The organism is Streptomyces sp. NPDC090798, from assembly GCF_044768965.1.
In the GTDB taxonomy this organism is placed as follows: Bacteria; Actinomycetota; Actinomycetes; order Streptomycetales; family Streptomycetaceae; genus Streptomyces.
This window is the reverse complement of sequence record NZ_JBIVXA010000007.1, coordinates 1-55,023: the sequence shown is the minus strand read 5'-3', so window position 1 is coordinate 55,023 and position 55,023 is coordinate 1. Positions and strand designations below refer to the sequence as shown.

The 55,023-nt window shown below is 70.3% G+C and carries 53 protein-coding genes; 26 read left to right on the top strand and 27 right to left on the bottom strand.

The genetic code is table 11. From position 1 onward, the window contains the following. Window positions 1–176 precede the first annotated feature (176 nt). The 4 genes from ACIQTP_RS17000 (at window position 177) to ACIQTP_RS16985 (ending at window position 4,182) form a co-directional block, all read left to right on the top strand. Window positions 177–1,016, top strand: a complete 840-nt coding sequence (locus ACIQTP_RS17000; RefSeq protein WP_403400589.1) for an SDR family oxidoreductase — start codon at window positions 177–179, stop codon at window positions 1,014–1,016. Window positions 1,017–1,136: 120 nt separating this feature from the next. Further along, on the top strand, window positions 1,137–2,525 hold the full coding sequence (locus ACIQTP_RS16995) for a cytochrome ubiquinol oxidase subunit I (protein WP_403401035.1): 1,389 nt from the start codon (window positions 1,137–1,139) through the stop codon (window positions 2,523–2,525). After that, window positions 2,522–3,571 (top strand): cytochrome d ubiquinol oxidase subunit II, encoded by a 1,050-nt coding sequence (locus tag ACIQTP_RS16990; RefSeq protein WP_403400587.1) that lies wholly within the window; start codon window positions 2,522–2,524, stop codon window positions 3,569–3,571. The genes ACIQTP_RS16995 and ACIQTP_RS16990 overlap by 4 nt, the downstream gene beginning before the upstream one ends. A 101-nt stretch (window positions 3,572–3,672) precedes the next feature. Next, a complete protein-coding gene (locus ACIQTP_RS16985; RefSeq protein ID WP_403400585.1) occupies window positions 3,673–4,182 on the top strand; it encodes a gluconokinase in 510 nt (169 codons plus the stop codon). 32 nt (window positions 4,183–4,214) lie between these two features. Here the strand turns inward: ACIQTP_RS16985 and ACIQTP_RS16980 are convergent, their stop codons facing one another. Further along, on the bottom strand, window positions 4,215–4,628 hold the full coding sequence (locus ACIQTP_RS16980) for a DUF6325 family protein (RefSeq protein WP_403400583.1): 414 nt from the start codon (window positions 4,626–4,628) through the stop codon (window positions 4,215–4,217). 208 nt (window positions 4,629–4,836) lie between these two features. Here ACIQTP_RS16980 and ACIQTP_RS16975 point away from each other — a divergent pair, with 208 nt between their 5' ends. After that, window positions 4,837–6,240 (top strand): hypothetical protein, encoded by a 1,404-nt coding sequence (locus ACIQTP_RS16975; RefSeq protein ID WP_403400581.1) that lies wholly within the window; start codon window positions 4,837–4,839, stop codon window positions 6,238–6,240. Here the strand turns inward: ACIQTP_RS16975 and ACIQTP_RS16970 are convergent. After that, complete coding sequence (locus ACIQTP_RS16970) at window positions 6,224–7,186, bottom strand: DUF389 domain-containing protein (protein ID WP_403400579.1); 963 nt, start codon at window positions 7,184–7,186, stop codon at window positions 6,224–6,226. The two genes, ACIQTP_RS16975 and ACIQTP_RS16970, sit on opposite strands and share 17 nt — an antisense overlap. Window positions 7,187–7,315: 129 nt before the next feature. Here ACIQTP_RS16970 and ACIQTP_RS16965 point away from each other — a divergent pair, with 129 nt between their 5' ends. Further along, window positions 7,316–8,248, top strand: coding sequence for a cyclase family protein (locus ACIQTP_RS16965; protein ID WP_403400578.1), 933 nt, complete (start codon window positions 7,316–7,318; stop codon window positions 8,246–8,248). Between the two features lie 58 nt (window positions 8,249–8,306). Here ACIQTP_RS16965 and ACIQTP_RS16960 read toward each other — a convergent pair whose 3' ends face one another. After that, a complete protein-coding gene (locus tag ACIQTP_RS16960; protein ID WP_403400576.1) occupies window positions 8,307–8,957 on the bottom strand; it encodes a GAP family protein in 651 nt (216 codons plus the stop codon). A gap of 238 nt (window positions 8,958–9,195) precedes the next feature. Here ACIQTP_RS16960 and ACIQTP_RS16955 point away from each other — a divergent pair, with 238 nt between their 5' ends. The 4 genes from ACIQTP_RS16955 (at window position 9,196) to ACIQTP_RS16940 (ending at window position 15,035) form a co-directional block, all read left to right on the top strand. Then, the gene (locus tag ACIQTP_RS16955) at window positions 9,196–10,089 is read left to right on the top strand and encodes a hypothetical protein (RefSeq protein WP_403400574.1); all 894 of its coding nucleotides are present in this window, start codon (window positions 9,196–9,198) and stop codon (window positions 10,087–10,089) included. Between the two features lie 83 nt (window positions 10,090–10,172). Further along, window positions 10,173–11,765, top strand: a complete 1,593-nt coding sequence (locus ACIQTP_RS16950; protein WP_403400572.1) for a GMC oxidoreductase — start codon at window positions 10,173–10,175, stop codon at window positions 11,763–11,765. After that, complete coding sequence (locus ACIQTP_RS16945) at window positions 11,762–13,180, top strand: DUF2252 domain-containing protein (RefSeq protein ID WP_403400570.1); 1,419 nt, start codon at window positions 11,762–11,764, stop codon at window positions 13,178–13,180. Before ACIQTP_RS16950 ends, ACIQTP_RS16945 begins: the two co-directional genes overlap by 4 nt. A 22-nt stretch (window positions 13,181–13,202) precedes the next feature. Continuing rightward, the gene (locus tag ACIQTP_RS16940) at window positions 13,203–15,035 is read left to right on the top strand and encodes a glycoside hydrolase family 15 protein (protein ID WP_403400568.1); all 1,833 of its coding nucleotides are present in this window, start codon (window positions 13,203–13,205) and stop codon (window positions 15,033–15,035) included. 132 nt (window positions 15,036–15,167) lie between these two features. Here the strand turns inward: ACIQTP_RS16940 and ACIQTP_RS16935 are convergent, their stop codons facing one another. Further along, window positions 15,168–16,283: a GNAT family N-acetyltransferase gene (locus tag ACIQTP_RS16935; RefSeq protein ID WP_403400566.1), complete on the bottom strand. Its 1,116-nt coding sequence runs from the start codon at window positions 16,281–16,283 to the stop codon at window positions 15,168–15,170. 403 nt (window positions 16,284–16,686) lie between these two features. Between ACIQTP_RS16935 and ACIQTP_RS16930 the strand changes: the two genes are divergently transcribed. Together ACIQTP_RS16930 and ACIQTP_RS16925 are read left to right on the top strand one after the other, a co-directional pair. Beyond that, window positions 16,687–17,892, top strand: a complete 1,206-nt coding sequence (locus ACIQTP_RS16930) for an MFS transporter (protein WP_403400564.1) — start codon at window positions 16,687–16,689, stop codon at window positions 17,890–17,892. Window positions 17,893–18,231: 339 nt separating this feature from the next. Then, window positions 18,232–18,969: a maleylpyruvate isomerase family mycothiol-dependent enzyme gene (locus tag ACIQTP_RS16925; protein ID WP_403400562.1), complete on the top strand. Its 738-nt coding sequence runs from the start codon at window positions 18,232–18,234 to the stop codon at window positions 18,967–18,969. 132 nt (window positions 18,970–19,101) lie between these two features. Here the strand turns inward: ACIQTP_RS16925 and ACIQTP_RS16920 are convergent, their stop codons facing one another. Continuing rightward, window positions 19,102–19,512: a MarR family winged helix-turn-helix transcriptional regulator gene (locus ACIQTP_RS16920; protein ID WP_403400560.1), complete on the bottom strand. Its 411-nt coding sequence runs from the start codon at window positions 19,510–19,512 to the stop codon at window positions 19,102–19,104. An 85-nt stretch (window positions 19,513–19,597) separates the two neighbouring features. Between ACIQTP_RS16920 and ACIQTP_RS16915 the strand changes: the two genes are divergently transcribed. Together ACIQTP_RS16915 and ACIQTP_RS16910 are read left to right on the top strand one after the other, a co-directional pair. After that, the gene (locus ACIQTP_RS16915; protein ID WP_403400558.1) at window positions 19,598–21,091 is read left to right on the top strand and encodes an MFS transporter; all 1,494 of its coding nucleotides are present in this window, start codon (window positions 19,598–19,600) and stop codon (window positions 21,089–21,091) included. A 122-nt stretch (window positions 21,092–21,213) separates the two neighbouring features. After that, the gene (locus tag ACIQTP_RS16910; protein ID WP_403400556.1) at window positions 21,214–21,492 is read left to right on the top strand and encodes a DUF6332 family protein; all 279 of its coding nucleotides are present in this window, start codon (window positions 21,214–21,216) and stop codon (window positions 21,490–21,492) included. On the opposite strand, the gene ACIQTP_RS16905 is transcribed toward ACIQTP_RS16910, so the two are convergent. From ACIQTP_RS16905 to ACIQTP_RS16895, 3 genes are all read right to left on the bottom strand, one after another. Then, window positions 21,453–22,118 carry a response regulator transcription factor gene (locus tag ACIQTP_RS16905; protein WP_054228788.1) on the bottom strand — a complete coding sequence of 222 codons (666 nt, stop codon included), beginning with the start codon at window positions 22,116–22,118 and terminating at the stop codon, window positions 21,453–21,455. The genes ACIQTP_RS16910 and ACIQTP_RS16905 overlap by 40 nt on opposite strands. Window positions 22,119–22,198: 80 nt before the next feature. After that, a complete protein-coding gene (locus tag ACIQTP_RS16900; RefSeq protein WP_403400555.1) occupies window positions 22,199–23,461 on the bottom strand; it encodes a sensor histidine kinase in 1,263 nt (420 codons plus the stop codon). Window positions 23,462–23,597: 136 nt separating this feature from the next. Next, entirely contained in the window at window positions 23,598–24,335 is a 738-nt protein-coding gene (locus ACIQTP_RS16895) for a TetR/AcrR family transcriptional regulator (RefSeq protein WP_403400553.1), read from the bottom strand. Window positions 24,336–24,520: 185 nt separating this feature from the next. On the opposite strand from ACIQTP_RS16895, the gene ACIQTP_RS16890 reads away from it, so the two are divergent. Continuing rightward, complete coding sequence (locus ACIQTP_RS16890) at window positions 24,521–24,970, top strand: nitroreductase family deazaflavin-dependent oxidoreductase (RefSeq protein WP_403400551.1); 450 nt, start codon at window positions 24,521–24,523, stop codon at window positions 24,968–24,970. Window positions 24,971–25,090: 120 nt separating this feature from the next. On the opposite strand, the gene ACIQTP_RS16885 is transcribed toward ACIQTP_RS16890, so the two are convergent. Then, a complete protein-coding gene (locus ACIQTP_RS16885; RefSeq protein ID WP_403400549.1) occupies window positions 25,091–26,347 on the bottom strand; it encodes a geranylgeranyl reductase family protein in 1,257 nt (418 codons plus the stop codon). Window positions 26,348–26,531: 184 nt separating this feature from the next. Here ACIQTP_RS16885 and ACIQTP_RS16880 point away from each other — a divergent pair, with 184 nt between their 5' ends. Then, window positions 26,532–27,887, top strand: coding sequence for a dipeptidase (locus ACIQTP_RS16880; protein ID WP_403400548.1), 1,356 nt, complete (start codon window positions 26,532–26,534; stop codon window positions 27,885–27,887). Window positions 27,888–28,015: 128 nt separating this feature from the next. Here the strand turns inward: ACIQTP_RS16880 and ACIQTP_RS16875 are convergent, their stop codons facing one another. Together ACIQTP_RS16875 and ACIQTP_RS16870 are read right to left on the bottom strand one after the other, a co-directional pair. Further along, window positions 28,016–29,056: an NUDIX domain-containing protein gene (locus tag ACIQTP_RS16875; protein WP_403400546.1), complete on the bottom strand. Its 1,041-nt coding sequence runs from the start codon at window positions 29,054–29,056 to the stop codon at window positions 28,016–28,018. Window positions 29,057–29,196: 140 nt separating this feature from the next. Then, a complete protein-coding gene (locus tag ACIQTP_RS16870; RefSeq protein ID WP_403400544.1) occupies window positions 29,197–29,391 on the bottom strand; it encodes a hypothetical protein in 195 nt (64 codons plus the stop codon). A 123-nt stretch (window positions 29,392–29,514) separates the two neighbouring features. On the opposite strand from ACIQTP_RS16870, the gene ACIQTP_RS16865 reads away from it, so the two are divergent. Continuing rightward, entirely contained in the window at window positions 29,515–29,946 is a 432-nt protein-coding gene (locus ACIQTP_RS16865) for an excalibur calcium-binding domain-containing protein (RefSeq protein WP_403400542.1), read from the top strand. A 128-nt stretch (window positions 29,947–30,074) separates the two neighbouring features. On the opposite strand, the gene ACIQTP_RS16860 is transcribed toward ACIQTP_RS16865, so the two are convergent. After that, on the bottom strand, window positions 30,075–31,049 hold the full coding sequence (locus ACIQTP_RS16860) for a Clp protease N-terminal domain-containing protein (protein WP_403400539.1): 975 nt from the start codon (window positions 31,047–31,049) through the stop codon (window positions 30,075–30,077). A gap of 68 nt (window positions 31,050–31,117) precedes the next feature. Between ACIQTP_RS16860 and ACIQTP_RS16855 the strand changes: the two genes are divergently transcribed. Next, the gene (locus tag ACIQTP_RS16855) at window positions 31,118–31,477 is read left to right on the top strand and encodes an excisionase (RefSeq protein WP_403400536.1); all 360 of its coding nucleotides are present in this window, start codon (window positions 31,118–31,120) and stop codon (window positions 31,475–31,477) included. A 233-nt stretch (window positions 31,478–31,710) separates the two neighbouring features. Beyond that, window positions 31,711–31,932, top strand: coding sequence for a hypothetical protein (locus ACIQTP_RS16850; RefSeq protein ID WP_402039637.1), 222 nt, complete (start codon window positions 31,711–31,713; stop codon window positions 31,930–31,932). Between the two features lie 330 nt (window positions 31,933–32,262). Here the strand turns inward: ACIQTP_RS16850 and ACIQTP_RS16845 are convergent, their stop codons facing one another. The 4 genes from ACIQTP_RS16845 to ACIQTP_RS16830 all read right to left on the bottom strand — a co-directional run bounded on the left by ACIQTP_RS16845 (window position 32,263) and on the right by ACIQTP_RS16830 (window position 36,163). Continuing rightward, a complete protein-coding gene (locus ACIQTP_RS16845; protein ID WP_403400533.1) occupies window positions 32,263–32,805 on the bottom strand; it encodes a hypothetical protein in 543 nt (180 codons plus the stop codon). Between the two features lie 228 nt (window positions 32,806–33,033). Beyond that, window positions 33,034–33,963, bottom strand: a complete 930-nt coding sequence (locus ACIQTP_RS16840; RefSeq protein ID WP_403400530.1) for a carbohydrate ABC transporter permease — start codon at window positions 33,961–33,963, stop codon at window positions 33,034–33,036. After that, window positions 33,960–34,874, bottom strand: coding sequence for a carbohydrate ABC transporter permease (locus tag ACIQTP_RS16835; protein ID WP_403400527.1), 915 nt, complete (start codon window positions 34,872–34,874; stop codon window positions 33,960–33,962). The genes ACIQTP_RS16840 and ACIQTP_RS16835 overlap by 4 nt, the downstream gene beginning before the upstream one ends. A 20-nt stretch (window positions 34,875–34,894) precedes the next feature. Then, on the bottom strand, window positions 34,895–36,163 hold the full coding sequence (locus ACIQTP_RS16830) for an ABC transporter substrate-binding protein (RefSeq protein ID WP_403400524.1): 1,269 nt from the start codon (window positions 36,161–36,163) through the stop codon (window positions 34,895–34,897). 267 nt (window positions 36,164–36,430) lie between these two features. Between ACIQTP_RS16830 and ACIQTP_RS16825 the strand changes: the two genes are divergently transcribed. After that, complete coding sequence (locus ACIQTP_RS16825; RefSeq protein ID WP_403400521.1) at window positions 36,431–38,461, top strand: NPCBM/NEW2 domain-containing protein; 2,031 nt, start codon at window positions 36,431–36,433, stop codon at window positions 38,459–38,461. A gap of 394 nt (window positions 38,462–38,855) precedes the next feature. Here the strand turns inward: ACIQTP_RS16825 and ACIQTP_RS16820 are convergent, their stop codons facing one another. Then, the gene (locus tag ACIQTP_RS16820; protein ID WP_402039627.1) at window positions 38,856–39,815 is read right to left on the bottom strand and encodes an ROK family protein; all 960 of its coding nucleotides are present in this window, start codon (window positions 39,813–39,815) and stop codon (window positions 38,856–38,858) included. Between the two features lie 220 nt (window positions 39,816–40,035). On the opposite strand from ACIQTP_RS16820, the gene ACIQTP_RS16815 reads away from it, so the two are divergent. Both ACIQTP_RS16815 and ACIQTP_RS16810 read left to right on the top strand, forming a co-directional pair. Next, the gene (locus ACIQTP_RS16815; protein WP_403400518.1) at window positions 40,036–41,100 is read left to right on the top strand and encodes a LacI family DNA-binding transcriptional regulator; all 1,065 of its coding nucleotides are present in this window, start codon (window positions 40,036–40,038) and stop codon (window positions 41,098–41,100) included. Between the two features lie 3 nt (window positions 41,101–41,103). Then, entirely contained in the window at window positions 41,104–41,868 is a 765-nt protein-coding gene (locus ACIQTP_RS16810; protein WP_403400515.1) for a hypothetical protein, read from the top strand. Between the two features lie 56 nt (window positions 41,869–41,924). On the opposite strand, the gene ACIQTP_RS16805 is transcribed toward ACIQTP_RS16810, so the two are convergent. After that, the gene (locus ACIQTP_RS16805; protein ID WP_403400513.1) at window positions 41,925–43,229 is read right to left on the bottom strand and encodes a DUF6986 family protein; all 1,305 of its coding nucleotides are present in this window, start codon (window positions 43,227–43,229) and stop codon (window positions 41,925–41,927) included. Window positions 43,230–43,411: 182 nt separating this feature from the next. On the opposite strand from ACIQTP_RS16805, the gene ACIQTP_RS16800 reads away from it, so the two are divergent. Further along, window positions 43,412–44,302, top strand: a complete 891-nt coding sequence (locus ACIQTP_RS16800) for an endonuclease/exonuclease/phosphatase family protein (RefSeq protein ID WP_403400510.1) — start codon at window positions 43,412–43,414, stop codon at window positions 44,300–44,302. A gap of 62 nt (window positions 44,303–44,364) precedes the next feature. On the opposite strand, the gene ACIQTP_RS16795 is transcribed toward ACIQTP_RS16800, so the two are convergent. The 4 genes from ACIQTP_RS16795 to ACIQTP_RS16780 all read right to left on the bottom strand — a co-directional run bounded on the left by ACIQTP_RS16795 (window position 44,365) and on the right by ACIQTP_RS16780 (window position 47,607). Next, window positions 44,365–45,339 carry an electron transfer flavoprotein subunit alpha/FixB family protein gene (locus tag ACIQTP_RS16795; protein WP_403400507.1) on the bottom strand — a complete coding sequence of 325 codons (975 nt, stop codon included), beginning with the start codon at window positions 45,337–45,339 and terminating at the stop codon, window positions 44,365–44,367. A 77-nt stretch (window positions 45,340–45,416) separates the two neighbouring features. Beyond that, entirely contained in the window at window positions 45,417–46,202 is a 786-nt protein-coding gene (locus tag ACIQTP_RS16790; RefSeq protein ID WP_054228809.1) for an electron transfer flavoprotein subunit beta/FixA family protein, read from the bottom strand. 219 nt (window positions 46,203–46,421) lie between these two features. Next, window positions 46,422–46,952, bottom strand: a complete 531-nt coding sequence (locus ACIQTP_RS16785; protein ID WP_402039616.1) for a flavin reductase family protein — start codon at window positions 46,950–46,952, stop codon at window positions 46,422–46,424. A gap of 241 nt (window positions 46,953–47,193) precedes the next feature. Further along, window positions 47,194–47,607, bottom strand: a complete 414-nt coding sequence (locus ACIQTP_RS16780; protein WP_099925862.1) for a thioredoxin family protein — start codon at window positions 47,605–47,607, stop codon at window positions 47,194–47,196. Window positions 47,608–47,682: 75 nt separating this feature from the next. On the opposite strand from ACIQTP_RS16780, the gene ACIQTP_RS16775 reads away from it, so the two are divergent. Together ACIQTP_RS16775 and ACIQTP_RS16770 are read left to right on the top strand one after the other, a co-directional pair. Next, entirely contained in the window at window positions 47,683–48,099 is a 417-nt protein-coding gene (locus ACIQTP_RS16775) for a DUF4395 domain-containing protein (protein WP_403400503.1), read from the top strand. Between the two features lie 185 nt (window positions 48,100–48,284). Continuing rightward, entirely contained in the window at window positions 48,285–49,013 is a 729-nt protein-coding gene (locus ACIQTP_RS16770; RefSeq protein ID WP_403400500.1) for a lysophospholipid acyltransferase family protein, read from the top strand. A gap of 192 nt (window positions 49,014–49,205) precedes the next feature. Here the strand turns inward: ACIQTP_RS16770 and ACIQTP_RS16765 are convergent, their stop codons facing one another. The 4 genes from ACIQTP_RS16765 to ACIQTP_RS16750 form a co-directional block, all read right to left on the bottom strand. Next, a complete protein-coding gene (locus tag ACIQTP_RS16765) occupies window positions 49,206–49,778 on the bottom strand; it encodes a transglutaminase domain-containing protein (RefSeq protein WP_403400497.1) in 573 nt (190 codons plus the stop codon). Between the two features lie 96 nt (window positions 49,779–49,874). Further along, window positions 49,875–50,948 carry a threonine aldolase family protein gene (locus ACIQTP_RS16760; RefSeq protein ID WP_388519020.1) on the bottom strand — a complete coding sequence of 358 codons (1,074 nt, stop codon included), beginning with the start codon at window positions 50,946–50,948 and terminating at the stop codon, window positions 49,875–49,877. Continuing rightward, window positions 50,945–51,703 (bottom strand): SDR family oxidoreductase, encoded by a 759-nt coding sequence (locus tag ACIQTP_RS16755; RefSeq protein ID WP_402039606.1) that lies wholly within the window; start codon window positions 51,701–51,703, stop codon window positions 50,945–50,947. The genes ACIQTP_RS16760 and ACIQTP_RS16755 overlap by 4 nt, the downstream gene beginning before the upstream one ends. A 35-nt stretch (window positions 51,704–51,738) precedes the next feature. Beyond that, complete coding sequence (locus tag ACIQTP_RS16750) at window positions 51,739–53,136, bottom strand: DUF6421 family protein (protein ID WP_403400492.1); 1,398 nt, start codon at window positions 53,134–53,136, stop codon at window positions 51,739–51,741. A gap of 426 nt (window positions 53,137–53,562) precedes the next feature. Here ACIQTP_RS16750 and ACIQTP_RS16745 point away from each other — a divergent pair, with 426 nt between their 5' ends. Next, entirely contained in the window at window positions 53,563–54,246 is a 684-nt protein-coding gene (locus ACIQTP_RS16745; RefSeq protein WP_403400490.1) for a glycerophosphodiester phosphodiesterase, read from the top strand. Between the two features lie 3 nt (window positions 54,247–54,249). On the opposite strand, the gene ACIQTP_RS16740 is transcribed toward ACIQTP_RS16745, so the two are convergent. Further along, complete coding sequence (locus tag ACIQTP_RS16740) at window positions 54,250–54,804, bottom strand: GNAT family N-acetyltransferase (RefSeq protein ID WP_402039600.1); 555 nt, start codon at window positions 54,802–54,804, stop codon at window positions 54,250–54,252. Window positions 54,805–55,023 lie beyond the last annotated feature (219 nt).

Below are 55,023 nucleotides of genomic sequence, written 5' to 3'. Positions count from 1 at the left end.
CCCGGGCGACCCCGCGGGTCGGCATTGGGCCGTTCAGCCCGGGTCGGCCCCCCAACGGCTGACAGCGGACGTGCCGACGAGCCGTCCCGACCCACCGGTGTTTTCGTTGTGGTGCGGATTCCTCCGAAAAGCGGATTCCTCCGATGATCCGCGTCGGCACCCACAGGGAGACACGAGTGGAAACCAGCGGCAGTGACGGTCGCCAGCCCCTTGCCTTCCCACTCCTCAAGGGCCAGAAGGCGCTGGTGACGGGCGCGAATTCCGGCATCGGCAAGGCCACGGCCATCGGCCTCGGCCGAGTGGGCGCCGATGTGGTGGTGAACTACGTGTCCGGGCGGGACGCCGCGGAAGAGGTCGTACGCGAGATCGAGGGCTTCGGGGTGCGCGCCTACGCGCACGAGGCGGACGTGTCGCAGGAGGACCAGGTCGTCGACATGGTGTCCCGCATGGTCGAGGAGTTCGGGACCATCGACGTCATGGTGGCGAACGCCGGGCTCCAGCGCGACGCCCCCGTCACCGAGATGACCATGGCCCAGTGGCAGAAGGTGCTGGACGTCAATCTGACCGGACAGTTCCTGTGCGCCCGCGAAGCGACCAAGGAGTTCCTGCGGCGGGGCGTCGTCCCCGAGGTCTCCCGTTCGGCCGGGAAGATCATCTGTATGAGTTCGGTCCACCAGATCATCCCCTGGGCGGGCCATGTGAACTACGCGGCGTCCAAGGGCGGGGTGCAGATGCTCATGGCGACCCTCGCACAGGAACTCGCGCCCCGGGGGATCCGGGTGAACGCCGTCGCTCCGGGCGCGATTCGCACGCCCATCAACCGCGACGCCTGGGACACCCCCGAGGCCGAGGCCGACCTCCTCCGGCTCATCCCCTACCGCCGCGTGGGCGACCCGGAGGACATCGCGAACGCGGTGGCCGCGCTCGCGTCCGACCTCTTCGACTACGTCGTGGGCACCACGATCTACGTCGACGGCGGCATGACGCTGTTCCCCGGTTTCGCCACCGGCGGCTGAAGCCCAGAACCCTGAGCGACCCCCTCAGCCATCCCGTACGAACAGCGAGGTCATGTGAACAGCGCGATCGGCCAGCTTCTCACGGACGGCCCACCACAACTCCTCCCGGCCCGAGAGCTGATGGCCTTCACCCTGGCCTCCCACATCCTGCTCGTACCGTTCGGCGTGGCCCTGCCCGCCATCACGCTCCTGATGCACTACCGCGGGCTGCGCAGGGGCGACGCCATCGCCCTGTTGCTCGCACGGCGCTGGTCGGCGGTCATGGCGGTCCAGTTCGCGATCGGCATCGTGACAGGCACCGTGCTGTCCTTGGAGTTCGGTCTGCTGTGGCCGGGCATGATGGGCCGGTGGGGCGATGTCTTCGGCTTCGGCTTCGGGATCGAGGCCTGGGCGTTCTTCCTCGAGGCGATCTTCATCGCCATCTATCTGTACGGCTGGCGCCGGCTCAAGCCGTGGACGCACTTCTGGCTCGGCCTGCCCCTGCCGCTGGCCGCCCTGCTGGGGGCCTTCGGCGTCGTGGCCGCGAACTCCTGGATGAACACCCCGCGCGGCTTCACGCTCGACGCGTCCGGCAGGCCGGTGAACGTCAATGTGCGGCAGGCGGTCTTCACACCGATGTTCGGCCCCGAGTACTGGCACTTCGTGGTCGGCGTGGTCCTGACCGCCGGATATGTCGTCGCCGGGGTGTACGCGGTCGGCCTGCTGCGGGGCCGGCGGGACCGCTACCACCGGCTCGGCTTCACCGTGCCGTTCACCGTCGCCGCGATCCTCACCCCCGTGCAGTTCGTGCTCGGGGACTCCATCGCCCGCTCCGTCTTCCACCAGCAGCCCGTGAAGTTCGCGGCCACCGAGCTCGTGTGGAAGACCGACACCCACGTACCGGAGTACATCTTCGGGCGTCTGCATGCCGACGGGTCGGTCTCCGGCGGGATCAAGATCCCCCAACTGGACTCGGTCCTCGCCGGATTCAGACCGTCCACGAAGGTGACCGGACTGACGTCGGTCCCCGCGAGCGACCGCCCGACGGTGGTTCAGGCCACGATCGTCCACTGGGCGTTCGACATCATGGTGACCATCGGAAGCCTGCTGGTGCTGCTCGCGCTCTGGTACGGCTGGTGCTGGCTGCGGCGTCGTGAACTGCCCCGGTCGCCCTGGTTCCTCCGGTCCGCCGCCCTTGCCGGCGCCGCCTGTCTGCTGACCGTGGAGTGCGGCTGGATCACGACCGAGGTGGGCCGGCAGCCCTGGATCGTCTACCAGAACATGCGGGTCTCGGAGGCGGTCACGGGCACCCGCGCCGCGTCCCTGTGGACGATGTTCGGCATCGTCGTGGTGGTCTACGTCCTCGTCCTCGGCTCCTTCCTGACCGTCCTTGTGAAGATGAGCCACCGCTGGCGGCTGGCCGACGAGGGCGCGCCCTCGGGTGTCGCCGCCGAGGATCTGGAGGGCGGCACTCCTTACGGGCCCCGCCCGTTGTCGACCACCGCGGGCGAGGACGGGGGAGACGGATGATCGAGAACATCGTCGCCTGGGTGCTGCTGGCCGCGGTGGCCGCCTACGCGTGTGCCGGTGGCACGGACTACGGTGCCGGATTCTGGGACCTCGTCGCGGGCGGCGCCGAACGCGGCAAGCGCCCCAGGTGGCTCATCGACCACGCCATGGAACCGGTGTGGGAGACCAACAACGTCTGGCTCGTCTTCGTCCTGGTCGTCATGTGGACCGGGTTCCCGGTGCTGTTCCAGACGGTCTTCTCCGCCATGTGGCTCCCGCTGGCACTCGCGGCTGTGGGACTCGTCCTGCGCGGCGCAGGCTTCGCCCTGCGCAAGCCCACGCGGCGCCTCGCCAAGCGCAGGGTCTACGGCGCCGCCTTCGCCATCTCCTCGCTGCTGACCCCCTTCTTCCTCGGCGCGGCGGTCGGGGGGATCGCCACGGGCCGGGTGGCTCCCGGCACGTCGGCGTCCGCCGACGCCTGGTCCAACGGGACCTCCGTGATCGCCGGGCTGCTCAGCGTCGCCGCGACCGCCTTCCTCGGGGCGGTGTTCCTGACCGCCGACGCCCGCCGCTTCGACACCCCCGACCTCGTCGGCTACTTCCGGCTGCGGGCCTGGTGCACTCTCGTCGTCCTCGCCGTACTGGCGATCGTCGGGCTCGCCGTGACCCACGACGACGCGCCCTACGTCCATGACGGGCTGACCGGCGGAATCGGTCTCGTCCTCGTGCTCATCGCCGTCGTCTGCGCGTTGGCCACCGCCTGGCTGCTGTACCGCGTCGCGACGGGATGGGCGAGGGTCACCGCGGTCGGCAGCGTGGCCCTCGTCGTCGTGGCCTGGGGACTGGCCCAGCGGCCCTATCTCATCCCCACCTCGCTGACCGTGTCCCAGGCGGCCGGCGCGTCGACGACGCTGCGCTGGCTGATGCTGGTCACGGTCGTCGCGGTGGTGCTCGTCGGGCCGCCGCTCGTCCTGCTCTACCGGCTGGACACCCACGGGGCCCTCCAGCCCCTCACCGAGGCGGACCTGCGGCAGACGGCACCAGGCCGGGAACCCGAGAACCCTTGACCGGGGCCGGGGGCGTTGCCGGAGGCGGCGCAAGGGACGGGGAGGGGGACCGGGAAGGGGAAGGGCACCGGGAAGGGGACGGGGAAAGGCCCCCGATCATTGTGGTCCTGGGCGTTTCGGGATCCGGGAAGACCACCTTCGGCCAGGCGGTAGCCGAGGAGCTCGGCCTGGCGTTCGTCGAGGGCGACGACTTCCATCCCGCTGCGAACATCGCGAAGATGACCGCGGGCCACGCCCTGGACGACGCCGACCGCGCGCCCTGGCTGCGTGCCCTCTCCGACCGCATCCGTCGCTCCACCGATGCCCGTGAGGGACTGGTCGTCGCCAGTTCGGCCCTCAAGCGCGCCTATCGCGACGAGTTCCGGGAGGCCGGGGGGCCGGCGCTGCGGTACCTGTACCTCGCCCTGGACCGGGCGACGGCCCGGGACCGTGTGTCCCGGCGCACCGGCCACTTCATGCCCGCCGGGCTGGTCGACTCGCAGTTCGAGACGCTGGAGCCGCTGGAGCGGGACGAGCCGGGTCTGACCCTGGATGCCACGGCCGCCCTTCCGGCGAACCTCGCCCGGGTGCGGGCCGCAGTCGAGCGCTGCGCCCAGCGCCCGGGCCGCTGACGGATCAGACACGAACTCGCGGGGGGCGTGTGCTACTCCGTCGCGTCCAGCGCGGCCAGCACAGCCGGCACCGGGATGCGCCCGGAGGCGACCACCTGCGCACCGCCGCGGCGCAGGGCGGTGGCGAAGGGAGCGGCCCACAGGTTCTCGTAGACCAGGATTCCGGCGGAGTTGCCGGGCTCCAGGGCACTGCCCGCCTCCTGGATGTCGTCCTCGCCCAGCAGCCCGGAGGAGGCGCCCTCGAAGACGGCGAGGTCGAGGGCTCCGTCACCGGTGAGGTCGGCGATTTCCAGGCCGACCACCGATCCGTCCTCGTCCTTTCTGACAAACATCAGATCGAGGATCCGGATGAGGCCGCGGTCCACCAGGTCGACCAGCAGAGGAAAGCCTTCACCGGTCATACGGTTGCCGGGAAACTCGACGACTATGTAATCGATTGGGCCCATTTCGGCGAATTCATCACTCACGACAGAATCGCTCACGGCTTCACCCCTGGGTGGTCATGGAATTCGCCCTGTCCCCGCATGCCCGCGCATCCAGGGGCCCCGAATTCCATTGCAGCATCGGACAGAAGGCGCCGCACCTCGGTGCGGTGTTCACCCTCCGGGCCGGTTCCGGGTCGCGGGATCGGATCCGTACGCCTCTGCTGTAACCATGACGAGCAGCCCGCCTCCACCGGACCCGGACGAGAAGCCCCCAGAACCGTCCGGCGAGCAGCGGCTCTCGGCGCGGGAGCGCAACGAACTGGACGAGCTGCGGCACCGGGTGAGCGCTCTGGAGAGCGGCGGGCCGCCAGGGGGCGCGCCGCACCACTGGCTCCGCTCGACGGGTTCGGTCCTGCTGATTCTCCTCGCCTCACTGCTGTCGCTGCTGGCCGTCGTCGCGGTCTGGGCGAACAGCATCATCCGGGACACGGACCGCTATGTCGCCACCGTGGGGCCGTTGGCGAGCGATCCGGATGTGCAGAAGGCGGTCACCAACCGGGTCACCACCGCGGTCCTGGCGCAGATCGACGTGGACGCGCTCGTCAAGGATCTGGAGCAGGCGGCGTCGGAGAAGGGCGCCCCGCCGCGGGTGGCCCAGCTGCTCGGCGATCTCGGCGGCCCGATCAACAGCGGTCTGAAGAGTCTGGTCGGGGACACCGTGCAGCGGGTGGTCTCCAGCAAGGCCTTCGACACCGTCTGGGTGGACGCGAACCGCCGGGCCCACAGCGCGCTGGACAAGGCCCTCACGGGTAACGCCACCGGTGCGGTGTCCGCCAAGAACGGTCAGGTCACCATCGACGTGGCGCCGATCGTGGCCCAGGTCAAGGACCGGCTGGTCAGCGCCGGTTTCAAACCGGCCGCCCGGATCCCGGCCGTCCACACGGACTTCGTGGTGTTCGCGTCGAAGGACGTCGGCAGGATCAAGACGTATCTGCGGGTGCTGGACATCATCGGCGGCTGGCTCCCCGTCATCGCCGTGCTGATCGCCGCCGTGGGCGTGTATCTGGCCGCCAACCGCCGCCGGGCCCTGATCGGGGCCGCACTCGGGGTGTTCGCCGCCATGCTCGTGCTCGGCATCCTCCTCGCCCTCGCACGGGCGGTGTACCTCGACCATCTGCCCGTCGGGACGTCCGAGGACGCCGCCGCCACGGTGTTCGACTCCCTGGTCAGGTTCCTGCGCGCCGGTGTCCGCGCGGTCGGCGCGCTCGCGCTCGTGACGGCCGCCGGCGCCTTCCTCGTCGGGCCGTCCCGGATCGCCGTCCTCGTCCGTACGGGCTGTCGCAGGGGCATCGGCGCCCTGCGCGACGTCGCCCTGTCGGCGGGGCTCCCGCTGGGTCCGGTCGGCCGGTTCGTGCACCGCTTCAAGCGGTGGATCGGCGCCGCGATCCTGGCGGTCGCCGCGATCGTGCTGTTCACCTGGAGCTACCCGACCACGTGGGTCGTGGTGTGGACCGTGGTGATCGTGCTGGTCGCCTTCGCGATTCGCGAGTTCCTGGACACCGGCGCCCCCTCGACCTCGGCCGCTTCGACGCCGCCTCCTGCGGCGCCGTCCGCCCCTACGCCGTCCGTCTGACCTCGCGCCGGTGCCGGCGTTCGCCCACCCGCCGCCAGATCGCCCGCTGGCACTTGAGCGTGCCGGTCCCGACCACGATCAGTACGACGACGTTGAGCAGGAGCTGGAGCAGCGACCCCCAGGCCTCGTGCCAGCTGGCGAACGCGCACGAGACCCCGATGTCGGCCCCGGCCGGAATGGTGGTCACCGAGATGAAGACGCCGAGGAGTGCGCTGGTCCGGGCCTCGGCCAGCGAGACGATGCCGACGACACCGGCCAGCACCGCCACCACGGCCGAGAAGAAGTTGGGGGTGTTGATCAGATTCGAGACGGGCCTGACACCCAGTTCGAAGGCCCTCGGCTGGAGTCCGAAGCCCCGGACGAGCAGCGAGAAGAGGAAGGTCGCGGCAACGGCCGCCACGAAGCCCACGAGCAGGGCCATCAGGCCCTGCCGGATTCTCGGCCGGGAGCCGTGGTCGATCGCGAGGGCGACGCTGGTGATGGCCCCGTACTCGGGTCCGACCACCATGGCCGCGACGATGAGGATCTGGGAGTTGGTGATGATGCCCACCGCGCCGATGAGCCCGGCGATGACCAGGAAGAGGTAGAAGCTCGGGGGGTATCTGCCCTCGGCCCGGATCCGCGCCTCCACCTGCGCCCACACCGGTGCGCGCGGCACGGCCCCGAGCTGCTCGGCCCCGGTCCTCGCGGCGTGTTCCGAGAACACCGTGTCCACTGGATCGAGGACGATGGAGCCCTGGCGCTCCAGACCGAGGTCCCGCAGGCCGCGCAACACCTCGTTCGCTGCCCCGGTCAGGACGTCGCACTCGATGGCGTCACCGTCGGGGTTTTGTACGCTGCCCGTCTGGAGGACCAGGTTCAAGGCGCACGGCTCGTCGCCCAGCAGGGCCATGGTGCGTCGCGTGAGATCCGGCGGGCACACCGCGCGGACATGAATCATGTCCATCCGGACCTCCGCGTTTCGGTGCGGTGCGCAGGCTCGTGAGGTGGACAGGTCGCCCCTTCATTAACGCGGTGGTGCCTGCCCCCGGCAACTCGGCGTGCCGGAATCCGGCTTCTGTCGGAGGCTGGTGACATGCCGATGCCCGACGAGCTGAGCGAGGCCGAGTTCCGGTCGCTCTACCGCCAACTGCGCGGCACGGCCCCCGGCGGCGGCACGCGCCGGGGCGCCCTGGACACGATCACCGCGGAACAGGTGCTGGCGGCCGTCCGCGAGGTGCGGTCGGGACGTACGGTGTCGCTCGCCGCCCCCGTGGAGACCCGTGTCGAACTCGACGACGCCGATCCGGCCGAGCACCGGCTCACCGCTCCGGCCGGCGGCGAACCGGTCCCGGAGGGCCTGGACTTCGCGCGGGACCGCTTCGCCATGAACGTTCACGGCGATGTGGACAGTCACCTCGACGCACTGTGCCATGTCATCTACGACGGCACGCTGCACTGCGGCATACCGGCGGCGGACGCGCTGTCGCCGGAGGGCGCGAGCGTCCTGTCCGTCGAGCTGGCCCGTGACGGCATCGTCGGACGCGGGGTCCTCCTCGACATACCCCGGGTGCACGGCCTCTCCTGGCTCGAACCCGGATCGAATGTGACCGCCGAGGACCTGACCGCCGCCGAGACCCGGCAGGGGCTGCGGGTCGGCCGCGGCGACATCCTGCTCGTACGGGTCGGACATCGCCGGCGCCGCGAGGAGCTGGGCCCCTGGGACGTGGCCGCCGCCCGTGCCGGACTCCATCCGACCGCGATGGAGTTCGTGGCCGACCGGGAGGTGGCGGTACTCGGCAGTGACGGCAACAACGACACGGCCCCGAGCGCGGTGCGAGGGGTCGCGTTCCCGGTGCATGTGCTCGCCGTCCACGCCATGGGACTGCATCTGCTCGACTATCTGCGGTTCGAGGACCTCGCGCCGATCTGCGCGCGGGAAGGCCGCTGGTCGTTCCTGTGCGTGATCGCCCCGCTCCGGCTGCCCGCGGCCACCGGCTCGCCCGTCAATCCGCTGGCGATCCTGTGACGGCGGTCGCCTCCGGGCCCGTGACGGCGGTCGACCCCGGCGGCCCCGTGATGGCCGGTCAGGCCGAGGCGGTCAGCTGGTAGATGCTCTTGCCCACCAGCCACAGCCCCAACAGCAGGCACACCGTCACGATCGCCTGGTCCTGATGGCTCTCCAGCCACGTGCGCAGCCGCCCGAGCCGTACGCGGGCCGAGTCGGGGGCGAAGGTCGCGTAGATCTCCATGGCCAGCAGGCTGGAGCTGGCCAGCAGGCAGTAGCCCATCAACGCCGCGTACGAGGTGGGGTGGGAGAGGTCCGCCTCCACGACGGTGGCGGCACCGGCGGCCACCAGCCCCCAGGGCTGGAGGAACAGCGCCAGCCCGGCCGCCGTCCACGGGGACATCCGGTCGAGCCGGGACATCATCCCGGGGGACTTGTGCCGCCTGCCCCTCCGGCGGCGGGTGCGCTCCCCGTACCAGACGAGGCCGACGCCGATGGCCAGTTTGGCGGCCAGGGCGGCCGTTGAGGGCGATGACTTGGGCGGCGGCGGTTTCCCGCCGGTCATGAGCAGCACCACGGCGATGATCGCGACGAAACTGGCCAGCCACGTGAGGACGAAGGCCAGCCCGTTCCAGATCCCGCCCCGCGCGGACAGCACCAGCACGAACGCGGTGACCGAGAACGGGTTCACGGCGATCGCGAGACCGATGAGGACCAGGTCAAGGACCATCGCTGCCCCCGCACGGCCGCGCGAGGCTCGGGAAGGCGCCGGATGCGCGCATGGCCCCATCGTCACCGCTCCCGCCCACACCCACAATTCAGCGCTGCCGTCCGGAACTCCTCGGGCGGCCGCTCCCCCGTACGGCGCAACGGCGCTCGCGCCGCAGGCGGGCGGGCGCCCGGGACGGCACCCTGGTGGCGTGCTCACGCCTCGGGGCGTGGAACCCAGTCCCGACCCGGGGAGCGGAATGCGCGCAGGCAGAGGATCCGGCTCGCCCGCCGACGGCAGGACGTGCCGCCTGCGCGGGCGGACGGCGGAGCTGGGGGCGCGGCTGCGGCGGCTGCGCGGCACCGCCGAGGAGCGCTTCCCGGTGATCATCCGCCTCACCTCGCACCTGATCGCGGTGAACCTGCTGGATTCCGCGACCCGACTGGCGGCCCAGGTCTTCCTGACCGCCGTCCCACTGCTCTTCGTGGTCGCCTCCTTCGCCCCGCAGGCGGTGCGCAACGAGTTCCTCTCCTCCTTTCACGACGTCTTCGGTATCAACGGCTCCTCCGAACAGGAGCTGAAGAAGGTCTTCGACGCCGATCCCTCGAACCTGCAGCAGAGCGCCGGGGTGGTCAGTTCGCTGATGGTGCTGCTCTCCGCCACCGCGTGCAGCCGGGCGATGCAGCGCCTGTGCCAACGCGCCTGGCGGCTGCCGAGCGCGAGCCCACGGATCGCCGCCTGGAGATGGCTTGTGTGGATCGCGGCCTGGCTCGTCATCCTCGCCCTGCAGGGACCGCTGCGCACCGGATTCGGCGCGGGGGCGTGGCTGGGTCTGCCGCTCCTGCTGGTCGCCGAGGTGGGCGTCTGGTGGTGGACCCAGCACCTGCTGCTGGCCGCGCGGATCCCCTGGCTGCCCCTGTTGCCCGGTGCGCTCCTGACCGGGGTGGCGATGACCGCGCTGACGGTGGTCGCCAAGCTGTACGTGCCCGGCGCGCTCAACCGCAGCCTGGACCGCTACGGGTCGCTGGGCGCGGTCTTCACGGTGTTGTCGTGGCTGATCGGGCTCTGTGTCGTCATCGCCGCCGGGATCACCGCCGGCGCGGTCATCGCGCGGGAACCCGCCGTGTCCCGGCGCCTCGGTTCACCCGAATAGTCCAACTCGCCGGAATTATTCCCCGGAGATACCTTGAGGGTCGGGGCAGATGCCGACGGCGGGCAGTGGGGACGGTGGCCTGCATGACCGACGCACAGCACTACGACGTCATCGTCGTCGGCACCGGTGCGGGCGGTGGCACGATCGCCCACCGGCTGGCGCCCACGGGGAAGCGCATCCTCCTTCTCGAACGCGGGGACTATCTTCCTCGTGAACGCGACAACTGGGATTCCACCGCCGTCTTCGTCAAAGGGAAATACCGCGCGCCGGAATTCTGGTTCGACAAACACGGAAACCAGTTCCCGCCCGAGGTCAATTACTACGTGGGCGGCAACACCAAGTTCTACGGCGCCGCGCTCTTTCGTCTGCGCCCCGAGGACTTCGGCGAGCTCCGCCACCACGACGGCATCTCCCCCGCCTGGCCACTGAGCTACGAGGAACTCGAGCCGTACTACACCCAGGCCGAGCATCTCTACCTCGTCCACGGCCGCCACGGCGAGGATCGGACCGAGGGTCCCACCAGCGCCCAGTACGCGTATCCGCCGGTCCAGCACGAGCCGCGCATCCAGCAGCTCAGCCACGACCTGGAGAAGCAGGGGCTGCACCCCTTCCACCTCCCGATCGGGGTGAACCTCACCCAGGACGACCGGGGCCGGGCCACCCACACCAGCGCCTGCATCCGCTGCGACCGTGTCGACGGCTTCCCCTGCCTGGTCGGCGCGAAGTCCGACGCACAGGTCATCTGTGTCGACCCCGCCCTGGAACACGACAACGTCGAGATGATCACCCACGCGGACGTACGGCGCCTGGAGACGGACGCGACCGGCCGCAGCGTCACCTCGGTCGTCACGACGGTCGGGGGCGGGGGCGGCGAAGGCTCGACCGTGGAGTTCAGCGCGGACATCGTGGTCGTCGCCTGCGGCGCCGTCAACTCCGCCGTCCTGCTGCTGCGTTCGGCGAACGACCGGCATCCGCTGGGGCTGGCCAACAGCTCGGACGTCGTGGGCCGGCACTACATGCGGCACAACAACCTCGCCCTGATGGCCGTGTCCAAGGAACCTAACGACACCAGGTTCCAGAAGACCCTGGCCCTGCACGACTGGTACCTGGGATCCGACGACTGGGAGTATCCCCTCGGCGGCATCCAACTGCTCGGCAAGTCCGACTCAGAACAGATCCGCGGCGAGGCGCCCCGCTGGGCCGGGGCCGTCTCTCCCGACACGCCCTTCGAGGTACTGGCCCACCACGCGGTGGACTTCTGGCTGTGCGGAGAGGACCTGCCCACCCCCGACAACCGCGTCACGCTGGACCGGGACGGCGGCATCCACCTGGCCCTCGACGAGAAGAACAACATCGCCGGACTGAACCACCTGCGGCACAGACTGCAGGGCATGCTCGGCCACTTGGACATGCACGAACACCATCTCCTGTCGCGGAGCATCTACCTGCACAAGGGCATGCCCATCGGCGCCACGGCGCATCAGGCGGGCACCGTCCGCTTCGGCCACGACCCCGCCGACTCCGCCCTCGACGTCGACTGCAAGGCCCACGACCTCGACAACCTGTACGTCGTCGACACGAGCTTCTTCCCGAGCATCGGAGCGGTCAATCCGTCGCTGACGGCCATCGCCAACGCCCTGCGTGTCGGTGATCGCATCGCGGACCGACTCCGATGACCGCGCACCACCCGGCCGACGGCGTCGTCCGGCACCGCACGCCCCGTGAGCGTGCCGAGGCAGGCAAGGCCGCCCGAGCCGCCGTACCCCGCTCCAGCCACGCCGAGTTCGCTCCCGCTCAGAAGCGGCCCGACCCCGTGGACGTCATCGAGGCGCAGTCCGCGACCCGGGTGCCCGAGCTCGTACCGATCCGCTACGGGAGGATGACCGAGTCACCGTTCCGCTTCTATCGGGGTGCCGCCGCCATCATGGCCGGGGACCTCGCCGACACTCCGCGCAGCGGGATCAGAACGCAGGTGTGCGGCGACGCGCACCTGCTGAACTTCCGGCTGCTCGCCTCGCCCGAGCGCCGCATGATGTTCGACATCAACGACTTCGACGAGACGCTGCCGGGCCCGTGGGAGTGGGACGTCAAGCGGCTGTCCACGAGTTTCGTCATCGCCGGCCGGGCGAACGGGTTCAGCGCCAAGGAGCGGGCCGGTGTCGTACGGTCGACGGTGCGGTCGTACCGCGAGTGGCAGCGGCGCTTCGCCAAGCTGGGCAATCTCCCCGTGTGGTACGCCCGGTTCGACGAGGACTGGGTGCGCAACCACGTCATCCAGGAGGTGAGCGCGCGGGCCCGCGAGCGCTGGTCGCGGTCGGTGGCGAAGGCACGCACTCGCGACAGCCTCCAGGCCTTCGACAAGCTCACCCACGTCGTCGACGGGAGGGTCCGCATCGCCCCGGATCCCCCGCTGGTCACCCCGCTCCAGGACCTGCTTCCGGACGTCGAACGCGACGCGATGGAGGAGCAGATCCGCCGGATGATCGAACGGTACGGTCAGAGCCTCCAGTCGGACCGGCGGTCCCTGCTGGAGCAGTACCGGCTGGTCGACATGGCCCGCAAGGTGGTCGGGGTCGGCAGCGTGGGCACGCGCTGCTGGATCATTCTGCTGCTCGGCCGCGACGGCCAGGATCCGCTGCTCCTGCAGGCCAAGGAGGCCGACGAGTCGGTGCTCGCGCCGTTCACCGGGGCGAGCGCCTGCCGGACGCAGGGGGAGCGCGTGGTCTGCGGTCAGCGGCTCATGCAGGCCACCAGCGACATCTTCCTCGGCTGGGCTCGGGCTGACGGCATCGACGGCGGCCGACGGGACTTCTACGTACGGCAGTTGCGGGACTGGAAGGGCATCGCCGAGCCCGAGTCGATGGTGCCGGACGGGATGCGGGCCTTCGGTGAACTGTGCGGTGCCGCGCTGGCCCGCGCCCACGCGAGGTCGGGGGACCGGATCGCCATCGCCGCCTACCTGGGCGGGGGTGACGTCTTCGACCGGGCGCTGGTGACGTTCGCCGAGCGCTATGCCGATCAGAACGAGCAGGACCACCGGGCACTCGTCGACGCCGTCCGTTCCGGGCGGGTCAAGGCTGAAACCGCCTGACACGTCTGACAAGGAGAGCAGCATGGATCGCTATCCGCCCATCGCCGACCACGGGCTCGTCGGAGACCTGCAGACCACGGCTCTGGTCTCGTCCCAGGGAGTCATCGACTGGTTCGCGGCACCGCGCTTCGACTCGCCGAGCATCTTCGCCGCGCTGCTCGACCACGACGGCGGCGGATATTTCCTCCTCGCGCCCGACCACCCCGAAGGCACCTGGAGGCAGCTCTACTACCCGGACACCGCGGTCGTGGTGACCCGTTTCATGTCACCCGACGGAGTCGGCGAGATCGTCGACCACATGCCGGTGCAGCCGGGCCCGACGGCGACCGACCGGCACAGCCTGGTGCGGGTCATCCGCTCGGTGCGCGGCACCGTACGCTTCACCCTCGAATGCCGGCCGCGGTTCGACTACGCGCGGGCCGCCCACACACTCGATCTGACGCACGACAAGCCGATGCAGGAGACGGCGACGTTCCGGGCCCCCGGGACGACCGCCTACCTCCAGGCCACCCTCCCGCTCGAACGGGACGGTCAGGACGTCCGGGGCGCCATCACCCTCAACGCAGGACAGACGGCGGCCGTGGTGTTCACCGTCTGCGCGCCGGACGGGGAGGCGCCACCGCCCCCCACCACCGAGGGGATCACCGAAGAGCTCTGGGAGAACGTGGACTTCTGGCAGAAGTGGGTGCGCACCTCGCGCTACCGCGGCCGCTGGACGGAGATGGTGCACCGCTCCGCGATCACCCTCAAACTCCTCACCTACGCCCCCACGGGCGCCCCGGTCGCCGCCGCCACCATGGGACTGCCCGAGCAGGTCGGCGGCGAGCGCAACTGGGACTACCGGTACACCTGGGTGCGGGACGGTTCCCTCTCGGTGCGGGCCCTGCTCGACCTCGGCTTCGTGGAGGAGGCGACCCGCTTCACCCGCTGGCTGGGCGACCGTCTGGGCGCCCGCGAGGGCCCCGCCGACGAACCCCTCCAGATCATGTACCGGGTCGACGGCGACCCCCATCTGACGGAGGAGATCCTGGAGCACTTCGAGGGATATCGCGGCTCCTACCCGGTCCGGGCCGGCAACGCCGCCTCCGACCAACTGCAGCTCGACATCTACGGCGAGGCCCTCTACGCCTTGGCCGAGGGCCGCGAGGTCGGCGCGCAGACGGGCTACCACGGCTGGAAGGGGCTCGCCGCCACCCTCGACTGGCTCGCCGACTCCTGGGACCGGCCCGACGAGGGCATCTGGGAGACCCGGGGCGGGCGCAAGGACTTCACCTACAGCCGGGTGATGTGCTGGGCCGCGTTCGACCGCGGGCTGAAGCTGGCACGCGAGTTCAGCAGGCCGGCGGACACCGTGCGCTGGACCCAGGCCCGGGACGCGATCCTCGAACAGGTCATGGAGCGCGGCTGGAACGAGAAGGAGCAGGCCCTCGTCCAGTACTACGGCGGCGACGTCCTGGACGCCTCCCTGCTCCTCGTCCCCCGGGTCGGGTTCCTGGCCCCGCGGAGCCCCGGCTGGCTCAACACCCTCGACGCCATGGACCGCGTCCTCGTCTCCGACAGCCTGGTCTACCGCTACGACCCCGGGGCGTCGCCCGACGGACTGCGCGGCTCCGAGGGGACGTTCAGTCTGTGCACCTTCCTGTACGTCGACGCCCTCGCCCGCGCGGGGCGCCTCTCCCAGGCCCGCTATGCCTTCGAGAAGATGCAGACGTACGCGAACCATGTCGGCCTGTTCGCCGAGGAGATCGGTCCCAGCGGGGAGCAGCTCGGCAACTTCCCGCAGGCCTTCACCCATCTCTCGCTGATCATGGCCGCGACGACGCTGGACGAGGCGCTCGACGCGCTCCGTCGCTGAACGCCGGGATTCCCGGCACCTGCCGGCGGCGAGCAGCACCACGCGGCACCACCCGGAAACCCTCCGGGTGGACGCGCTCACCGATGCCACCGATGCCGCGTGGCCACCCGGACCGTCGGTGGAGAAGCCGGCTCAGCGGGCGCGGGGGGCCGCCGCGCCGGAGTCCGGCCGGCCCGAAGTGCGCAGCGTGCCCACCGTCTTCAGCAGCCGGTCGGCCGGATCCCGCAGCCTGGGATGGGCCAGAACCGTGTTGCGCAGGCCCCTTACCGGCCTGCGCCAGAGCCGGTGCGCCGCGGCCATCGGGTGGGGGCGGGTCGCGAACCCTTCGCCCACGCGCAGCTCCCGGGTCTTGAGCCAGTCCTTCCACTCCTTGTCGCCACGGCCCAGGTCCATGAGCCGCACGCCCTCCCGCCCGGCGGCCTCGGCCATCCGGAGGTGCATGATCAACCCGGGCGAGTAGTAGCGGAGTTCGGGGTCGTACGCGGTGAACCAGGCCGCGAACAACGTGCGCGAGGTAGGTCCGAAGTGTGCGGCCACCGGCCGGTCACCGGCGTACACCACGGACAGCACACCGTTGAAGTGCTCCTCACGGACCCGGAAGAGATGGTCCACCAGGTCCACGATCCAGGGCCGCGCGAACCGGTCCATCCGTCCCGTCCTGCGGTACTGGGCGGACTTCCAGCGCATGAGGGTGCGCAGCACCCGCGGGTCGCGCTCGTCGTAGACGAACCGCAGTTCGCCCAGGTCGCGTCCCAGGCGGCGTTCCTTCTTCAGCGTCGTCTTGGCCAGTCCCGGGTAGGCGCCGCGCAGCCACTCGGCGTAGGTGCCCTCGCCGACCTTCAGGTCTATCGCCGGTGAGGCGAACGTCCCGGTGACATGTCTGCCGAAGGGTCTCTGCTCCTCGACGAGGTGGTCGAACTCGAAGACTGACAGCCCGCAGGCCCGCAGCAGTTCCTGCGTGTCCCAGGTGACCCCGGGGCGGTGCACCAGGGCCTGACAGTCGGAGAGACCGAGACCGATGGCCCGGCCGACGCCCAGGGAGTTTCGCTCGTACGGGAAGAAGCCGACGGGCTCCCCTCTCTCGTGGAGGACGGCCACGTGCGCCCCGCCTCGGTACCTGTCGATCCCCGCCGCGAACTCCGGGGCCAGGAACGGGTTGGCGTAGTCGGGCGACTCGTCCATCACCCGGTGCCAGGCCAGGAGGAGCGAACTGCTCAGCTCCTCCGGTCTGTGGATCGTGATCTCCACCTCAGATCAACCGCCCTTCCGCGGGCTCCGCGAGGGACATACCGTTCGCAGCGCGGACCCCTAAGGCGTGAGGATCGTTGTTCATCGATCGCACGGCCGACCGCCCCCCATTCCCCCATGACGCGTCTCGAACTGTTCCGCGAGGCTCAAACGTCGCGAATCAGTACGCAAGCTGTCAAGGGTGTCTGTCGTAACGGAAGATGGGAATTGGTCTGTCCGGTCCCCACCAGGCCGTCCGGCGCTCGGGTCCGCACAGCGGATCGGAGGCCGATTCACTCGTCGTTCACCCAGCGCATGAGGTGCCGCAGGGGGTGGAGGCCGTGGCGGGAGAGGCCCGGTGGCACACCGCCGGCCCGGGAGCGTATCCCTTGCCCCGCTCCCGCCCGCCACCTACGCTGACTTTGTGCCGCTAATAAACAAAGCCCGTTCGCACAGTGCCGTGCGGGGCCCCGACGACCTCGCCCATCTGCGCAGGGCCATCACCGCGTTCTTCGCCCTCGACGGCTTCGTCTTCGCGGGCTGGGTCGTCCGCATCCCGGCCATCAAGGAGCAGACCGGCGCCTCGGTGAGCGCCCTGGGACTCGCGCTGCTCGGCGTCTCCGCCGGAGCGGTGATCACGATGACGCTCACCGGCCGGCTGTGCCGCCGCTTCGGGAGCCATCCGGTGACCGTTGTCTGCGGCATCCTGCTGGCGCTGAGCGTGGCCCTGCCCCCGCTGACGCACTCGGCGGTCGCGCTGGGGCTGGTCCTGCTGGTGTTCGGAGCGGCGTACGGCGGTATCAACGTCGCCATGAACAGCGCCGCCGTCGACCTGGTGGCCGCGCTGCGGCGGCCGATCATGCCGAGCTTCCACGCGGCGTTCAGCCTGGGCGGCATGATCGGCGCGGGGCTCGGCGCACTGGTGGCGGGTTCCTTATCCCCCACCCGGCACCTGCTCGCGCTCACCGTGATCGGCCTGCTGGTGACCGCCCTCGCCGGACGCACCCTGCTGGGCCACGAGCCTCCGACACCCCCGGGGCGCGGACAGTCGCACGAGGAGCGCGCCCCGCGTCGCCTCGACGCGCGCACCCGCGGGCTGGTGTTCGTCTTCGGCCTGATCGCCCTGTGCACCGCGTACGGCGAGGGTGCCCTGGCCGACTGGGGAGCCCTCCACCTGGAACAGGACCTGCGGGCCCACCCGGGTGTCGCGGCCGCCGGCTACTCCTGCTTCGCGCTCGCCATGACCATCGGCCGGGCCGGCGGTACGACGCTGCTGGAACGGCTGGGCCGCACACGGACGCTGGTGGGGGGCGGCGCCACGGCCGCCACCGGCATGCTGCTCGGCGCGCTCGCCCCCTCCGTGTGGGCGGCCCTGCTCGGCTTCGCGATCACAGGGCTCGGACTCGCCAACATCTTCCCCGTCGCCGTCGAACGCGCGGGTTCCCTCGCCGGCCCCGGCGGTGTCGCCATCGCCTCGACACTTGGTTACGGCGGCATGCTTCTGGGACCGCCCGCGATCGGGTTCATGGCCGACTGGTTCTCGCTTCCCATCGCCCTCACCAGCGTGACGGTACTGGCGGCGCTGGCCGCGCTCATCGGGTTCGGGACGCGCCGGGTGGCCGTCAGCTGACGCCGCGTCGCCCCTGGGCCCTGTCGGACGTCCCCGCGGACCAGGCGGCCGTGCTCCACCTCACAGCGGGCGACGGGGCCGGGCGGGAACAACCCGGGGGGATCGGCCGTTGATCCATACGTGGCTGCGGAGGGGACAGTGTCCCCGGGTCTCACCTACAGCCCATGGGGACGATCGTCCGGCTGAAGCCCCATGGAGCATTCCGCCGCGAGGCGACCGCCCTCCGTCGGCCACGACATGCCGCCCCGGCTGGTCTCCCCCGTCCAGCCGGGGCTTCTCATTGCCCGCCGCCAAAGGACCCGCCGGCCGTGAGCCCACTGCGTCCGGCACACTCACCTCATGGAGATTCCGGAGTTCGTGGAGACCCTGGACCAGGAGGGCCGGTCGCTCGCCGCGGCGGCCGAGCAGGCGGGCCCCGACGCCAAGGTGGCGACCTGCCCGGGGTGGCAGGTGCGGGATCTGGTGCGGCACACGGGCATGGTGCACCGGTGGGCGACGGCGTTCGTCGCCGAGGGGTACACCGCGTACCACCCGGACGGCGGCGTGCCCGAGCTGGACGGCGCCGAACTGCTGGCCTGGTTCAGGGACGGCCACGGCCGCCTCGTCGACACGCTCGCGGCCGCTCCGCCCGACCTGGCCTGCTGGAGCTTTCTGCCCGCACCCTCGCCGCTCGCCTTCTGGGCACGGCGGCAGGCGCACGAGACGACCGTGCACCGGGTCGACGCGCAGTCGGCGCTCGGCGAGACCCCGGGCACGGTGACGCCGGGCTTCGCGGTGGACGGGATCGACGAGTTGCTGCGCGGCTTCCACGGACGTACGAGGAGCAAGGTGCGTTCCCGAACGCCCCGTGTACTGCGGGTGCGCGCCACCGACGTGGACGCGGTGTGGACCGTACGGCTGTCGCCCGAGCCGCCGGTCGGCGAGTGGGGCGCGGGGGCGGGCGGGGACGTCGACTGCGAGATGGCGGGACCCGCGGCACGGCTCTATCTGGCGCTGTGGAACCGGCTGCCGTTCCCGGACGTGACCGGTGACGCCTCGCTCGCCGCGCTGTGGCGGGAGAAATCCGGCATCACCTGAGACTGAGGCACCCGGGCCCGACCGGGGCGGTGCACGTTCGGTGGCGTTCCGCGGGCTGCGTTCCGCGGCTGCGGTCTGCCATCCACGGTCTGCGATCTGCCATCTGCGGGTTGCGGGTTGCGGGCCGCGGTGTCAGTCGCGGGCGACTGTCCCGCCCGCCAGCATCCGCGTCAGCACCGCCCGCTGCACCGGCAGCACCTCGGCATGGAGCGTTCGTCCCTTCGGGGTGAGGCACACGCGCACCCCCCGCCGGTCCTCCGGGCACATGCCGCGCGTCACGAGACCGTCCTTCTCCAGACGGGCGATCAGCCGGGACAGGGCGCTCTGGCTCAGATGGACGCGGTCGGAGATCTCCTGGACGCGGTAGGAACAGTCGCCGTCGGACGCGGCGCCCCCGGCCAGCACGTCCAGCACCTCGAAGTCGCTTGCGCCCAGGCCGTGTCGGTGCAGCTCGCGGTCGAGCTCGCACAGGGTGCGCGCATGCACCGCGAGGATGTCACGCCACTGGTCCACGAGCACCTGCTCGGCCTTCTTCGCCGCCATGGGCGCACCGTAGCAAAGAATCGAGTTTGTTGCATCGGAATTAAATGCACTTGCATTCAATGCATGTGCATGTACTGTCTCCCGCATGACCTCTCCGCTCACCAACCCCACCGCCGGGGGACGCTGGACCCCGCGGCTGTGGGGCACCCTGCTGGTGCTCTGCGCCGCGATGTTCCTGGACGCGCTCGACGTGTCGATGGTCGGCGTCGCCCTGCCGTCCATCGGTTCCGAACTGGACCTCTCCACCTCGACGCTGCAATGGATCGTCAGCGGCTACATCCTGGGATACGGCGGCCTGCTCCTCCTCGGCGGCCGCACCGCCGACCTGCTGGGCCGCCGCCAGGTCTTCCTGGTGGCCCTGGGTGTCTTCGCGCTCGCCTCGCTGCTCGGCGGGCTCGTCGACTCGGGCCCGCTGCTGATCGCCAGCCGCTTCATCAAGGGCCTGAGCGCGGCGTTCACCGCCCCTGCGGGCCTGTCGATCATCACCACGACCTTCGCCGAGGGCCCCCTGCGCAACCGCGCCCTGTCGATCTACACCACCTGCGCGGCCACCGGCTTCTCGATGGGCCTCGTGCTGTCGGGCCTGCTCACCGAGGCCAGTTGGCGCCTCACCATGCTGCTGCCCGCGCCCATCGCGCTGATCGCCCTGCTCGTCGGCCTGAAGCTGCTGCCGCGCAGCGAACGCGAGAAGGACCACAACGGCTACGACATCCCCGGCGCAATCCTCGGCACGGCGTCGATGCTGCTGCTGGTGTTCACCGTCGTCCAGGCCCCCGAGGCCGGCTGGGCCTCGACCCGCACCCTCCTGTCCTTCCTCGCCGTGGCCGTCCTGCTCACCGTCTTCGTCCGTGTCGAGCGGCGCTCGGCGGGGCCGCTGATCCGGCTCGGCGTGCTCCGCTCCGGCGGTCAGATCCGCGCCCAGCTCGGCGCGATGGCGTTCTTCGGCTCGTACGTCGGATTCCAGTTCCTGGTGACGCTGTACATGCAGTCGCTGCTCGGCTGGTCGGCCCTGCACACCGCGCTCGCCTTCCTGCCCGCCGGCGCGCTGGTCGCGCTCTCCTCCACGAAGGTCGGCGCCGTCGTCGACCGGTTCGGGACCCCGCGGCTCATCGCGGTGGGCTTCGTGCTGATGGTCGTCGGCTACGCGCTGTTCCTGCGCGTCAGCCTCGACCCGGCGTACGCGGCCGTGATCCTGCCGACCATGCTGCTGATCGGCGCGGCCTGCGCGCTGATCTTCCCCTCGCTCAACATCCAGGCGACCAACGGTGTCGACGACCACGAGCAGGGCATGGTCTCGGGTCTGCTCAACACCTCCGTCCAGGTGGGCGGCGCCCTCTTCCTGGCCGTGGTGACGGCCGTCGTGACCGCGAACTCCTCGGCGGGCTCCTCGCCGCAGGCCGTCCTCGACAGCTACCGGTCCGGACTGATCGTGGTGACGGGGATCGCCGTGGCGGGGCTGCTGATCACGCTGCCGGGGCTGCGGTCCCGGCGCCCGCGGCAGACCGTCGTGGTCGCAGGGTCCGCAGGGAAGGACTCCGTACGGGAGGACACGGAGGAGAGGGTGGCGGTCGTCGACTGAACCGGTTCGCCGGCGACCTCAACTCACCGCGCCGGACCGGCACTTCGACCCGACACTTCGACCGACGCGCCCGGCAGGCAGCCCCTTGCCCGCCGGGCACGCCGTCGTGACAGACTCGCGCCATGGGGAGACGCACGCAGGAGCAGCGGGACGCGATGACGGTCGAGATCGGGTACGCGCTCCTCAGCGCGACCTTCGCGGCAGCCCTGGCGCTGGGCGCCGTATCCGGCCCCGCGCTGCTCTTCGATCTCCCACTCCCCATCGAGAAGGGCCTGATCACCTCAGGGGTGCTGCTGGCCACCGCGCTTTTCGCGGTACGCGTGGTCACGGTGCTCGTCCGCTTCGGCCGCGCGGCCGGCACTCACCCGAGCCACCCCGGCCGCACCAACCCCGACTCATAGGCCAGCACGACCAGTTGGGCCCGGTCACGGGCGCCGAGCTTCACCATGGTCCGGCTGACATGGGTCTTGGCCGTGAGCGGGCTGACGACCAGACGCCGCGCGATCTCGTCGTTGGACAGTCCGATACCGACCAGGGCCATCACCTCCCGCTCCCGCTCGGTGAGCCGGACGAGCGACTCCGCGGCCGCGGGCTCCTTGGAGCGGGCCGCGAACTCCGCGATCAGACGGCGCGTCACGCCCGGTGACAGCAGCGCGTCGCCGCCGACCACCGCCCGTACGGCGCGCAGGAGTTCGTCCGGCTCGGTGTCCTTGACGAGAAAGCCGGAGGCACCGGAGCGGATCGCCTCGAAGACGTACTCGTCGAGCTCGAAGGTGGTGAGCATGACCACCTTCACGTCCTTCAGGTCCGGGTCGTCGGTGAGACGGCGGGTCGCGGCGAGGCCGTCGAGCAGCGGCATGCGGATGTCCATCAGGACGACGTCGGGGCGCAGTTCGCGCACCTTGCGCACCGCCTCCTCGCCGTCGGCCGCCTCACCGGCCACCTCCAGGTCCGCCTGTGCGTCGAGCAGCGCCTTGAAGCCCGCCCTGACCAGTGACTGGTCGTCGGCGAGCAGGACGCGGATCACCGGTCCCCCTTTCTCATCCACCGGTCCCCCTTCGCCGTCCACCGGCACCACTTCGCCGTCCACCGGCTCTCCTTCAGCGTTCACCGGTCCTCCTTGACCTTCAGCGGGAGCACGGCCAGCACGCGGAAGCCTCCGTCGTCGCGCGGGCCCGCCTCGATCGTGCCACCGAGGGCGACGGCCCGCTCCCGCATGCCGGCCAGCCCGTTGCCGCTGCCGCCCGCGTCGGTGCCGGTCGCGGGCCCGTCGTCGTCGATGCGCAGCCGCAGCGTGCCCAGCGCGGATTCGAGCCGCACGCGCGCGCGGCGCGACCCCGAGTGCCGTACGACGTTGGTGAGCGCCTCCTGGACGATACGGAACGCGGCGAGGTCGGTACCCGGCGGAAGCTTCGGAACGCCGCCGGGTTTCTCGATCTCGACCGTCAGGCCCGCGCTCGCCGCCTGTTCGACAAGCTCGGGAAGCCGGTCGAGCCCCGGCGCCGGCGCGCGCGGCGCCTCCCCCGGCGTACGGAGCGTGTCGAGCACCTGGCGGACCTCGCCGAGTGCCTCCTTGCTGGCCTCCTTGATGGTGGTGAGCGCCGTGCGCGCCTGTTCAGGATCGGAGTCGAGAAGCGCGAGGCCGACGCCCGCCTGGACGTTGATCACGGAGATGCTGTGGGCGAGGACGTCGTGCAGTTCACGGGCGATCCGCAGCCGCTCCTCGTCGGCGCGCCGAGCGGCGGCCCGCGCGCGTTCGGCGCGGTCGCGGGCCCACTGCTCACGGCGTATCCGTGCCAGCTCCGACACCACCACGATCACCACGCCCCAGGTGAGGAAGCCGAGTTCCTGGTTCCAGGAGGCGGCCCGGTCCCCGGCGGGCGGCAGCCGGCGGTAGAGCCAGTGGCCCACCAGCAGATGGCCGGCCCACAGCGTGCCGACGGCCGTCCAGGCCGCCCACCGGTGCCCCGCGACGACCGCGCCGAAGCAGCCGACGGCCACGGTGACGAAGACGGGCCCGTACGGATATCCGGCGCCCAGATAGACCAGCACCGCGGCGGCTGTACCGAAGGCGACGAACACCGGGTACCGCTGCCGCCACAGCAACAGGCCCGAACCGAGGATCAGCAGGGCCCTCGCGAAGAGGTCCAGGGGGGTGCGTTCGCCGTCCTGGGCGTGCGCCGCGAACTGGGAGCCGCCCAGCACGAAGACGGTCAGCAGCAGGGTGGAACGCCACGGCCACCGGTCGCCGCGCCCGCCACGCCCGCCGTGGTCCTCGCCGCTCCATCGGTGCCACCCCGGTGGCCCGTGCCGCCACCACGGCGGTACCCCGCCCCACACCGGGGACCTGGGGGTTCGCTGCTCTTCCATGACGGTCACGCTAGACGGCACGGGCCGCCGGGGGCGTCAGCCGGGCGAGGTGATCACGCGTACTCCCCACGGAGTACCACCCGGCCGCCCCACGGAGTACCACCCGGCCTCTCCACGGAGTACCACCCGATCGTCGTCAGGGACCGCCCGTGCCGTTCCCCTTGCCCGGGGTCCCGGTCGGCTCGGGGTACACCAGGCCCACGCCGTGGGCGAGTTGGCCCACCGCCTGCCGGAAGAACGGCTCACGGTCCTCCACGAGCCGGTTGAACTGGCCGAAGAGCTCAAACCCGATCAGCCCGTAGAGCTGGGCCCAGGCGGCGACGAGCGCCGCGACCGCCTCGGGCGGCAGGTCGGGCGCGAGGTCGGCGGCCATCCGCTTCGCCTCGGCCTTCAGCTCGGGCGACAGCGGGGTGCGGGCCACCCCCTTGCCCCGATACGCGTCACGCACGATGCCGACCAGCAGCAGCCCCACACGGGAGGCGGCCGGGACGGTCGTGTCCGGCGCGGTGTAACCGGGCACGGGCGAACCGTAGATGAGCGCGTACTCGTGCGGCTGCGCCAAGGCCCAGCGGCGCGCCGCCACGCACACCGCGATCCAGCGCTCGCGCGGCCCGGCGCCCGCGACCTGCGCGTGCGCCGCCTCCGCGCTCTCGCCGAGGGAGTCGTAGGCGTCGATGATGAGCGCGGTCAGCAGGTCGTCACGGCTGGGGAAGTAGCGGTAGAGCGCGGAGGAGACCATGCCGAGCTCCCGGGCGACGGCTCTGAGCGAGAGCTTGGCGGCGCCCTCCGCGGCGAGCTGTCTGCGCGCCTCTTCCTTGATGGCCGCGGTGACCTCGATCCTGGCTCGGGCGCGTGCTCCGCGTGCGGTACTCATGCGGGAAAGTGTGCCACGTTTTCAGAGCAGTGCACACAAACGAGAGCGGCGCACATGAACGAGAGCACCGCTCTTGCTTTGGATCACCGATCTCGTGCAGACTGCTCTCAAGCGAGAGCAGTGCTCACAAAAGCGAGCAGCGCTCAACTCAGAGAGCGGCGCTCTCGCAACCGATGGGGGTCATCATGTCCACGCACGTCCAGAAGCCCGGCTGGTTCACCGTCAACGTCTTCAACCGCTGCGTGGCGTTCATGACCCGCCGCGGTCTCAGCATCTGGGGCTCCCGGGTCCTGGCCGTCCGTGGCCGCAAGAGCGGCGAGTGGCGCACCACCCCGGTCAATCTGCTCACCGTGGACGGGCAGCAGTACTTGGTCGCCCCCCGCGGCCACGTCCAGTGGACGCACAACATGCGGGCCGCGGGCGGCGGCCAGCTGCGCCTCGGCAAGAAGGTGGACACGTTCACCGCGACCGAGGTCGGCGACGACGACAAGGTTCCGCTGCTGCGTGCCTACCTCAAGCGCTGGAAGGCGGAGGTCGGTGTCTTCTTCGGTGGCGTCGGCCCCGACTCGTCCCCCGAGGAGCTGCGGCGCATCGCCCCCGACCACCCGGTCTTCCGGATCACGGTCACGAGCTGACCGGCCGGGAGCCGACGGGCAGCCCCGTCAGCCACCGGCCACTCCACGGCCGCGGCTCCGCGAACACCGGCCACTCCACGGTCACGGCCGCGGTCACGGTCACCGCTCCGCGACCAACGGTCACTCCGTGGTCGGAGTGCTTTCGGCGGCCGTCGGCGCGGCGGCGGCCGATCGCCGGTCGAGCGCGGACAGGGCGCGCCCGGCCATCGGGTGGGAGCGCACCATCTCGCCCAGCGTGGTCGAACCGCGGGTGATCCCGGCGAAGGCCTTCCAGGCGGGCCGGAAGCTGGTGATCGCCGCGTGCAGCATGCCCGGCCGGCGCTCGAAGGCCGCGAGCATGCTCTTGCCGACGGCCATCTCGACGCCGAGCCCCGCCTTGATGGCGAAGGCGTAGTTGAGCGCCTGGCGCCTGGTGTCCACCGCGTCGTGCGCCTCGGCGATCCGTACCGCCCACTCCCCCGCGAGCCGCCCGGAGCGCAGTGCGAAGGAGATGCCCTCGCGGGTCCAGGGTTCGAGCAGCCCCGCCGCGTCGCCGCAGACCAGCACGCGCCCACGCGACAGCGGGGAGTCGTCGGCGCGGCAGCGCGTCAGGTGCCCGGAGGAGATGCTCGGATCGAAGCCGGCGAGCCCGAGCCGGGCGATGAAGTCCTCCAAGTACCGCTTGGTGGCGGCGCCTTCGCCGCGCGCGGAGATCACGCCGACGGTGAGTGTGTCGCCCTTGGGGAACACCCAGCCGTAACTGCCCGGCATGGGACCCCAGTCGATCAGGACCCGTCCCTGCCAGTCCTCGGCGACGGTCTCCGGCACCGGGATCTCCGCCTCCAGGCCGAGGTCGACCTGGTCGAGCTTCACCCCGACGTGCGCCCCTATGCGGCTGGCGCTGCCGTCCGCGCCGACGACCGCCCGCGCCAGCACGGTCTCGCCGCCCTGGAGGACGACGGCGACGGTGCGCCGGTCGGGCACGGCGGACCCGTGCTGTTCGACCCGCGAGACCGTGACGCCCGTGCGCAGCTCGGCGCCCGCCTTCTGGGCGTGCTCGACGAGCTGCTGGTCGAACTCGGGCCGGTTGATGAGCCCGAAGAGCATCTGCTTGGAGCGCCGGGTGCGGGTGAACTTGCCGTCGAGCGAGAACGTGACCGCGTGCACCCGGTCCTGGAGCGGTAGCTCGAAGCCGGGTGGCAGGGCGTCGCGCGAGGGGCCGATGATGCCGCCGCCACACGTCTTGTAGCGGGGCAGCTCCGCCTTCTCCAGGAGCAGGACGCTGCGTCCCGCGACCGCTGCCGCATAGGCGGCCGAGGCGCCCGCCGGCCCCGCGCCGACCACGACGACGTCCCACACCCGCTGTTCGTCGTCCGCCGAAGAGTTCTCGCTGCTCACGATGGTCTACTGCTCCCAGTCCAGCCGTCTGCCGCCACGGTCCCGAGCATCCTACGGCGGGCATCGCCGCAGGCCGCTGTGGGAGGATCGGGGGCGTATGCGCCCTGTACACCTGGACGCGCGTACGCATCACCCGATCACTTGTACACAGAAGTACAACGTCGCACCTACAAGGAGCGTGCCCATGTCGTCGAATCCGGTCGCCGAGACCGTCGCCTCGCTCATGCCCAGGGCGCAGGCGGAGCTCACCGAACTGGTGGCCTTCAAGTCGGTGGCGGACTTCGACCAATACCCCAGGAGTGAGAGCGAGGGCGCCGCGAACTGGGTCGCCGACGCGCTGCGCGCCGAGGGTTTTCAGGACGTGGCGCTGCTGGACACCCCGGACGGCACGCAGTCGGTGTACGGCTTCCTGCCCGGGCCCGAGGGCGCCAAGACCGTGCTGCTGTACGCGCACTACGACGTGCAGCCGCCGCTGGACGAGGCGGCCTGGACGACCCCGCCGTTCGAGCTGACGGAGCGCGACGGCCGCTGGTACGGGCGCGGCGCCGCCGACTGCAAGGGCGGGTTCATCATGCACCTGCTCGCGCTGCGCGCGCTGAAGGCGAGCGGTGGCGTTCCGGTGGGCGTCAAGGTGATCGTCGAGGGCTCGGAGGAGCAGGGCACGGGCGGTCTGGAGCGGTACGCCGAACAGCACCCGGAGTTGCTGACCGCCGACACCATCGTCATCGGCGACGTCGGCAACTTCCGGCTGGGCCTGCCGACGGTCACCTCGACCCTGCGCGGAATGACGCTCGTGCGTGTGCAGATCGACACGCTGGAAGGCAATCTGCACTCGGGCCAGTTCGGCGGGGCGGCGCCCGACGCGCTGGGCGCGCTGATCCGCGTACTGGACTCGCTGCGCGCCGAGGACGGTTCGACGACGATCGACGGGCTGACCGGGGACGCGCGCTGGGAGGGGTTGCAGTACGAGGAGGAGGCGTTCCGCAAGGACGCCAAGGTGCTGGACGGGGTCGAGCTGATCGGCTCGGACGCGGTCGCCGACCGCATCTGGGCGCGTCCGGCCGTCACCGTGCTCGGCATCGACTGCCCGCCGGTCGTCGGCGCCACCCCGTCCGTGCAGGCGGGCGCGCGTGCGCTGGTGAGCCTGCGGGTGCCGCCGGGCGTGGACGCGGTCGAGGCGACCAAGCTCCTGCAGGCCCATCTGGAGGCGCACACGCCGTGGGGCGCGCGGGTGAGCACCGAGCAGATCGGCCAGGGCCAGCCGTTCCGTGCCGACACCTCCAGCCCGGCGTACACGGCGATGGCCGAGGCGATGGCGGTCGCCTATCCGGGCGAGGAGATGCAGTCCGCGGGCCAGGGCGGTTCCATCCCGCTGTGCAACACCCTCGCCTCGCTCTACCCGCACGCGGAGATCCTCCTCATCGGCCTGAGCGAGCCGCAGGCGCAGATCCACGCCGTGAACGAGAGCGTCTCCCCCGACGAGTTGGAGCGTCTCTCGGTCACGGAGGCGCTGTTCCTCCAGAAGTACGCGGCGAGCTGACCACCCGGCCGGGAGCACGAGCGCACGAGCCGAGAGGGTCCTCGCCAGAAGGCGCGGGCCCTCTCCGCGCGCCGGGCGGTAGCTTGGCCGGGTGAACAGCCCTGGAGCGACCGGCCCGTTGCGCGCCGTCAGCCGAGCGGTATGCCGGCCTCCAGATAGAGTGCGGCGCCGCGCTCCCGCGCCCGCAGGGCCCAGCGCAGCCGCTCGTAGCGCACCGGTGGCAGCAGGTCCGCCGCCTCCCGCTCGGTGACGAAGCGCCAGGCGCGCAGTTCGGGTCCGGGCAACAGGAGTCGGTGTGCCTCGTCGGAGTCGAGGCGGCCTCCGTCGAACAGCAGGCGCAGACCGCCGTAGCCGGGCGGTGCGGGCGGCTCCCAGTCCACCACCAGCAGACCGGGTACGTCCTCGAGCCGTATGCCGGTCTCCTCGGCGACCTCGCGCATGCCCGCACGCGCGGGAGCCTCCCCCGGTTCGACGACGCCGCCGGGAAACTCCCAGCCCGCCTTGTAGGTGGGGTCGACGAGCAGCACCCGGTCCTCCTCGTCGAAGAGGAGGACTCCGGCGGCGACGGTCTCGGAGGTCGGTTCGGGGGTCTGCACGATGTCGCACACGGACGCGTCACCGCTGCGTACGGCTTCGGCGACGCGCAGTGCGGTGTCGTACGGGGTGAGGGCGCTGGTGTCGACGGGGTGGGCGTCGGCGGTGAGCCAGGAGGCGAGCGCCGCGCGGTAGGGCTCGATGTGGTCGTAGGACCACTGGCGCACGCGTATCTCGCCGTCGGGGAGGTCCTCGGGTATCTCCCGGCCGGCTATGCGCGCCCGCAGGATCGTTTCCGCCGGGGCGAGGAGCACGTGGCGTACTTCGATCCGGCGCGAGGCGAGGCCGCCGAAGATCTCGTCACGGTACTCCTGGCGCAGCAGGGTCATGGGAACCACGAGTACGCCGCCGAGCTCCGCGAGCAGGGCGGCCGCGGTGTCGACCACCAGGCGCCGCCAGATCGACAGGTCCTGGAAGTCGCCGACCTCGGCGAGGCGTTTGGCGGGCAGCAGGTGCGCGAGCTCGCCGCCGATCACCTCGGGGTCGAAGAGCGTGCTGTTCGGGATCAGGTCGATCAGTTCCCGTGCGGTGGTCGTCTTCCCCGCACCGAACGCACCGTTGATCCAGACGATCACGGTTCCCCCTCTTCTGTTGGCCCCCTGAGGCTTGCCCGCTACACCCTGCCACGGAAACCAGCCGCAGATGAGGGAGCCGACGGCGTGGCGCCGGTGCCCCGTCCCGGGGAGCACCGGCGCCACGTGTCCGCCCCCGTGCCTCAGCCGTTCCGGCCGAGCACGGTGTCGTCCACGACCGGGCTGTCGCTGCCGAGCGTGTGGTCGAGGCTGCTGAGCGTGTCCTTGACGGGCAGGTCGCCCAGGGAGTCGCCGTCGACGGCGTGGGACGGGGTGATCGCCGCGACGACGAACCCGGTGGCGAGGGAGGCGATGGCAAGCATGCTGCGCTTCTTCATGCCCGGTTCAACTCCGAACGCGACGAGGAGTCACGGGTGGGTCACGCAACTCCCGCTCCTCCCCCTTCGGACACATCAGCGGCACTGCCGTCATCCCACTCGAAACACCTCAGGGGGGACGACATGACCAACCCGTACACGGCACCACCCGCCGCATCGGCCCGCACCGCCCCGGGCTGGGCCCACGAGCGCTACGTACTGCCCGCGCCGGCCGTGGCCCTCATCGGCGTCGGCATCGGCAACCGCGGCGGGGACACCACCGAGTCCGGCGCGGCGAAGCCCGGTCCGACCACCACCGTCACCGCCACGACGACCGCGACGCGGACGGCCACGGAAACGGCCATGGCGACGCCCGCCGCGACCGTGACCGTGCGGAGCACTAAGACCGTACGCGCGACGGTCACCGCGCAGCCCGCCGCCGCGGGTGGCGTCAGCAGCGACGACAGCGGCGGGGACTGCGTGTACTACGAGAACTGCGCCGCGCCCGTCCACGTGGGAGACCCCGGCTACGGCCGCCACCTCGACCGCGACGGAGACGGCGTCGGCTGCGAGTGACGCGCGGATCAGCCCTTGGTGGACCCCAGTGTCAGGCCCGCGACGAAGGGGCCCAGCGACGAAGCATGATCCTCCCTTGCGGATTCGCCCCAGTCCCACCGACAGGTTCCGGCCGCTGATCAGCCGGTTCACCGGCGGAGCCGGGGCGCGAGGACCGTTCGTACGACCTTGGCCACATTGTTCGCGGCGGATCCGTCCTCTTCTCCGGGTTCCGGTTCCAGCACACGCTGGATCTGCAGCAGCAGCTGGTTGGTCGACCGCCAGAGCGGGACGAACATGCCGGCCGCCGGCCCGACGCCTTGGATCGGGCCGTTGGACAGTTCGGTGACCTTCTTGGCGACCGTGACCGTTGTCGGGTCCCGCAGGATCAGGTGCACCTCATCGTCGACCAGCCGGATTTCCATCTTGCGCGCGGCGGCCTCCTCCGGGTTCGCGTCCGTGGTCGTCTCCGGATCCAGTTCGTCGATCTTGGCGGCGACCGCGTCCGGGTCGACCCCGAGTTCGCGCAGCACCCTGGCCGCCATGCTGTTCTCCGCCCGCAGCATCGCCTCGAGCAGGTGATGGCTGCCGACCGGTGCACCACCGGCCAGCGCGCCGGCCGCGGACACGGTCTCCTCGGTGGCAGGTGTGCCGGCCGGCCACGGGCCGGCCTTGACGTCCTGCGATCCCTCCAATGACGCCAGCACCACGGCACGGATCTTGCTGACCGGATTGATCCGCTCGGCAAGCACCTTCGCGCCGACGCTCTCACCTTCCCCGGCGACCAGGGCCAGCAGGATGTGTTCCGTACCGATGTAGGTGTGGTGCAGCCGCTGCGCCTCTCGCAGGGCAAGGTCCAGCGTCTTCTTCGCGCTCGGCGCGAACGGGATATGACCGCTCAGCTGCTCCGTGCCGGGCTTGGCCACCGCGGCGATATCGACCTGCGCCGCCTCCTTGTCGTACCCGAGCTGGTGCAGAACTTTCGCCGCCATGCTGTCCGGCGCGTCGAGCAACCCCAACAGGATGTGCTCCGTGCCGATGTAGTTGTGCTTGAGCAGCCTCGCCTCCTCCTGAGCCGTGACGACCACCTTGCGGGCTTCCACCGTGAACCGTTCAAATGGCATGGCTCCATGGTCGCAACCGTGTCAATACACTGTTATTGATAGGGTCACTATGCTGAAGGGAGGGTGTGATGGAGACACCGTCGGACTGGGAGGACCGGCTCGCGCGCTGGCGGAACGAGCTGGAGCTGTTCGAGCAGCTGGACGAGACACCCTGGGTCACGCTGGCCAAGGCGGAATCCGAGACCGGCGTTTCCCGCTCGGCCCTGCGGTCCTGGTACCGCAATGACGAGATCCAGTCCCGGCTGGTGGACGGCCCGAACGGACCGCAGCGCCTGGTCCGGCTGGACGCGGTGATCGAGCGCGCCGCCGCGTCACCGCGCATTCAGCGCAGGGCGGAACGGGAAGTCAGCCTGGAAGCCCAGGTCGCCCTGCTACGGCACCGGGTTGACCAGCTTGAGCTGCGCCTGGCCGCGCTGGAGGGGAAGTGACCGGCGCGAGCAGCACCGTGCCATCGGCCCGGAACGGTGACACCGTCGCCGGATCCGCCTGCTCGTCCACGACCAGGGTGTACGGCCGGTCCAGCGGCGCCCAGCAGGGGAACGGGCCGGCACCGAGCTTGGAGTGGTCGGCCAGATATTGGACTGTCCGGCACGCGCTGTGCGGAGCGCTCTGAGCCCGCGCTCCGGATGCGCATCCGGGCGGGCCGGGCGAGCCTGAAACCATGCCCGGAGAGCTGCACGTGATCGTCTACCCACCATCCCCGACCGACGGCAGCCGACAGGTGCGCGTCAACGGAGAACTGCTCACCGCACACTCACTGCGCGACCTGGCCGCCTTCCTCCGCTACGCCGGGCTGGAAGGGATCGACGAAGTCGATGTAGCCAACTCAAAGGTGATCGAGTGGCACGGCGGCGGCCCTGAAGCGTGGTCTCCACCGACGTGACGAGCGGCCCAACTCGAGGCCGACGGGTGCACCGACGTGCAGGTCGTCGAGACCAGGCACGGGGAACTCCCGCGGCCGAACCGATTGCGGGATGGGCCACCCCGACCGACGACACGCGGCGGACTGAGCAGAAGCTGGCCGTCGATCCAACGGGTGGTCAGTGCAGGAGTACGGCAACCGACCCCACCCACAACGCACGAGCGGCCGCCCCGAGTCGGGCGCCGCCGGTGGACCAGGCGTAGTCGCCGAGGGAGGGGTGGTCGTGCACAGCGGCGGCCCATTCCATCCGTCGGGGCGGGCCTTGCGCATGCCGTCACGGCGTCCCGCGCCTCAGTCGAGGTTGGCCGCTGCCGCCTTGTACTCGCCCGCCTGCTTCGGCGTCAGGTAGTGCGACACCCGCACCAGCGTCGTGCCCTGTACGTAGTCGTACTCCGACAGGGCCGGCATCGACTTGGTGACCGTCTGGATGTACTCGGCGCGGGCTTTGGCGTCCGAGGGGCTGGCGAAGGACTCGATGGCGCCGCCGCGGTCGACGTCTCCCTTGTCCGTGCCGCTGACGTCGTCGGCTGAGATCCGGCTGTCGGAGAAGGTGACCTTCGACGTGTACTGGCTGGGGCGGCCGAGGAGGTGGTTGGGGTCGTTCTCGGCGGTGACGGTACCGCTGAGTTTCGCCGCGGTGACGGTTGCGGAGATCTTGTCGAACGCGGTGCCGGCGGTCAGCGGCTTGCTCGCGGTGTCCTGCTTCGTGGTGGAGCTGTGCTTCGCGGCGGCCGGGCTCGCGGGGGTTCCGCTGCTGTCCGCCTTCGTGTTGCTGCAGGCCGCGAGGGTGGCGACAAGGAGAGCGGCGGCCGTGATGGTGAGGGCTTGCTTCATTGCGTGATCATGGCGCCTGTGTGTGCGATATGGAACCTCTGTGTCCGAGTTGTGATGGGGTAGGTTGCCCGCGCGGTCCCCGACACGACGAAGGCCCCAGCCGACGGCCGCGGACGGCAGACCATGGTCGCTTGCTTCACTCCCCCGCAGCCGCAGCTCAAGATGATCTCCCGGGATGAACGGGGCGCCAGTGACTACCTGACGCCCCGTAAATCTGCAGGTCAGGTTCTAGCCCTTGGTGGACCCCAGTGTCAGACCCGCGACGAAGTGCCGTTGCAGGAGCAGGAAGACCAGGATCGTGGGCAGGGCGACGAGGACGGAGCCCGCGGCCAGCAGGTTGTAGTCCGTGAAGAACTGGCCGCGGAGGTTGTTGAGGGATGACGTGATCGGGAGCTTGTCGGGGTCGGAGATGAAGATCAGGGCCCAGAGGAAGTCGTTGTAGACCCAGGTGAACTCGAGCGTGCCGAGGGCCGCGAGGGCCGGGCGGCACAGCGGGAGGGTGATCCGCCAGAACTGGGTCCACACGCCCGCGCCGTCGACGATGGCGGCCTCGAGGATCTCCTGCGGCAGCGTCCGCATGAAATTGGCCAGCACGAAGACGCAGAAGCCCATCTGGAAGCCGATGTTGACGATGATGACGGCCCAGTAGGAGTCGTACATCGTCAGCGAGTCGGACATCCACCACGGTAGCGGGATCCTGTTGAACAGGACGTACAGCGGGGTGACGATGACCTGCTGGGGCAGCAGGTTGCCCGCGGTGAAGAACATCAGCAGGACAAGGCCCCCGCGCAGCTTCAGCCGGGACACGGCGAAGGCGACGAACGAGGCGAGGAAGAGGGTCACCAGGACGGCGGGCACGGCGATGAGCAGGGTGTTGGTGAAGTACTTGCCCATGCCGGATTCGCTGTAGGCGCGGCGGTAGTACTCGAAGGACAGGTGCTTCGGGAAGGAGAAGTAGCCGTTCTGCGCCGTCTCCTCGTACGGGCGCAGCGAGGCGTAGACGGCGAGCAGCAGCGGCGCGAGGAAGGCGAGCGAGACAGCCATCAGGAAGATGTGGACGCCGAAGCGGCCGGGGCGCGGCCGGCGGCGGGGAGCGGGCGTCGGCTCCGGAACGGGATCCGGGCGCGCGGGGGCGCCGGTGCGGATGTCGGCGGTCATCGTTCGCGCGCACCTCGCAGCTCTTGGACCAGGAACGTCACGATGAACCCCAGCGAGACGGTGAGCAGGACGACCGCGATGGCGGAGCCGAATCCGATGCGGCTGGCTTCCCCGATGATGTTGTCGGTGATCAGGACGGAGAGCAGTTCCAGGCCGTTGCGGCCCTTGTTGACCGCGTAGACGATGTCGAACGCGCGCAGCGCCTCGATGACGGTGATGACACCGACGATGACGTTGACCGGGCGCAGGGTCGGGAAGACGACGCGGAAGAAGGTCTGGCGGGCGTTGGCGCCGTCGATCGCGGCGGCTTCCTTCAGCTGCGGGTCGACGGACTTGAGTCCGGCGAGGTAGAGGATCATGACGTAACCCGTGTGCCGCCAGCTCGCCGCGATCATCATCATCCAGATGTTGAGGTGCGCGTCGCCGAGCCAGTCGACCGGGTTCTCGTGGTTGTTGAGGATCGTGTTGACCACGCCCTGGTCGGTGCCGAGGATCAGCTGGGCGATGAAGCCGACGATGGCGAGCGAGAGCACGACCGGCAGGTAGATCACGGACTGGTAGAAGCGGCTGAAGCGCACTCCGCGGTCGATGAGCACCGCGAGGAACAGTCCGAACGGGGTGGCGATCAGGCCGAGGAAGAGCAGCCACAGGACGTTGTGGCGGACGGCGGGCCAGAACGCCGGGTAGTTCTCGAACACGTTCTTGTAGTTGTCGCCGCCGGCCCAGTGGATGTCGCCGACGCCGTCCCAGGAGGTGAAGGAGAGCCCGATGGAGGCGAGGGTCGGGCCCCAGACGATGACGATGTCGAGCAGGACGGGTATGCCGAGGAGCACGCCGAGGACGACGGTGTCGCGGCGGGTGAACCGCCGCAGCCGCCGTCGTCCGGCGCGCCGTGGGTTGTTGAGCGCCACGGAACGTCTTCCCCCAGTGATCAGCCGACGGGCGACGAGAAGATGGTCTTCTTCTGTCGTTCGATGCTGTTGCAGAGACCGTCGACATCCCTCGGGTTGCCGATGAAGTCCTGGATCGCCTTGATCATCACGGTCGAGGCGAAGTCCGGACGGGTGTCACGGTCCATGAACTGCGAGATCTGCTTGGCACCCGAGACGAGCTGGGCCGACTTCTTCTGCAGGGCGCTGTACTTGGTGGTGTCGGCACCGTCGTTGACAGCCACGTTGTTGGGGTCGAGGGCGAGGTAGGTGTTCTCGGCGGTGGGGGTGCCCAGCCATTCCAGGAGGGCTTTGGCGCCGTCGAGGTTCTTCGACTTCTTGGCGACCAGGAAGCCGTCGATGGGTGCTTCCACGGCGTCCTGCGCGTACCGCGGGTCGATCTCGGGGAAGGCGAAGAAGTCGATGTCGTCGCGTTCGTTCTCGGGGAACTGGGTGCCCGGGTGCGGCATTCCGAAGACCGCCATCCCCGTCTTGCGCTGCTGCAGGCTCTGCCCGGCCTCCTCCCAGGTCCGGCCGAGAGCGCCCTTCTGGTAGTAGGGCATGACCTCGCGCCAGGTGTCGAAGACGTTCTTCACCTTGGCGTCGGTCCATGCCTCCGTGCCGGCCATCAGGGACTTGTGGAAGTCGTATCCGTTCAGGCGCATGTTGATGTAGTCGAAGGTGCCCATCGCGGGCCAGCCGTCCTTGTCGCAGAAGGCGACGGGCGTCCCGTCCTTCGACATCCGCTTGGCCAGTGCGATGAAGTCGTCCCATGTCTTGGGCTGTTGGTAGCCCTTGGACCGGAAGAGGCTCTTGCGGTGGAAAACGGCCCACGGATAGTAGTAGTACGGCACGAAGTACTGCTTGCCGGAGTGGGTGGACTGCTCCTTCAGTGCGTCGGAGAAACCGGTGAAGCCGCTCCACACGTCGCTGATCTCGTGCAGGAGCCCCTTCTCCGCGAAGTACTGCATGCGATACCCCGCGAACCACATGAAGACGTCGTCGGGCGTGCCCTGGAGATAGCGGTTGATGTTCTCCTGGAAGTCGTTGTGGTCCTTGGTGTTGGCCTTGACCTTCTTGCCGGACTTCTTCTCGTACGCCGAGAAGGCCGCCGCGTACGCCTTCTTGGGGACCGGGTCCGAGGCGTTCGACCCCACGGTGACTTCGTTCTTGTTTCCGCCGGGTCCGTTGCCGCAGGCGGACAGCAGGGCGGGGAGCGTGAGCGCGCCGGCCCCGACGGCCGCACCACGCAGGAGATTTCGCCGGGACATCCGATGACCTGATGTGCCTTCGGACACGACGATCCTCTTCAACGATGACTGTGCCATGTCCCCCTCCTCGGGGTGCCACTCAACACAACCGAACGCGCGGCTTGGATACCACTCCCATGTCGGAGAGTCGTCAAGGGTTCCGACGAGATATCGAACAACCGTTACCACTTCTCTTCCAACAGAGTTGGACAGGTCCTACCGTAAGCGCGCACCCTTGTCGCGGACATGTAGTCATCCTATCTTTCGCGAGTTCGGAGGAACGTAACGATGCGTCACCTTCCCACCCGCACAACCCGCCGAAGAGTGGTCGGAGCACTCGCGACGGCCCTGTTGTGTACGACCGGCCTGACCGCCCCGGAGGCCCTGGCCGCCCCCTTCCCCACCGCAGCCCCCTCGTCGCCCGCCCTGGCCGACGGCCTCGCGCTCACCCCTCCGATGGGGTTCAACAACTGGAACTCCACGCACTGCCGGGCCGAGTTCAACGAGAGCATGGTCAAGGGGATCGCGGACCTCTTCGTGGCGAAGGGGCTCAAGGACGCCGGGTACCGGTACGTCAATCTGGACGACTGCTGGGCCCGGCCGTCCCGGGACGCCGACGGCAAGCTGGTACCCGACCCGGCGCGCTTCCCGAACGGGATCAAGTCGGTCGCCGACTACATCCACGCCAAGGGACTCAAGCTCGGCATCTACACCAGCGCGGGCACGAAGACGTGCGACAGCGTCGGGTTCCCGGGCGCCCTCGGCCACGAGTACAGCGACGCCCGGCAGTTCGCGGACTGGGGCGTCGACTACCTCAAGTACGACAACTGCAACAACCAGGGCGTGGACGCCAAGCAGCGCTACACGACCATGCGGGACGCGCTCAAGGCGACCGGGCGGCCCATCGTCTACAGCCTCTGCGAATGGGGCGAGAACAGGCCCTGGGAGTGGGCCTCGGACGTCGGACATCTGTGGCGCACGACCGGTGACATCAACGACAGCTGGGGCTCGATGCTGTCGATCCTCAAGCAGAACCTGCCCCTCGCCCCGTACGCCGGTCCCGGTCACTGGAACGACCCGGACATGCTGGAGGTCGGCAACGGCGGCATGACCGACACCGAGTACCGCTCGCACTTCTCGATGTGGTCGGTCATGGCGGCTCCGCTGCTCATCGGTTCGGATCTGCGCAAGGCGTCGCCCGCCACCTTCGACATCCTCGACAACAAGGACGTCATCGCGGTCGACCAGGACCCACTGGGCAAGCAGGGCACCGTGCTCTCCTCCGAGGGCGGACGCTGGGTCGTCGCCAAGGAGATGAAGGACGGCGGCCGGACGGTGGCGCTGTTCAACGAGACCGGCGGTGCCCAGCACATCGCCACGACCGCGGCGGCCGTGGGGCTGCCGGCCGCCCACGGCTACACGCTGCGCGACCTGTGGCAGCACCGGAGCTACAACACCGCCGGTGCCATCTCCGCGACGGTCCCCGCGCACGGCACGGTCCTCGTCCGCGTCGCGGCCGACCGCCACTGGGCCAAGAACCCGCCCGCCGTCGAACTCGGCCTGGACGGCAGCCCGTTGGTGGAGGCGGCCAAGCCGGTCGCCCTGACGTCGGCGGTGACCGACCTCGGCCGTACGCCCGCGCGGCGCGTCTCGGTGGCGCTGAGCGGCCCGACGGGCTGGAAGGTCGCGGCCGCCTCACCGACCACGGCGGGCACGCTACGCACGGGACACTCCCTGCGGACGAGGTGGCGGGTCACCGCGCCCGAGGGCACGGCCGCGGGATCGTACGACCTGACGCTCAAGGCCACGTACCGCTCACCGACCGGCATACGCACCGGGAGCGTGCTCCCGTTGACGATGTCGGTCGTGGTGGCTCCCCCCTCGGGCGACTCCTACCTCGGCGACCTGCCGTGGCTGTCGACGACCAATGGATTCGGCCCGGTCGAGCGCAACACCAGCAACGGGGAGAGCGCCGCGGGCGACGGTCATCCGATCACTCTCGGCGGAGTCGTCTACGCCAAGGGACTCGGCGCGCACGCCCCGAGCGCCGTCGAGTACTACACCGGCACGCGGTGCCGGACCGTCACCGCGGATGTCGGCGTCGACGACGAGAAGGGCGCCAACGGCACCGTCGCGTTCGAGATCTGGGCGGACGGCAAGAAGGTCGCCTCGACCGGGGTCCTCACCAACGCCATGCCGGCCCAGCCGGTCTCGGCCGACGTGACCGGCGCCCAGGTCGTCCGCCTCGTCGTCACCGACGGCGGCGACGGCGTCGACTCGGACCACGCGGACTGGGCGAACGCCCGACTGACCTGCTGATCGCTACGCCGAGCCGGGGGGCTCCTCCGGCTCGGCAGCGGGCGGCGACCCGGCCGGCCGAATCCGTCCCGGCCGTCGGCCCGAGCCCGGCCGGTACCCCTGCCCGGATGCTCCGCTCTCGGCTGAAGTGCTCGGCCCGAGCGGGGCCGAGCCGACCACGCCGGGGGAGCAGGCCTCAGGGCGCTCCCCCGGCGGTCATCGGTCCCGGACCGCAAGCCGGTCCCCGGCTCGCGGTCCGCGCATCCCCGGCGGATCACCCGCGGCTCCGGCCGGCGCACCCGACCCGCGGGCGCGAACCGCGGCTCGCGGGATCAGCCGCCCGACTCGGGCGATCGGCCCGCGACCCGGGGGGGCGATCCGGCCCCGGCCGATCCACCGCGGCTCGGGGCGGCGCTCAGCCCGCGACCCGCTCCGCGGCCGTGCTCGGCTGCCTGCTGAGCGCGGCCGCCGCCGCGCCGACGAGACCGGCGTCCGTGCCCATCAGAGCGGGCGCCACGGTCAGCCGCTGCACGAAGGACAGGGTGGCGTAGTCGGCCAGCGCCCTGCGGAGCGGCTCGAAGAGCACCTCCCCGGCCTTGCCCACCCCCCCGCCGATGACGGCGATGTCGATCTCGACGAGGGTCGCGGTCGCCGCGATGCCCGCCGCCAGCGCCTTCGCCGCGCGTTCGAACGAGGCCACCGCCACCGGGTCGCCCTCGCGCGCGGCGGCGGCCACCGCGGCGGCCGAGGTGTCACCGTCGGGCCCCGGCCGCCAGCCGCCCTCCAGCGCCCGCCGCGCGATGTTCGGACCGCTCGCGATGCGCTCCACGCAGCCGCGCGAACCGCACGGGCAGGGGTCACCGTCGAGATCCACGCTGATGTGCCCGATGTGGCCCGCGTTGCCCGTCGGACCGGGGTGAAGCTGACCGTTCAGGACCAGCCCGCCCCCGACACCCGTCGAGACCACCATGCACAGGGCGTTGTCATGGCCGCGCGCCGCACCCTGCCAGTGCTCGGCGGCCGTGATGGCCACCCCGTCGCCGATCAGCTCGACCGGCAGGCCCCCGGTCGCCGCACGCACCCGCTCGACGAGCGGATAGTCGCGCCAGCCCGCCACGTTCACCGGACTCACCGTGCCCGCGGAGGCGTCCACCGGCCCCGCGCTGCCGATGCCGACGGTCCCCGCCCGGCTCCACAGCGGTGATCCGGTCAACTCACCGAGCACCTCCTCGACGGCCCCCATCACGGTGTCGCCGTCCTCCTGCGCGGGCGTCGCGCGCTGCGCGCGCAGAAGAATGCGGCCGCGGCCGTCCACCAGCGCTCCGGCGATCTTGGTGCCGCCGATGTCGAGCGCGGCCACGAGGTCGGTGTGCATCAGTGTCAGTTCTCCCGGTGAACCTGGTGAAAGGGGCAGACCGGTCTCGCGATGGGGGGCGCAGGCCGGAGAATGCGGTGGACAGTCTCTCCCGCATCTGACAACGTTGTCCAGGCTCTATGCTCGACGCCACATCCTCATACAACCCCATGGACCGACGCACCCCCGTGGACAACAGGACCCGTGGCCGACAGGGACCGCCGCGTGGGCGACGGGAACCATGGACGACAGGACAGGACAGCGCATCGTGGCAGAGACCGCCCGCCGATCCGAGAACCGCTACGGCAACCGTCCGACCATGAAGGACGTGGCGGCACGAGCCGGGGTGGGCCTCAAGACGGTCTCGCGGGTCGTCAACGGTGAGCCCGGAGTCACTCCGGACACCGAGCGCCGCGTCCAGGAGGCCATCGACGCGCTGGGCTTCCGGCGCAACGACAGCGCCCGGGTGCTGCGCAAGGGCCGCACCGCGAGCATCGGGCTCGTCCTGGAGGACCTCGCCGACCCCTTCTACGGCCCCCTCAGCCGCGCGGTCGAGGAGGTGGCCCGCGCCCACGGCGCGCTGCTCATCAACGGCTCCAGCGCCGAGGACCCGGACCGCGAACAGGAACTGGTCCTCGCCCTGTGCGCGCGCCGGGTGGACGGGCTGGTGATCATCCCGGCCGGTGACGACCACCGCTATTTGGAGCCCGAGATCAAGGCGGGCGTCGCCACGGTGTTCGTGGACCGCCCGGCGGGACAGATCGACGCCGACGTGGTGCTGTCCGACAGCTTCGGCGGGGCCCGCGACGGTGTCGCCCACCTGATCGCCCACGGCCACCGCCGGATCGGCTTCATCGGCGACATGCCGCGTATCCACACCGCCGCCGAGCGGCTGCGCGGCTACCGCGCGGCCATGGAGGAGGCGGGCATACCCGTCGAGGACGACTGGATGTCCCTGGGCGTCACCGACCCGCAGCGGGTGCGGAAGGCGGCCGAGGACATGCTGTCCGGCCCCTCCCCCGTCACCGCGGTCTTCGCCGGCAACAACCGCGTCACCGTCACGGTCGTCCGTGTCATCGCCGAGCGCGGCCGGCCCGTCGCCCTCGTCGGCTTCGACGACATCGAGCTCGCCGACCTCCTCGAGCCCGGCGTCACCGTCGTCGCCCAGGACGCCGCCGCCCTCGGCCGCACCGCCGCCGAGCGCCTCTTCCGCCAGCTCGACGGCACCCTCATCACCCCGGAACGCATCGAACTCCCGACCCGTCTGATCACCCGCGGCTCGGGCGAACTGCCGCCCTCGGACTGAGCCGTGGCCGAGCCGGACCCGCGCACCCTCGAAGCGCTCGGCCTCGCCGAGGCGCCTCGCGAGCACCCGCTGAGCTACCCGGGCGCCCGGCCCGAGGAATCCGTACTCCTCGACGGGGACCGGCTGTTGCCGCTCACGCGCAGGGTGTACGAGGACCGCGTCCCGGTCCTCGCGGTCGGCTCCAACGCCTGCCCGGCCCAACTCCGGCACAAGATGGCGCAGTCCGGGGTGTCGGGCACGATCCCGATGGTGAAGACGCGGGTCCGCGGCCTCGGGGTCGGCGTCTCGGCCCATGTGAGTCCGATGGGGTACGTGTCCGCGTCGCCGTTCCACACGCCGGGCGCCGTCGGCGAGTTGTTCCTCACGTGGCTGGACGCGACGCAGCTCGCGGTGGTGGACGCGAGTGAGGGCGTTGCGGTGGCTGAGGGGGCGTACGGCCGGGCGTGGCTGCCCGCCTCCGACGTGCGGATCGAGTTGGACTCCGGTGAGCTCCTGCCGGGTGCCTGTGTGTACGTCAACCGCCGCGGGGTTCTCCACAACGGCTCCGGGACACCTCGCCCGCACCCCGGCGAGCGCCCGCTGCTCGCCTCGCTCCTCGCCGGGTCGGCGCCACTGCGGGAGCTGTTCGGGGAGACGCCGGAGGAGTTCTGCGCGCGGGCTCGCGGCGACGCCGCGCTCTGCGCGCGCGGTACCGAGCTGTTCACAAAGGAGCGGCTCACCACGGCTTCCGGTCTGGAGAAGTACGTAGGAGCCGGCCCGTCCTCATAGTGCGGGTGGTCCGTGGCTGATCGCGCGGTTCCTCGCGCCCTTGGCAGCGGGGAGCTTCACTTGGCCGAGATGGTCAGGTCACCGCGCCTCGGCACGGCGAAGCCCTCCAGGTCGGCCCTCGTCAGACCCGTCAGCCTCGCCACCTCCGCGATGTCCAGGGCGCCGCAGTCCAGGCCGCGCAGGAGATAGCCGCTGAGGGCCTTGGCGGTGGCGGGTTCGTCCATGACGTCGCCGTCGGTGTGGCTGGCGTAGCGGGAGAGGCGGACGGCGGCCTGTTCGAAGCCCTCGCGGTAGAAGGCGAAGACGGCGGCGTAACGGGTCGGGATGTGGCCGGGGTGCATGTCCCAGCCCTGGTAGTAGGCGCGGGCCAGGGCGCGGCGGGTGAGGCCGTAGTGGAGGCGCCAGGCGTCGTGGACCTTCTCGGTGGGGCCGATCGGCAGGACGTTGGTGGAGCCGTCCGAGACGCGTACGCCGGTGCCCGCGGCCGCGACCTGCATGATCGCCTTGGCGTGGTCGGCGGCCGGGTGGTCGCTGGCCTGGTAGGCGGCGCTGACGCCGAGGCAGGCGCTGTAGTCGAAGGTGCCGTAGTGCAGTCCGGTGGCGCGGCCCTCGGCGGCCTGGATCATCCGGGCGACGGTCGCGGTGCCGTCGGTCGCGAGGATGGACTGGCTGGTCTCGATCTGGATCTCGAAGCCGATGCGGCCGGGCTCCAGGCCACGCGCCTTCTCGAACTCCTCCAGGAGCCGGACCATCGCGGTGACCTGCTCGGCGTACGTCACCTTGGGCAGGGTCAGCACGAGCCCCGCGGGCAGGCCTCCGGACTCCATCAGGCCCGTCAGGAAGATGTCGAGCGTGCGGATGCCCCGGTCCCGTACCGGCGCCTCCATGCACTTCATACGGATGCCCATGTACGGGGCGGCCGTGCCGTTCTCGTACGCCTCGGCGATCAGGCGGGCCGCGCGGGCCGCCGCCTCGTCCTCCTCGGCGTCCGGGCGCGGGCCGTAGCCGTCCTCGAAGTCGACCCGCAGGTCCTCGACGGGCTCGCGCTCCAGCTTGGCGCGTACGCGGTCGTACACGGGTTCGGCGAGCTCGTCGGTGAGGCCGAGGACGGCGGCGAAGGACGCGGCGTCGGGGGCGTGCTCGTCGAGGGCGGCGAGGGCCCGGTCGCCCCAGGAGCGGATGGTGTCGGCGGCGAACACGTCGCCGGGGACGTACACGGTGTGGACGGGCTGCCGGGTGCCGGAGTCTCCGGGGTAACGCCGCGCCAGTTCGGCGTCGACCGGGGCGAGGGAGGCGCTGATCTCCTCGCTGACGGCGCCCGCCAGGCTCGTCGCCACGTTCTCCTGCTGGCCCTGACCCATCCCACACCCTCCATTTTTCCGCTCCACGGAATCAACAATCCGTAGAGCGAAGTTATCCATGGTGCTTCCCGATGGTCAACACCTGTCCACGGCATGGTCCGTCATGTGCACTCCCGCCCCACGCCTTCTTTCGCGTCGCGGGGCACACCCCTCATGCTGGCCCCGAAAGGAGGGGATCACACATGTCGAAAACCCGCAGAGTGACGCGACGCATGGGCCTGCGGACGGTGGTGGCCGCCGCGGTCGCCGTACCCCTGCTCACCACGGCGTCCGCCTCCGCCAGCCGGCGCGGCGGCCACCGTCTGGAGATCATGACGTTCAATCTTCGCTTCGCGAGCGCCTCCGAGCCCAACAGCTGGGCCGTGCGCCGCCCGGTGATGCGCGAGCTGCTACGCCGGGAGTCGCCCCACGTCATCGGCACCCAGGAGGGCGTCTACCAGCAACTGCGTGACATCGACTCCGACCTCGGACCGCACTACGACTGGATCGGCACGGGCCGCAGGGGCGGCAGCCACGACGAGGCGGTGGCGATCTTCTTCGACACCCGCCGGCTGACCCCGGTCGAGCACGACAGCTTCTGGCTCTCCGACACCCCCGAGCTGATCGGTTCGAACACCTGGGGCGCCGCCTTCCCGCGCATCGTCACCTGGGTGCGCTTCCGCGACCTGCGGGACGCACGGGAGTTCTATGTGCTCAACACCCATCTGGACCACGCGAGTCAGTACGCACGCATGCGTGCCGCGAGTCTCATCTCCGAACGCATCGCGCGCTTCGACCGCGCTCTGCCGCTCGTCGTGACCGGCGACTTCAACGCCGTCGCCCACCAGAACCCGGTGTACGAAGCGATGCTGGGCGCCGGGCTCGTCGACACCTGGGACACGGCGGCCGAGCGCGGCCCGCTCTACGGGACCTTCCACGGCTACCAGCCGTTGACGCCGGACGGCGACCGTATCGACTGGATCCTGGTCGGCTCCGGAGTGACCGTGCACCGGACGGCCGTCGACACCTTCGCGGTGGACGGTCAGTTCCCCAGTGACCATCTGCCCGTGCAGACCTGGCTGAGCCTGGCATGAGCGAGGCCCCCGTGACCGCGCGGGCGGTCACGGGGGCCTCGTACGGCCGGAGCCGGACTCGATCAGCCCTTGCGGGTCTTGATCTCCTCGGTGAGCTGCGGGACGACCTCGAACAGGTCGCCGACCACGCCGTAGTCGACCAGGTCGAAGATGGGCGCCTCGGCGTCCTTGTTGATCGCCACGATCGTCTTCGACGTCTGCATACCGGCGCGGTGCTGGATCGCGCCGGAGATTCCGGAGGCGATGTACAGCTGCGGCGAGACGGACTTGCCGGTCTGGCCGACCTGGTTGGTGTGCGGGTACCAGCCGGCGTCCACCGCGGCACGCGAGGCACCCACGGCCGCGCCGAGGGAGTCGGCGAGCCCCTCGATGATCGAGAAGTTCTCGGCGCCGTTGACGCCACGGCCGCCGGAGACCACGATCGCGGCCTCGGTCAGCTCGGGGCGGCCGGTCGACTCGCGCGGGGTACGCGCGGTGACCTTGGTGCCGGTGGCCTTCTCGGAGAAGGAGACCGCGAGGGCCTCGACGGCGCCCGCGGCCGGGGCGGCCTCGACGGCGGCCGAGTTCGGCTTGACCGTGATGACCGGGGTGCCCTTGGCGACACGGGACTTGGTGGTGAAGGAGGCGGCGAACGCGGACTGCGTGGCCACCGGACCCTCGTCGCCGGCCTCGAGGTCGGTCGCGTCGGTGATGATGCCGGAGCCGATGCGGATCGCGAGGCGGGCCGCGATCTCCTTGCCCTCGGCGGAGGACGGGACGAGCACGGCGGCCAGGGAGCCGCCGGCGGACACCGCCTCGTACGCGGCCTGGAGCGCGTCCACCTTCGGGACGACCAGGTAGTCGGCGTACTCGGCGGCGTCGTGCGTGAGGACCTTGACCGCGCCGTGCTCGGCGAGCGCGGGGGCGGTGGCCTCGGCGCCGGAGCCGAGGGCGACGGCGACGGGCTCGCCGATGCGGCGGGCCAGCGTCAGCAGCTCCAGGGTGGGCTTGCGGACGGCGCCGTCCACGTGGTCGACGTAGACGAGAACTTCAGCCATGGGACTTCTTCTCTCCTGCTTACGAAAGATGAGGGGCGGTCAGCGAGTCGGGGGTTCAGCGAGCCTCGAACGGGCCCTTAGATGAACTTCTGGCCCGCGAGGAACTCGGCGAGCTGCTTGCCGCCCTCGCCCTCGTCCTTGACGATCGTGCCGGCCGTGCGCGCCGGGCGCTCGGTCGCGGAGTCGACCTTGGTCCAGGCACCCTCGAGACCGACCTCGTCCGCCTCGATCTCCAGGTCCTCCAGGTCCCAGGACTCCACCGGCTTCTTCTTGGCGGCCATGATGCCCTTGAAGGAGGGGTAACGCGCCTCACCCGACTGGTCGGTCACCGACACGACCGCCGGGAGGGAGGCCTCCAGCTGCTCGGAGGCGCTGTCACCGTCACGGCGGCCCTTGACCACACCGTCCTCGACGGAGACCTCGGACAGCAGGGTGACCTGCGGGACACCCAGGCGCTCCGCCAGCAGGGCGGGGACGATACCGGCGGTGCCGTCGGTCGAGGCCATGCCGGAGATGACCAGGTCGTAGCCGGCCTTCTCGATCGCCTTGGCGAGCACCAGCGACGTACCGATCGCGTCGGTGCCGTGCAGGTCGTCGTCCTCGACGTGGATGGCCTTGTCCGCGCCCATGGAAAGCGCCTTGCGCAGCGCGTCCTTGGCGTCCTCGGGGCCGACGGTCAGCACGGTGATCTCGGCGTCGTCCGCTTCGTCGGCGATCTGCAGCGCCTGCTCCACCGCGTATTCGTCGAGCTCCGAGAGCAGACCGTCCACGTCGTCACGGTCCACGGTCAGGTCATCGGCGAAGTGCCGGTCGCCAGTGGCGTCGGGCACGTACTTCACAGTGACAACGATCCTCAAGCTCACGCCGGCTCTCCTACTGCATCGTCATTTCTGGGCTGCCTTCTTTCAGGCAGCATAGGCGCCTGAAGCGGCCGATCCCGGTCGGGGCGGCCCGCGCTCCGAACGAAATATTACTCGTCAGTACACCCAGTTCCTGCCCACTAAGCAAGCGCTTTGAACTGTGACCTTCGCAACGCTGCGTAACCGACGAGTAGGACTCACCGGCAGGACCGGCGAGTAGCGTCAGTCGCGCAGGCCGTTGAAGCGTCCCTGGTGGTACAGCAGCGGGCGGCCCGCGCCCGACGGATCACCGAGGACGACCTCGGCCAGCACGATGCGATGGTCCCCGGCCGGCACCCGTGCCACGACCCGGCACACGAGCCAGGCCAGTACGTCGTCGAGGACGGGAACACCTTCCGGGCCCTTACGCCAACGGGTGGGCGCGCCGAAGCGGTCGGCGCCGCTGCGGGCGAAGGTGGCGGCGAGTTCCTGCTGGTGCTCGCCGAGTATGTGGATGCCGACGTGGTCGGACTCGGAGATCGCGGGCCAGCTGGAGGCGCCGACACCTATGCCGAAGGAGACGATCGGGGGCTCGGCGGAGACCGAGGTGAGCGAGGTGGCGGTGAAGCCCACCGGACCCGACCCGCCCTGCGCCGTGATCACGGCGACACCGGCCGCGTGCTGCCGGAAGACGGAGCGCAGGAGGTCGGGTGAGGCGAGTTGCGCATCGGGAGAGGCAAGCCGAAAAGTGTCCAGGTCGGGCGTGGCCGTCATGGAGTCGTCCTTCTGCGAGTGGGGACGTGGGGTCCCCCCGCTCGAGCGAAGCCGAGAGTGGGGGAAGGTCCGTAGGTGCTCAACAGACCGGACAGCGCGCACTCGCGGTGCGGGCCAGGTCCACGTGGACGCGCTCGAAGAGAAGGAGTTCCGGGGGCATACGGTCAGGTTGACGATAGGTGGTGCGTGCAGTCAAGTACGTCCGGTCATCTGCGAGATGCCTCACCATGATCGCCACGGGTCAGACGGCCTCTCCCAGCGCCGCGATCACATCCGCCTTGCGCGGCTGTCCGGTCGCGCGCCGCACGATGCGTCCGTCGGCGTCGAGGACGAGCACGGTCGGGGTCTTGAGGATCTCGAGTTCGCGGACGAGTTCGAGGCGGTCCTCGGCGTCGATCTCCACGTGGTGCACACCCGGGACCATTCCGGCCACCTCGGTGAGCACCCGCCGGGTGGCCCGGCAGGGAGCGCAGAAAGCGCTGGAGAACTGGACGAGCGTGGCCCGTTCACCGAGCCCCTCCCCCAACTCCGCCGCCCCGAGCCGCTTTCCGCCGTCACGTCCGCGCACTCTCACCCTCCCGCTCCGCCGCCGCTGCAGCACTCCGAACGCGCTCGCCGCCGCGAGCACCACCACGCACACCACAAGTCCGGTCATCTTCAGGACAAGCATTCACGAGACCGCAAAGATTCCCGGGTCCATGAACCGCCCGTCATACGGAATGCTTGATTCATGGACATTGACGCGAGAGGACCGCGGTTCGGTGCGGCCGTGACGACCGTCGTACTGGCGGCCGTTCTGATCACCGGCAACACCTGGCTGTTGGCCTGGCAGGTACTGGCGTTCGCGTTGGGCGCCTCGGGCGGCGTGGCGCGCTCCCCTTACGGCTGGCTGTTCCGGAAGGTCGTACGCGCCCGACTCGGACCGTCGGCACAGTTCGAGTCGCCGCAGCCGCCGCAGTTCGCGCAGGCCGTCGGGCTCGTGTTCGCCGTGGTGGGGCTGATCGGTTTCACGGCGGGGCCCGACTGGCTGGGGTTCGCCGCGACCGGCTGCGCGCTGGCGGCCGCGTTCCTCAACGCGGCGTTCGGGTACTGCCTGGGCTGCGAGATGTACCTGCTCGTACGCCGGGTGACGGTACGCGCCCAGTGACGGTGAGTTAGAAGTCCGAGGTCGATCAGGGGACACGTGACGAGGATCTCGCCGCATCGCGGCACCAGGACTGGCCACTCGTCCGTTCTTCGGGCACGATCTGCGCAATGCCGTAAACCTACGGCTGCGTAACTTTCCCGCCGGGAGACCCCTTCCCGAGCAGAGAGAAAGGGTCCACCCCGTCCATGGCAGAGCTTGTCTACCGTCCCGTCGTCGGTCTCGCCCAAGTGTTGTTCAAGGCCTGGGACCTCAAGATCGACTGCAAGGGAACGGAGAACATTCCGCGCTCGGGCGGCGCCGTGCTGGTCAGCAACCACATCAGTTATCTGGACTTCATCTTCGACGGTCTGGCGACCCTGCCCCAGAAGCGCCTGGTGCGTTTCATGGCGAAGGAGTCGGTCTTCCGGCACAAGATCTCCGGTCCGCTGATGCGGGGCATGAAGCACATCCCGGTGGACCGCAAACAGGGCGAGACGGCGTATCAGCACGCGCTGGATTCACTGCGGTCCGGCGAGATCGTCGGCGTCTTCCCCGAAGCGACCATCTCCCAGTCCTTCACACTGAAGAGCTTCAAGTCGGGTGCCGCGCGCATGGCCCAGGAGGCCGGCGTGCCGCTGATCCCGATGGCCCTGTGGGGCACCCAGCGGCTGTGGACCAAGGGCCACCCGCGCAACTTCAAGCGCAGCCACACCCCGATCACCATCCGGGTCGGCGAACCGGTGGAGGCACCGCAGGACCAGTACGCGGGCGCCATCACCCGGCGCCTGCGCGAGCGTGTCCAGGAGCTCCTGGAGGCCGCGCAGCGCGCCTATCCGATCCGCCCCAAGGGCCCGGACGACACCTGGTGGATGCCCGCACACCTCGGCGGCACGGCGCCGACCCCCGAAGAGGTCAAGGCGGCCGAGGCCCGCTGAATCGTCACGCCGGGGCGTGGCCGGTGCTCCACGCCCCGTGCTGAACTTCTCCAGGCGTTCGGTGAGTTCGGCCCCGTCGCACCACACCGCCTCGCCCGTGTCCGGGAGATCGACGGCCACCTCGCCGGTGGCTCGCCGGCCACATCCCTCCCCGGACCTGGCCGTACCGACTCGGGTGACGGGTGGCCGGCCTCAGAGTGCGGTGGGGAGCGTCCTCCAGAGGTACGGCCGGTCGGGGGCGGCCTTGAGGACGCCGAGCACGACCGGGTGCGGTTCGGCGTACAGGACCGGATAGTCCAGCTCACCCAACTCGGGGTCGGGCGTGAAGGCCAGCCGCTCGCCGTCCAGGGAGAACTGCGCGTCCACGCCCTGCTTGTTGCCGCGGGGGTCCTGCCGGTGCCAGGCGCCGTTGAACCGTACGGCGACGAGCCCGTGCACCTCGTCGAACTTCTGGTAGCAGAACGCCGTCGGGATGTCCTCGGCCCGCAGCAGCGCGGCCAGGGCGTGGGCCTTGGCGTAGCAGACGCCGGTGCGCCGCTCCAGCACGTCGGAGGCACGCCAGGTGACCCGAAGATCCCCGGAGTCCTGCGAGTGTGGGATGGTGTCGCGCACGAATTCGAAAGCCGCCCGCGCATAGGCATACGAGTCGACGGCTCCGTTGGCCAGCCGCGCGGCCGCCTCCCGTACGAGCGGATGATGATGGTCGATGACCTCGTCGGCGGCCAAGTACGCTGACAGGTCGGCGGTGTTCTGGATCAGCTCCATGCCCGGAGAGCATAGGAATGCGACCACCCGAGAGTCAATGACTTTTCAGGTGACCGCATACCTATGCAGGCGCAGGCGCAGACGCGGGGGCTCGGGCTACGCCTGAGCCATCTCCTCCTTGAGCGCCGCCACGAACCCGTCGACGTCGTCCTCGGTCGTGTCGAAGGAGCACATCCATCGGACGTCGCCCGCCGCCTCGTCCCAGAAGTAGAAGCGGTAGCGCTTCTGGAGCCGCTCGCTCACGTCGTGCGGGAGCCGCGCGAAGACGGCGTTGGCCTGGACCGGGTGGAGGATCTCCACGCCGTGCACCGCGCGCACGCCCTCGGCCAGCCGTTGGGCCATCTGATTGGAGTGGCGGGCGTTGCGCAGCCACAGGTCCTTGGCGAGCAGCGCCTCCAACTGCACGGAGACGAAGCGCATCTTGGAGGCGAGCTGCATGGACAGCTTGCGCAGGTGCTTCATATGACTGACCGCGTCCTGGTTGAGGACGACGACGGCCTCGCCGTACAGCGCGCCGTTCTTCGTCCCGCCGAGGCTCAGGAGGTCGACGCCGACCGCGTTGGTGAACGTGCGCATGGGCACGTCCAAGGAGGCGGCCGCGTTGGCTATCCGGGATCCGTCCAGGTGCACCTTCATGCCGTGCGCGTGGGCGTGGTCGCAGATCGCGCGGATCTCGTCGGGCGTGTAGAGGGTGCCCAGTTCGGTGCTCTGGGTGATCGAGACGACCTGCGGCATCGCACGGTGCTCGTCGTCCCAGCCGTAGGCCTGACGGTCGATCAGCTCGGGGGTGAGCTTGCCGTCGGGCGTCGGCACGGTGAGCAGCTTGAGGCCGCCCATGCGCTCGGGGGCGCCGCCCTCGTCGACGTTGATGTGCGCGCTCTCGGCGCAGATCACGGCGCCCCAGCGGTCGGTGACCGCCTGGAGCGCGACCACGTTCGCGCCGGTCCCGTTGAAGACCGGGAAGGCCTCGGCGGTGGCGCCGAAGTGGCTGCGGATGATCTGCTGGAGGTTCGCCGTGTAGTCGTCCTCGCCGTACGCGACCTGGTGCCCGCCGTTGGCCAGGGCCACGGCGGCGAGCACCTCGGGGTGGGCCCCCGCGTAGTTGTCGCTGGCGAAGCCGCGGACGGCCGGGTCGTGGTGACGCCGGGCGTCGGTCTTCGGAGGATTCACGGCTTCTCGGTCAGCCACAGACGGTTTCCGTTCACTTCACCGGCGGGCCGCGACCAGACGTCGGCGATGGCCTCGGCCAGATCCTCGACGTCCGTGAAGCCCGCGAACTTCGCGTTCGGGCGCTCGGCGCGCATCGCGTCGTGCACCAGTGCCTTGACCACCAGGATGGCAGCCGCGGAAGTCGGGCCCTGCTCGCCCCCGGCCTTGCGGAAGTAGTCGGCCATGGCCAGCGTCCACGCCTCGGCGGCGGCCTTGGCGGCGGAGTAGGCGGCGTTGCCCGCGGTGGGCTTGCTCGCGCCCGCGGCGCTGATCAGGAGGTAGCGCCCACGGTCACTGCGCTGCAACGCCTCGTGGAACGCGAGGGACGTGTTCTGCACCGTGCGGATGAGCAGCAGTTCCAGGAAGTCCCAGTCGTCGAGGCTCGTCCTGGTGAAGGTCTCGCTGCCCCGCCAGCCGCCGACCAGGTGGACCAGGCCGTCGACGTGACCGAAGTCCTTCTCGACGCGGATGGCCCAGTCGCGGGTCGACTCGAGGTCGAGCAGGTCGACCGTGTCGCCGATGACGGTGGCCCCGCCGTGCCCGTAGCGGGCCGCGTCCACGGCCTCCGCGAGCCGCTCGGGGTCGTTGTCCGATCCGATGACGGTCGCGCCCGCGTCGGCGAGCCGGGCCAGCGTCGCGCGCCCGGCGGGTCCACCCGCTCCGGCGACCGCGATCACCGCGCCGCTGAGAGGTCCGTTGCCGTTTCCGTGTGACATCGCCTTCGCCTCCTGAACATCCCCGGTACGAGGGCTCACGCGGCGACCCGCTCGGCGCTCGTCGCGGTGATGCCCTTGGTGGAGGCGATCACGTTCTTCAGTTTCTTGGAGAGCGCCTCATAGAACATGCTCAGCGGAAACTCGTCCGGAAGCACGTCGTCGACGAGCTTACGGGGCGGCTGGGTCAGATCGAGGGCGTCCGGGCCCTTGGCCCAGCGGGAGCCGGGGTGCGGGGCGAGATAGGTGGAGACGAGCTCGTACGCCTTGAACCAGTGGACGAGCTTGGGGCGGTCGATGCCGGCCCGGTAGAGGTCCTCGATGTCGGCGCACAGCTGGTTGGTGATCTGCGGGGCACGCTGCCAGTCGATGTGCAGCTTGTTGTCGGTCCAGCGGACGACGTCGTGCTGGTGCAGGTAGGCGAAGAGGAGCTGGCCGCCGAGACCGTCGTAGTTGCGGACGCGGTCGCCGGTGACCGGGAAGCGGAACATCCGGTCGAAGAGCACCGCGTACTGCACGTCACGGCCGTGCTGGTGGCCCTCGGCCTCCAGCTTCACGGCCTCCTTGAACGCGGTGAGGTCGCAGCGCAGCTCCTCGAGGCCGTACATCCAGAACGGCTGGCGCTGCTTGATCATGAACGGGTCGAACGGCAGGTCGCCGTGGCTGTGGGTGCGGTCGTGGACCATGTCCCACAGCACGAAGGCCTGCTCGCAGCGCTCCTGGTCGTGAACCATCGCGGCGATGTCCTCGGGCAGCTGAAGGCCCAGGACGTCCACGGCGGCGTCGGTGACGGCGCGGAAGCGGGCGGCCTCGCGGTCGCAGAAGATGCCGCCCCAGGAGAATCGTTCCGGCGCCTCGCGCACGGCGATCGTCTCCGGGAAGAGGACGGCCGAGTTGGTGTCGTAGCCCGCCGTGAAGTCCTCGAAGGTGATGCCGCAGAACAGCGGGTTGTCGTAGCGGGTGCGCTCCAGCTCCGCCAGCCACTCCGGCCAGACCATGCGCAGCACGACCGCCTCGAAGTTGCGGTCCAGGTTGCCGTTCTGCGTGTACATCGGGAAGACGACCAGGTGCTGGAGGCCGTCCTCGCGGTGCGCGGCGGGCTGGAAGGCCAGCAGGGAGTCCAGGAAGTCGGGCACCTGGAAGCCACCGTCGGCCCAGCGGCGCAGGTCCTTCACGAGCGCCTCGTGGTACTCGGCGTCGTGCGGCAGCAGCGGGGCGAGCTGCTCGACGGCGTCTATGGCACGGCGTACGGCCAGATCGGCATCGGCCGTGTCCGGGGCGCCCTCGGCCTCGAAGTCGATCGACCCGTCCTTGGACTGCCAGGGCCGGATCTCCTCCACGGCATCCTTGAGCACGGGCCAAGCCGGGTGCTCCACCACCCTGCCCACGGGAGGAACCCGCTCCTCCACACCCACTGGCACAAGAATTTCCGTCATCTCTCACCCTCCACGGGAGAACCTCGCGTATGCACACCGTATGTATATGAGGTTCCTTCCCGCAAGGGGAGACTCGATAGATTATCCTGCACTGCCTCATCTTCACCGCTCTTTTTCCTGCCGGATACCGCTCAGGCGACTACTTCCGCTATACGGCGCCGGGCACACGGGCATCCGCGGGAAGGGCCGGGAAGTGGCAGGAGCAACGACCCGGGGGCGCTCGGGGTCAACGGCCGAAAGACTCGCCCACGCCCGGGTGACGCGCCCCGGCGGCAACGGCCCGCTCTCCCCTTGCGCCAGACACGCCCTGCCTGGCGTACGAGCGGGTACATCGCGCGGCGGGACGATTAGGCTGCGGCCTTGCCGCGTGGGCGCCGCCGAGACCACGCGCGAGCCGAGCCGCCGTCGACGGAAGCGAGTCGAATCTTGAACTTCCTCACCATCGGTCATCGCGGAGTGATGGGCGTCGAACCCGAGAACACCCTCCGTTCCTTCATCGCCGCCCAGCACGCGGGCCTCGACCTGATCGAACTCGATCTGCATCTGAGCAAGGACGGCGCGCTGGTCGTCATGCACGACGCGGACGTGGACCGTACGACCGACGGCTCGGGGCCGATCGCCGAGATGACCCTCGCCGAGCTGCGTTCCCTCGACGCCGGGCACGGTGAGCGCGTGCCCGTCTTCGAAGAGGTCCTGGACGCCGTCAGGGCGCCGCTGCAGGCCGAGATCAAGGACACGGCGGCGGCACGGGCGCTCGCCGAAGCGATGCACCGGCGCGATCTGGTCGGGCGGGTGGAGGTGTCGTCGTTCCACGACGAGGCGATCGCCGAGATCACCAGGCTCGTGCCGGGCGTCCGCACGGCGCTCATCGCGAGCCGCTACGGCGTCGACGTCGTGGACCGCGCCGTGGAGGTCGGTGCCGCCACCGTCTGCCTCAACATCCGCCGGCTGACCCTGGAGGTCGTCGAGCATGCCCGCAAGGCCGATCTGCGGATCATCGGCTGGGTGGTGAATACCCAGGACCATCTACGGCTGGTGCGCGCCCTGGAGCTGGACGGCGCCACCACCGACTACCCCCAGATCAAACGCACCGGCCGCTTCACGGCCTGAGGATCACTCCGCCGGCCGCGCCAGGGGCTTGACCAGCAGCTCGAACTGCAGGTCGTCACGCTGCGGAATGCCGAAGCGCTCGTCGCCGTACGGGAAGGGGGTCATCTTTCCCGTACGGCGGTAGCCACGCCGCTCGTACCAGGCGATGAGGTCCTCGCGTACGGAGATCACGGTCATGTGCATCTCCGCGACACCCCAGGTCTCGTGGGCGTGCCGCTCCGCCTCGGCGATGATCACCTTGCCGAGGCCGCCGCCCTGGAGTGCGGGGCTGACCGCGAACATGCCGAAGTAGGCGTGGTCGCCCCGGTGTTCGAGCTGGCAGCAGGCGACGACGGCGCCGTCCCGCTCCACGGTCAGGAGGCGGCTGTCCGGCGACTTGATGACGGCGAGCACGCCCTCCGGGTCGGTCCGCTGTCCTTCGAGGATGTCCGCCTCCGTGGTCCAGCCGCTCCGGCTGGAGTCCCCGCGGTAGGCCGACTCGATCAGCGCGACGAGGGCGTCCACATCGGCGTCGGTGGCATCGCGGAAGGTCAGTCCGGTGGCGGCGGCGGTGTCCATGGAACGGTTCTCCGAAATCTCTGGCGCGGCTCGGGCACCGCTGAGCGTAACGCCCCCGCCAAAGAGGCCCCGCCGCTTCCCTCCACCGTGATCGGCCGGACAGGACCTAGTAGTGCTTCGTTATGTTGAGTGATCTCGGCTGATCGTGGGCAGCTTCCCGGAGTGAGGTTGGGGGAAGTGGACCGGCTCCGGGGCGAGTTGGCGGAGTTCGTTGCCGAT

Coding starts and splice junctions, on each gene's coding strand:
- ACIQTP_RS16980 (WP_403400583.1), bottom strand. CDS start 4,628: ATGGGCCCAATCGATTACATAGTCGTCGAGTTTCCCGGCAACCGTATG.
- ACIQTP_RS16815 (WP_403400518.1), top strand. CDS start 40,036: ATGGACGACAGGACAGGACAGCGCATCGTGGCAGAGACCGCCCGCCGA.
- ACIQTP_RS16780 (WP_099925862.1), bottom strand. CDS start 47,607: ATGACCGGACTTGTGGTGTGCGTGGTGGTGCTCGCGGCGGCGAGCGCG.
- ACIQTP_RS16795 (WP_403400507.1), bottom strand. CDS start 45,339: ATGGCTGAAGTTCTCGTCTACGTCGACCACGTGGACGGCGCCGTCCGC.
- ACIQTP_RS16900 (WP_403400555.1), bottom strand. CDS start 23,461: ATGGAAGAGCAGCGAACCCCCAGGTCCCCGGTGTGGGGCGGGGTACCG.
- ACIQTP_RS16925 (WP_403400562.1), top strand. CDS start 18,232: ATGGAGATTCCGGAGTTCGTGGAGACCCTGGACCAGGAGGGCCGGTCG.
- ACIQTP_RS16825 (WP_403400521.1), top strand. CDS start 36,431: ATGCGTCACCTTCCCACCCGCACAACCCGCCGAAGAGTGGTCGGAGCA.
- ACIQTP_RS16830 (WP_403400524.1), bottom strand. CDS start 36,163: ATGTCCCGGCGAAATCTCCTGCGTGGTGCGGCCGTCGGGGCCGGCGCG.
- ACIQTP_RS16850 (WP_402039637.1), top strand. CDS start 31,711: ATGCCCGGAGAGCTGCACGTGATCGTCTACCCACCATCCCCGACCGAC.
- ACIQTP_RS16775 (WP_403400503.1), top strand. CDS start 47,683: ATGGACATTGACGCGAGAGGACCGCGGTTCGGTGCGGCCGTGACGACC.
- ACIQTP_RS16840 (WP_403400530.1), bottom strand. CDS start 33,963: ATGACCGCCGACATCCGCACCGGCGCCCCCGCGCGCCCGGATCCCGTT.
- ACIQTP_RS16870 (WP_403400544.1), bottom strand. CDS start 29,391: ATGAAGAAGCGCAGCATGCTTGCCATCGCCTCCCTCGCCACCGGGTTC.
- ACIQTP_RS16865 (WP_403400542.1), top strand. CDS start 29,515: ATGACCAACCCGTACACGGCACCACCCGCCGCATCGGCCCGCACCGCC.
- ACIQTP_RS16845 (WP_403400533.1), bottom strand. CDS start 32,805: ATGAAGCAAGCCCTCACCATCACGGCCGCCGCTCTCCTTGTCGCCACC.
- ACIQTP_RS16995 (WP_403401035.1), top strand. CDS start 1,137: ATGGCCTTCACCCTGGCCTCCCACATCCTGCTCGTACCGTTCGGCGTG.
- ACIQTP_RS16965 (WP_403400578.1), top strand. CDS start 7,316: ATGCCGATGCCCGACGAGCTGAGCGAGGCCGAGTTCCGGTCGCTCTAC.
- ACIQTP_RS16750 (WP_403400492.1), bottom strand. CDS start 53,136: ATGACGGAAATTCTTGTGCCAGTGGGTGTGGAGGAGCGGGTTCCTCCC.
- ACIQTP_RS16770 (WP_403400500.1), top strand. CDS start 48,285: ATGGCAGAGCTTGTCTACCGTCCCGTCGTCGGTCTCGCCCAAGTGTTG.
- ACIQTP_RS16910 (WP_403400556.1), top strand. CDS start 21,214: ATGGGGAGACGCACGCAGGAGCAGCGGGACGCGATGACGGTCGAGATC.
- ACIQTP_RS16740 (WP_402039600.1), bottom strand. CDS start 54,804: ATGGACACCGCCGCCGCCACCGGACTGACCTTCCGCGATGCCACCGAC.
- ACIQTP_RS16950 (WP_403400572.1), top strand. CDS start 10,173: ATGACCGACGCACAGCACTACGACGTCATCGTCGTCGGCACCGGTGCG.
- ACIQTP_RS16860 (WP_403400539.1), bottom strand. CDS start 31,049: ATGCCATTTGAACGGTTCACGGTGGAAGCCCGCAAGGTGGTCGTCACG.
- ACIQTP_RS16970 (WP_403400579.1), bottom strand. CDS start 7,186: ATGGACATGATTCATGTCCGCGCGGTGTGCCCGCCGGATCTCACGCGA.
- ACIQTP_RS16895 (WP_403400553.1), bottom strand. CDS start 24,335: ATGAGTACCGCACGCGGAGCACGCGCCCGAGCCAGGATCGAGGTCACC.
- ACIQTP_RS16915 (WP_403400558.1), top strand. CDS start 19,598: ATGACCTCTCCGCTCACCAACCCCACCGCCGGGGGACGCTGGACCCCG.
- ACIQTP_RS16855 (WP_403400536.1), top strand. CDS start 31,118: ATGGAGACACCGTCGGACTGGGAGGACCGGCTCGCGCGCTGGCGGAAC.
- ACIQTP_RS16820 (WP_402039627.1), bottom strand. CDS start 39,815: ATGCACACCGACCTCGTGGCCGCGCTCGACATCGGCGGCACCAAGATC.
- ACIQTP_RS16890 (WP_403400551.1), top strand. CDS start 24,521: ATGTCCACGCACGTCCAGAAGCCCGGCTGGTTCACCGTCAACGTCTTC.
- ACIQTP_RS16975 (WP_403400581.1), top strand. CDS start 4,837: ATGACGAGCAGCCCGCCTCCACCGGACCCGGACGAGAAGCCCCCAGAA.
- ACIQTP_RS16755 (WP_402039606.1), bottom strand. CDS start 51,703: ATGTCACACGGAAACGGCAACGGACCTCTCAGCGGCGCGGTGATCGCG.
- ACIQTP_RS16940 (WP_403400568.1), top strand. CDS start 13,203: ATGGATCGCTATCCGCCCATCGCCGACCACGGGCTCGTCGGAGACCTG.
- ACIQTP_RS16785 (WP_402039616.1), bottom strand. CDS start 46,952: ATGACGGCCACGCCCGACCTGGACACTTTTCGGCTTGCCTCTCCCGAT.
- ACIQTP_RS16955 (WP_403400574.1), top strand. CDS start 9,196: ATGCGCGCAGGCAGAGGATCCGGCTCGCCCGCCGACGGCAGGACGTGC.
- ACIQTP_RS16920 (WP_403400560.1), bottom strand. CDS start 19,512: ATGGCGGCGAAGAAGGCCGAGCAGGTGCTCGTGGACCAGTGGCGTGAC.
- ACIQTP_RS16800 (WP_403400510.1), top strand. CDS start 43,412: ATGTCGAAAACCCGCAGAGTGACGCGACGCATGGGCCTGCGGACGGTG.
- ACIQTP_RS16990 (WP_403400587.1), top strand. CDS start 2,522: ATGATCGAGAACATCGTCGCCTGGGTGCTGCTGGCCGCGGTGGCCGCC.
- ACIQTP_RS16880 (WP_403400548.1), top strand. CDS start 26,532: ATGTCGTCGAATCCGGTCGCCGAGACCGTCGCCTCGCTCATGCCCAGG.
- ACIQTP_RS16805 (WP_403400513.1), bottom strand. CDS start 43,229: ATGGGTCAGGGCCAGCAGGAGAACGTGGCGACGAGCCTGGCGGGCGCC.
- ACIQTP_RS16960 (WP_403400576.1), bottom strand. CDS start 8,957: ATGGTCCTTGACCTGGTCCTCATCGGTCTCGCGATCGCCGTGAACCCG.
- ACIQTP_RS16765 (WP_403400497.1), bottom strand. CDS start 49,778: ATGGAGCTGATCCAGAACACCGCCGACCTGTCAGCGTACTTGGCCGCC.
- ACIQTP_RS16945 (WP_403400570.1), top strand. CDS start 11,762: ATGACCGCGCACCACCCGGCCGACGGCGTCGTCCGGCACCGCACGCCC.